This window comes from Streptomyces sp. NPDC026301, from assembly GCF_055567935.1.
Genome location: NZ_JBVHPN010000008.1, coordinates 1 through 57671 on the forward strand (window position 1 = coordinate 1; position 57671 = coordinate 57671).

At 72.4% G+C, this 57671-nt stretch carries 41 protein-coding genes, 1 tRNA gene, 1 pseudogene and 1 riboswitch (1 of these 44 running past the window's edge); of the genes and pseudogenes, 13 read left to right on the top strand and 30 right to left on the bottom strand.

From position 1 onward, the window contains the following. Nucleotides 1–456, bottom strand: a pseudogene (locus tag ACZ4MH_RS15310) (urocanate hydratase); the annotation flags it as partial. 134 nt (nt 457–590) lie between these two features. Between ACZ4MH_RS15310 and ACZ4MH_RS15315 the strand changes: the two are divergent. Then, nucleotides 591–1946, top strand: a complete 1356-nt coding sequence (locus ACZ4MH_RS15315; protein ID WP_351600164.1) for a type III PLP-dependent enzyme domain-containing protein — start codon at nt 591–593, stop codon at nt 1944–1946. Between the two features lie 108 nt (nt 1947–2054). Further along, complete coding sequence (locus ACZ4MH_RS15320) at nt 2055–3419, top strand: APC family permease (RefSeq protein ID WP_351600162.1); 1365 nt, start codon at nt 2055–2057, stop codon at nt 3417–3419. Nucleotides 3420–3483: 64 nt separating this feature from the next. Here ACZ4MH_RS15320 and ACZ4MH_RS15325 read toward each other — a convergent pair whose 3' ends face one another. Continuing rightward, nucleotides 3484–4356, bottom strand: coding sequence for a MurR/RpiR family transcriptional regulator (locus tag ACZ4MH_RS15325; RefSeq protein ID WP_351600160.1), 873 nt, complete (start codon nt 4354–4356; stop codon nt 3484–3486). Nucleotides 4357–4482: 126 nt separating this feature from the next. Between ACZ4MH_RS15325 and ACZ4MH_RS15330 the strand changes: the two genes are divergently transcribed. Together ACZ4MH_RS15330 and ACZ4MH_RS15335 are read left to right on the top strand one after the other, a co-directional pair. Then, nucleotides 4483–5895, top strand: coding sequence for a purine-cytosine permease family protein (locus ACZ4MH_RS15330; protein ID WP_351600158.1), 1413 nt, complete (start codon nt 4483–4485; stop codon nt 5893–5895). A gap of 9 nt (nt 5896–5904) precedes the next feature. Further along, nucleotides 5905–6312, top strand: a complete 408-nt coding sequence (locus tag ACZ4MH_RS15335; protein ID WP_351600156.1) for a hypothetical protein — start codon at nt 5905–5907, stop codon at nt 6310–6312. 255 nt (nt 6313–6567) lie between these two features. Here the strand turns inward: ACZ4MH_RS15335 and ACZ4MH_RS15340 are convergent, their stop codons facing one another. Beyond that, nucleotides 6568–7962 carry a cystathionine beta-synthase gene (locus tag ACZ4MH_RS15340; protein WP_351600154.1) on the bottom strand — a complete coding sequence of 465 codons (1395 nt, stop codon included), beginning with the start codon at nt 7960–7962 and terminating at the stop codon, nt 6568–6570. A 202-nt stretch (nt 7963–8164) separates the two neighbouring features. On the opposite strand from ACZ4MH_RS15340, the gene ACZ4MH_RS15345 reads away from it, so the two are divergent. The 3 genes from ACZ4MH_RS15345 to ACZ4MH_RS15355 all read left to right on the top strand — a co-directional run bounded on the left by ACZ4MH_RS15345 (nt 8165) and on the right by ACZ4MH_RS15355 (nt 11853). Beyond that, the gene (locus ACZ4MH_RS15345; RefSeq protein ID WP_351600153.1) at nt 8165–9199 is read left to right on the top strand and encodes an SGNH/GDSL hydrolase family protein; all 1035 of its coding nucleotides are present in this window, start codon (nt 8165–8167) and stop codon (nt 9197–9199) included. Between the two features lie 237 nt (nt 9200–9436). Then, complete coding sequence (locus tag ACZ4MH_RS15350; RefSeq protein ID WP_351600151.1) at nt 9437–10657, top strand: acetyl-CoA C-acetyltransferase; 1221 nt, start codon at nt 9437–9439, stop codon at nt 10655–10657. A gap of 305 nt (nt 10658–10962) precedes the next feature. Next, on the top strand, nt 10963–11853 hold the full coding sequence (locus tag ACZ4MH_RS15355; protein ID WP_351600150.1) for a hypothetical protein: 891 nt from the start codon (nt 10963–10965) through the stop codon (nt 11851–11853). An 80-nt stretch (nt 11854–11933) separates the two neighbouring features. Here the strand turns inward: ACZ4MH_RS15355 and ACZ4MH_RS15360 are convergent, their stop codons facing one another. Continuing rightward, nucleotides 11934–12254, bottom strand: a complete 321-nt coding sequence (locus ACZ4MH_RS15360) for a hypothetical protein (protein WP_351600149.1) — start codon at nt 12252–12254, stop codon at nt 11934–11936. 98 nt (nt 12255–12352) lie between these two features. On the opposite strand from ACZ4MH_RS15360, the gene ACZ4MH_RS15365 reads away from it, so the two are divergent. Further along, nucleotides 12353–12580, top strand: a complete 228-nt coding sequence (locus ACZ4MH_RS15365; protein WP_351600147.1) for a DUF4287 domain-containing protein — start codon at nt 12353–12355, stop codon at nt 12578–12580. Between the two features lie 135 nt (nt 12581–12715). On the opposite strand, the gene ACZ4MH_RS15370 is transcribed toward ACZ4MH_RS15365, so the two are convergent. From ACZ4MH_RS15370 to ACZ4MH_RS15395, 6 genes are all read right to left on the bottom strand, one after another. Further along, nucleotides 12716–13600: a Bax inhibitor-1/YccA family protein gene (locus ACZ4MH_RS15370; protein WP_351600146.1), complete on the bottom strand. Its 885-nt coding sequence runs from the start codon at nt 13598–13600 to the stop codon at nt 12716–12718. A 67-nt stretch (nt 13601–13667) separates the two neighbouring features. Beyond that, a complete protein-coding gene (locus ACZ4MH_RS15375) occupies nt 13668–15041 on the bottom strand; it encodes a nucleobase:cation symporter-2 family protein (RefSeq protein ID WP_351600166.1) in 1374 nt (457 codons plus the stop codon). Beyond that, a complete protein-coding gene (locus ACZ4MH_RS15380) occupies nt 15041–16126 on the bottom strand; it encodes an isopenicillin N synthase family dioxygenase (protein WP_467754527.1) in 1086 nt (361 codons plus the stop codon). The genes ACZ4MH_RS15375 and ACZ4MH_RS15380 overlap by 1 nt, the downstream gene beginning before the upstream one ends. 197 nt (nt 16127–16323) lie before the next feature. Continuing rightward, nucleotides 16324–18900: an MFS transporter gene (locus tag ACZ4MH_RS15385; protein ID WP_351597824.1), complete on the bottom strand. Its 2577-nt coding sequence runs from the start codon at nt 18898–18900 to the stop codon at nt 16324–16326. Then, nucleotides 18897–19412: a MarR family winged helix-turn-helix transcriptional regulator gene (locus ACZ4MH_RS15390; RefSeq protein ID WP_351597821.1), complete on the bottom strand. Its 516-nt coding sequence runs from the start codon at nt 19410–19412 to the stop codon at nt 18897–18899. Before ACZ4MH_RS15390 ends, ACZ4MH_RS15385 begins: the two co-directional genes overlap by 4 nt. Before the next feature lie 293 nt (nt 19413–19705). Beyond that, nucleotides 19706–19787 (bottom strand) — tRNA-Leu (locus tag ACZ4MH_RS15395). Between the two features lie 427 nt (nt 19788–20214). Between ACZ4MH_RS15395 and ACZ4MH_RS15400 the strand changes: the two genes are divergently transcribed. Next, on the top strand, nt 20215–21027 hold the full coding sequence (locus tag ACZ4MH_RS15400; protein ID WP_351597818.1) for an ABC transporter ATP-binding protein: 813 nt from the start codon (nt 20215–20217) through the stop codon (nt 21025–21027). Nucleotides 21028–21096: 69 nt separating this feature from the next. After that, nucleotides 21097–23628: an ABC transporter permease gene (locus ACZ4MH_RS15405; RefSeq protein ID WP_351597815.1), complete on the top strand. Its 2532-nt coding sequence runs from the start codon at nt 21097–21099 to the stop codon at nt 23626–23628. A 73-nt stretch (nt 23629–23701) separates the two neighbouring features. On the opposite strand, the gene ACZ4MH_RS15410 is transcribed toward ACZ4MH_RS15405, so the two are convergent. The 14 genes from ACZ4MH_RS15410 to ACZ4MH_RS15475 all read right to left on the bottom strand — a co-directional run bounded on the left by ACZ4MH_RS15410 (nt 23702) and on the right by ACZ4MH_RS15475 (nt 42029). Next, on the bottom strand, nt 23702–25024 hold the full coding sequence (locus ACZ4MH_RS15410) for a cyclopropane-fatty-acyl-phospholipid synthase family protein (RefSeq protein WP_351597812.1): 1323 nt from the start codon (nt 25022–25024) through the stop codon (nt 23702–23704). 269 nt (nt 25025–25293) lie between these two features. After that, on the bottom strand, nt 25294–26676 hold the full coding sequence (locus ACZ4MH_RS15415) for an NAD(P)/FAD-dependent oxidoreductase (RefSeq protein ID WP_351597809.1): 1383 nt from the start codon (nt 26674–26676) through the stop codon (nt 25294–25296). A 422-nt stretch (nt 26677–27098) separates the two neighbouring features. Then, nucleotides 27099–28040, bottom strand: coding sequence for a Ppx/GppA phosphatase family protein (locus ACZ4MH_RS15420; RefSeq protein ID WP_351597806.1), 942 nt, complete (start codon nt 28038–28040; stop codon nt 27099–27101). Further along, complete coding sequence (locus ACZ4MH_RS15425; protein ID WP_351597803.1) at nt 28037–28582, bottom strand: DUF501 domain-containing protein; 546 nt, start codon at nt 28580–28582, stop codon at nt 28037–28039. The genes ACZ4MH_RS15420 and ACZ4MH_RS15425 overlap by 4 nt, the downstream gene beginning before the upstream one ends. Nucleotides 28583–28625: 43 nt before the next feature. Continuing rightward, nucleotides 28626–29015: an FtsB family cell division protein gene (locus ACZ4MH_RS15430; protein WP_351597800.1), complete on the bottom strand. Its 390-nt coding sequence runs from the start codon at nt 29013–29015 to the stop codon at nt 28626–28628. 117 nt (nt 29016–29132) lie between these two features. After that, a complete protein-coding gene (gene eno, locus ACZ4MH_RS15435; protein ID WP_351597797.1) occupies nt 29133–30413 on the bottom strand; it encodes a phosphopyruvate hydratase in 1281 nt (426 codons plus the stop codon). A gap of 339 nt (nt 30414–30752) precedes the next feature. Beyond that, nucleotides 30753–31442: a transglycosylase family protein gene (locus tag ACZ4MH_RS15440; RefSeq protein WP_351597794.1), complete on the bottom strand. Its 690-nt coding sequence runs from the start codon at nt 31440–31442 to the stop codon at nt 30753–30755. Nucleotides 31443–31445: 3 nt separating this feature from the next. After that, nucleotides 31446–31613, bottom strand: a riboswitch (cyclic di-AMP (ydaO/yuaA leader). A 275-nt stretch (nt 31614–31888) separates the two neighbouring features. Next, entirely contained in the window at nt 31889–32842 is a 954-nt protein-coding gene (locus ACZ4MH_RS15445) for a transglycosylase family protein (RefSeq protein WP_467754528.1), read from the bottom strand. A 318-nt stretch (nt 32843–33160) separates the two neighbouring features. After that, entirely contained in the window at nt 33161–34549 is a 1389-nt protein-coding gene (locus ACZ4MH_RS15450; protein WP_351597789.1) for a cytochrome P450 family protein, read from the bottom strand. Between the two features lie 290 nt (nt 34550–34839). Beyond that, the gene (locus tag ACZ4MH_RS15455; protein WP_351597786.1) at nt 34840–35802 is read right to left on the bottom strand and encodes a nucleoside triphosphate pyrophosphohydrolase; all 963 of its coding nucleotides are present in this window, start codon (nt 35800–35802) and stop codon (nt 34840–34842) included. A 166-nt stretch (nt 35803–35968) separates the two neighbouring features. Then, nucleotides 35969–36598 carry a SurA N-terminal domain-containing protein gene (locus ACZ4MH_RS15460; protein ID WP_351597783.1) on the bottom strand — a complete coding sequence of 210 codons (630 nt, stop codon included), beginning with the start codon at nt 36596–36598 and terminating at the stop codon, nt 35969–35971. A 276-nt stretch (nt 36599–36874) separates the two neighbouring features. Then, nucleotides 36875–38701 carry a serine/threonine-protein kinase gene (locus tag ACZ4MH_RS15465; protein WP_351597780.1) on the bottom strand — a complete coding sequence of 609 codons (1827 nt, stop codon included), beginning with the start codon at nt 38699–38701 and terminating at the stop codon, nt 36875–36877. Then, the gene (locus ACZ4MH_RS15470; protein ID WP_351597778.1) at nt 38698–39477 is read right to left on the bottom strand and encodes a hypothetical protein; all 780 of its coding nucleotides are present in this window, start codon (nt 39475–39477) and stop codon (nt 38698–38700) included. Before ACZ4MH_RS15470 ends, ACZ4MH_RS15465 begins: the two co-directional genes overlap by 4 nt. Before the next feature lie 317 nt (nt 39478–39794). Beyond that, nucleotides 39795–42029 (bottom strand): N-6 DNA methylase, encoded by a 2235-nt coding sequence (locus tag ACZ4MH_RS15475; protein ID WP_467754529.1) that lies wholly within the window; start codon nt 42027–42029, stop codon nt 39795–39797. 263 nt (nt 42030–42292) lie between these two features. Here ACZ4MH_RS15475 and ACZ4MH_RS15480 point away from each other — a divergent pair, with 263 nt between their 5' ends. Continuing rightward, nucleotides 42293–43117: a DUF4190 domain-containing protein gene (locus tag ACZ4MH_RS15480; protein WP_351597775.1), complete on the top strand. Its 825-nt coding sequence runs from the start codon at nt 42293–42295 to the stop codon at nt 43115–43117. Nucleotides 43118–43313: 196 nt separating this feature from the next. Here ACZ4MH_RS15480 and ACZ4MH_RS15485 read toward each other — a convergent pair whose 3' ends face one another. After that, a complete protein-coding gene (locus ACZ4MH_RS15485) occupies nt 43314–44078 on the bottom strand; it encodes an HNH endonuclease family protein (protein WP_351600626.1) in 765 nt (254 codons plus the stop codon). Between the two features lie 267 nt (nt 44079–44345). Here ACZ4MH_RS15485 and ACZ4MH_RS15490 point away from each other — a divergent pair, with 267 nt between their 5' ends. Then, complete coding sequence (locus ACZ4MH_RS15490) at nt 44346–45854, top strand: DUF2079 domain-containing protein (RefSeq protein ID WP_351600628.1); 1509 nt, start codon at nt 44346–44348, stop codon at nt 45852–45854. Between the two features lie 91 nt (nt 45855–45945). Here the strand turns inward: ACZ4MH_RS15490 and mfd are convergent, their stop codons facing one another. Next, nucleotides 45946–49482, bottom strand: coding sequence for a transcription-repair coupling factor (mfd, locus tag ACZ4MH_RS15495; protein ID WP_351600631.1), 3537 nt, complete (start codon nt 49480–49482; stop codon nt 45946–45948). A gap of 331 nt (nt 49483–49813) precedes the next feature. On the opposite strand from mfd, the gene ACZ4MH_RS15500 reads away from it, so the two are divergent. After that, complete coding sequence (locus tag ACZ4MH_RS15500) at nt 49814–51559, top strand: MFS transporter (RefSeq protein ID WP_467754530.1); 1746 nt, start codon at nt 49814–49816, stop codon at nt 51557–51559. 27 nt (nt 51560–51586) lie between these two features. Here ACZ4MH_RS15500 and ACZ4MH_RS15505 read toward each other — a convergent pair whose 3' ends face one another. The 4 genes from ACZ4MH_RS15505 to ACZ4MH_RS15520 form a co-directional block, all read right to left on the bottom strand. Continuing rightward, nucleotides 51587–52822, bottom strand: coding sequence for a coiled-coil domain-containing protein (locus tag ACZ4MH_RS15505; protein ID WP_351600634.1), 1236 nt, complete (start codon nt 52820–52822; stop codon nt 51587–51589). Between the two features lie 174 nt (nt 52823–52996). Beyond that, complete coding sequence (locus tag ACZ4MH_RS15510; RefSeq protein WP_351600643.1) at nt 52997–53932, bottom strand: LCP family protein; 936 nt, start codon at nt 53930–53932, stop codon at nt 52997–52999. 220 nt (nt 53933–54152) lie between these two features. After that, the gene (locus tag ACZ4MH_RS15515; protein WP_467754531.1) at nt 54153–56870 is read right to left on the bottom strand and encodes an SUKH-4 family immunity protein; all 2718 of its coding nucleotides are present in this window, start codon (nt 56868–56870) and stop codon (nt 54153–54155) included. A 7-nt stretch (nt 56871–56877) separates the two neighbouring features. Beyond that, nucleotides 56878–57671: the 3' portion of an SMI1/KNR4 family protein gene (locus tag ACZ4MH_RS15520; RefSeq protein ID WP_351597072.1), read on the bottom strand. 184 nt of this gene lie beyond the right edge of the window; the window shows 794 of its 978 coding nt (coding positions 185–978); its start codon lies beyond the right edge, outside the window — the gene reads right to left on this strand; its stop codon occupies nt 56878–56880.

The following is a 57671-nucleotide window of genomic DNA, read 5'->3' on the forward strand; positions in this document are numbered from 1 at the left end:
CGCCACCGCCGCGAACGTCTCGTACGTGCCCTGCAGGATCCCCTGGGTGCCGATGTAGATCCACGAACCGGCCGTCATCTGCCCGTACATGGTCAAGCCCAGCTGCTCCAGGCGCCGGAACTCCTCCCAGTTCGCCCAGTCCCCCACCAGGTTGGAGTTGGCGATCAGGACACGCGGCGCCCACTCGTGCGTCTGCATCACGCCCACCGGGCGCCCGGACTGCACCAGCATCGTCTCGTCCTGCTTCAGCGTCCGCAGGGTCCGCACCATCGCGTCGAAGGAGCGCCAGTCACGCGCGGCCTTGCCGGTACCGCCGTAGACAACGAGCTTGTCCGGGTGCTCGGCGACCTCCGGGTCCAGGTTGTTCTGGAGCATCCGCAGGGCGGCCTCCTGCTGCCAGCCCAGAGTGCTCAGTTCCGTACCACGCGGTGCTCGCACGGGTCGCGGTCCTGACATGCGCTGCCTCCTGCCTCGGCGGTGACCAGCACCCGCATGGCACTGGATCGAACTATTCACATATTGACGCCAGTGAATACGACTAGTCAACGGCACCCGTGGCGCGCCCGGCCGCCGGATGATGGAGTGGCGTCATGACCTTCACGGGCTCCACAGGCAGCGGTACAGAACGGACCGAACGCCGGGAACGCGCCGTCGCGGCAGCGGTGGCGCAGGGGCTGGTCGGCCCCGACGTCCCGATCATCGGGCTGCTGGACGTCGCCGGCATCCGGGCGGGCGCCGAGGCGCTGCGGGCCGCGTTCGCCGCGGTCACCGACGCGCCGGTGCTGCACGCCTTCGCCGTCAAGGCGGCCCCGCTGGTCCCCGTACTGCGGCTGCTGCACGAGGCGGGCATCGGCGCCGAGGTCGCGAGCCCCGGCGAGCTGGCGCTGGTCAGAGCGGCCGGGGTGCACGCCGCGCACACGGTCCTGGACTCGCCCGCCAAGACGCCTGCCGAGCTGCGCGAGGCGCTCGCGCTGGGCATCGCGGTCAACGCCGACAACCCGCAGGAGCTGGCCCGCATCGACGCGCTGGTCTCCTCGGCCCCCACCCGCTCCCCCCTCGGGCTGCGGGTGAACGCGCAGGTCGGCGGGGGCAGCATCGAGGCGCTGTCCACGGCGACCGCGACCTCGAAGTTCGGCGTCGCGCTGCGGGACGAGGGGGCCCGGCAGTGGGTGATCGACGCCTACCGCGCCCGCCCCTGGCTGACCCGGCTGCACACCCACTCCGGCTCGCAGGGCGTGCCGCTGGAGCTGATGGCGCGGGGCGTACGGGCGGTGTACGAGCTGGCCGAGGAGATCAACGAGGCGGTGGGCCGGCAGCAGATCGACACCGTCGACATCGGCGGCGGCCTGCCGGTCAACTTCGCCTCCGACGCCGACGACCCCACCCACGAGGCGTACGCGCGGGTCCTGAAGGAGCAGGTGCCGGGGCTGCTGGACGGGCGGTACGGCCTGGTCACCGAGTTCGGGCGGTCGCTGCTGGCCAAGCACGGCACGGTGCTGGCGCGGGTGGAGTACGCCAAGACCTCCGGCGGCCGGCCGATCGCGGTCACCCACGCGGGCGTGCAGGTCGCCACGCGTACCGTCTACGCGCCCGCCGCCTGGCCGCTGCGGATCGCCGCGTTCGACGCCAAGGGGCTGCCGAAGAGCGGCGAGGAGCTCGCGCAGGACGTGGCGGGCCCGGCCTGCTTCGCGGGCGATCTGCTCGCCGAGAACCGCACGCTGCCGCCGCTGGCGCAGGGCGACTACGTGGCGGTACTGGACACCGGCGCGTACTACTTCGCCCACCACTACGCCTACAACAGCCTGGCCCGGCCTGCCGTGCACGGCTTCGCCGAGGGCGCGGACGGCTCGGTCGGCTTCGCCACGGTCCGCCGGGCCCAGACGCTGGAGGAGATCGTCGCGGAGGCCGGCGGCGGCGCGGAGCGGGACGCCCTCGGCCGCCTCTGAGCGCCCGCTTCCGGAAAACCCGGCGGCTCTGAAATTCCTCAACTCCCGCTTCGGAACGCCGGGTACGGGCAGTACCTCCCCCACATCGACTCTCGGGGGAGGTACCTGATGACGGACACCACCACGCCGGGCTCCACCGCACCACCCGAGGAGACCGGCCTCAAGCGCGCCATCGGCCCGAAACTGCTGATCCTCTTCGTGATCGGCGACATTCTCGGCACCGGCATCTACGCCACCACCGGCAAGGTCGCGGGCAAGGTCGGCGGCGCGCTCTGGCTGCCATTCGTGATCGGCTTCGTCGTGGCGATCCTGACCGCGGCCTCGTACGTGGAGCTGGTCGGCAAGTACCCCAAGGCGGCCGGCGCCGCGCTGTACACCCAGAAGGCGTTCAAGGTTCCCTTTCTGACCTTCATCGTCGCCTTCATGGTGATGTGCTCGGGGCTGTCCTCGGCGAGCGCGGCGGCCCGCGCGTTCGGCGGCGACTACCTCGCGGAGTTCACCGACGCGGTGCCGCCGACCGTCGTCGCGATCCTCTTCGTCCTCGCGCTCGCAGCGCTCAACCTGCGCGGCGTCTCGGAGTCGGTGAAGGCGAACGTCGTGCTGACGCTGGTCGAGGTGACCGGGCTGCTGGTGATCCTGGCGATCGGCGCGTACGCGGTCCTCACCGGGGGCGGGGAGCCGGGGCGGCTGGCCGACTTCGAGGCGTCGGGGAGCGGCGGATACGCCCTGCTCACCGGCGTACTGGGCGCCACCGCGCTGGGCTTCTTCGCCTTCGTCGGCTTCGAGGACTCGGTGAACATGGCCGAGGAGACGCAGGACCCGGTCCGCACCTTCCCGCGCGCGATCTTCATCGGCGTCGGCGTCACGGGCACCGTCTACGTCCTGGTCGCGCTCGTCTCGTCGCTGCTGGTGGACCACCGCACGCTGGAGAAGTCCAGCGGGCCGCTGCTGGAGGTGGTCAAGGCCGGCGGGCTGGACTTCCCGCCGAAGCTCTTCGCGCTGATCGCGCTGTTCGCCGTCACCAACTCGGCGCTGATCAACATCATGATGGCCTCGCGGCTCTGCTACGGCATGGCCAACGAGCGCATCCTGCCCAAGGCGATGGGCCGGGTGCTCGCGAAGCGGCGCACCCCCGTCACCGGCATCGTCTTCGTCTCCCTGCTGGCCGTGGGCCTGGTCTCCACGGGCGAGATCGAAGGGCTCGGCGACACCACGGCGTTCCTGCTGCTCTGCGTCTTCGCGGTGGTCAACGTCGCGGTACTGGTGCTGCGCAAGGACCGCGTGGCACACGCCCACTTCCGTACGCCGACGGTCCTGCCGGTGCTCGGCGCGCTCACCGCCCTGATCCTCGCCAGCCCGCTGGCCGACCGCCCCGCCGAGGTCTACATCCGGGCCGGCGTCCTGCTGGCGATCGGCGTGGCGCTATGGGGACTCAACAAACTGGTGATGAAGGTGCGCGGCGAGGAGCACTGAGGACGGTACGCGCTCCCCTCAGAGCCTGCCCCGCGCCCCCTGACGCGGCCCGCGCCCTCGCGCGCTACTCGGCGAACAGGCCGCGGGCCGCCGCCCTCGCGTCGAACGCCTCCAGGCTGGCCTGGGCGTCGGGCAGCGCGTCGCACATGGCCTCCAGCAGGACGCGGCCGAGGAGCATCGGCGCACAGACCGTGTCGAAGGCCAGCCCCGTGCCGACCGCGGCGGGCAGCATGAGGTCGGTGTGCCGGGCGACCGGGGCGAACGCGCTGTCGGCGACGGTGACGACGGTCAGCCCGGCCGAACGGGCGTAGGCCAGCGCGTCGATCACCTCGCGCGGGTGGCGGGGCAGCGCGAAGCAGAGCAGGACGGTCGCGCCCGCGCGCACCGCACCGTCGATCCGGTCGGCGAGCATCGAGCCGCCCTCGTCCAGCAGCCGCACGTCCGGGTGGACCTTGCGCGCGAAGTACGCGAAGCCGGCGGCCTGGGCGACGGCGGCGCGCAGGCCGAGGACCGGCAGCACCGGGGACGCGGCGAACAGCCGGGCGGCCTCCTCTATGGGCGCCGGGTCGGCGAGGGCCGCGGCCAGCTCCTGGAGGTTGCCGATCTCCTCCTGTACGGCCTGCTGGTATTCGTTGAGGGAGTCGGGGGCCGGCGCGCCGCGGTCCGGCGCGACGTCGCGGAGGTGCCGGCGGAGCGCCGGGTAGCCGTCGAAGCCGAGGGCGACCGCGAAGCGGGTCACCGAGGGCTGGCTGACGCCGGCCAGTTCGGCCAGCTCCACGCTGGAGAGGAAGGGCGCGTCGGCGGCCCGGCGCACCATGCAGTGCGCGATCCGGCGCTGGGTCGGCGTCAGCCGGTGCCCTTCGAAGAGCTTCTGCAGCCGCGCCGCCGCACCGGCGGTCGCCTCGGTGGCGCCCTCGCCCCCGTTGTCCCCGCTCATCGTGTCCTCTCGGTCCGATCCCGGCTCTCGCGTCGGGACGACTTTACGCGCTGCGCGCCCACCTATTGATTTTCCATTCACCATACGTCGATGCTGAATGGAATCATGCAATGAGAGAGGCAGCCCATGGCAGGCGTGGTGGAACAACGCTCGATCGACGTCGTACCGGATTCCGAACGGCACGGCACCGCCTTCAGCCAGTTCACGCTCTGGCTGGGCGCCAACCTCCAGATCACCGCGGTGGTCACCGGCGCGCTCGCCGTCGTGTTCGGCGCGACCGCCTTCTGGTCGCTGATCGGGCTGCTCCTCGGCAACCTGCTGGGCGGCGCGGTGATGGCCCTGCACTCGGCGCAGGGCCCGCGGCTCGGCCTGCCGCAGATGATCTCCTCGCGGGCGCAGTTCGGGGTGCGCGGCGCCGTCGTACCGCTGGCCCTGGTCATCCTCATGTACATCGGCTTCTTCGCCAGCGGCACCGTGCTCGCCGGGCAGGCGGTCGGCCATCTGACCCACCTCGGCGACACCACCGGCATCATCGCCTTCGCCGCGATCACCGCCTTCGCGGCGGCCGTCGGCTACCGCCTGATCCACGCCCTCGGCCGGATCGCCGGCCTCGTCTGCGCGGTGGCCTTCGTCTACCTCGGCGTGCGCCTGCTGGAGCGGACCGACCTGGCCGTCCTGCTGCACGACCGCAGCTTCGACTTCCCGGTCTTCCTGCTGGCCGTCTCGCTCGCCGCGTCCTGGCAGCTGGCCTTCGGCCCGTACGTCGCGGACTACTCCCGCTACCTCCCGCGGCACACCTCGGCGCGCGCGACCTTCTGGTGGACGCTCTCCGGCTCGGTGCTCGGCGCGCAGTGGTCGATGGTCTTCGGGGCGCTCGCGGCGGCCGCGGCCCCGGCGGCCTTCGTCGGCCACGAGGTGAGCTACATCGTCGGGCTGGGCGGCGCGGGCCTGATGGCGTCCGTGCTGTACTTCGTGATCGCGCTCGGCAAGCTGACCGTCAACGTGCTGAACACCTACGGCGGCTTCATGTCCATGGTGACCAGCGTCAGCGGCTTCCGCGGCCAGCGCACGCTCTCGCCGCGCGGCCGCAGCCTGTACTTCGCCGGGATCATGGTCGTCGGCTCCGCGGTGGCCCTCCTCGGCAAGGACTCCTTCCTGTCCTCCTTCAAGGACTTCCTGCTCTTCCTGCTGACGTTCTTCACGCCCTGGTCGGCGATCAACCTGGTCGACTACTACCTGATCTCCAAGGAGCGGTACGACATCCCGGCCCTGACCGACCCGGCCGGCCGCTACGGCGCCTGGAACGGCAAGGCGCTGGCCGTCTACGGCATCGGGGTACTGGCCCAGCTGCCCTTCCTGGTCACCCACTTCTACACCGGCCCACTGGTCGCCCCGCTCGGCGGCGCCGACGTCTCCTGGCTGGTCGGCCTGGCGGTACCGGCCGCCCTGTACTGGCTGGCCGCCCACGGCGACACCGCCCGGATCCCGGCCGCCGATACGGGTGCCAGCCCCACTGCCGAGGCGGTCCCCCGCCCCTAGCCTTCGTATATGGCGACAGGTGACCCAGAGCTCAGGAAAGAACTCGACGCGACGCTGCACACGCGCAGGGAACTCGGCCCGGACTACGAGACCGAGCTGCTGGACTCCTTCATGGAGAAGCTGGACCGGGCCGTGGACCAGCGGGTCCGGCGACAGCTCTCGGAGCGCCGGCTGCAGGTCGCCCGGGGCGCGGACGCACGGCGCCCGGAGGGCCTGCCCGGCGGGTTCGGCGAGCGCTTCGGATTCGCCGCGCTCTCGCTGGTACTGGCGGTGCCGCTGTCCGCGATCGGCGCGGTCAACGCCGGGCTGACCGGACTGCTGGTGTCCTGGGCCGGCATCGTGGGCGTGAACGTCGTCCAGGCCGGCCACTCCTTCGGCCGCGCCCGCCGCGAGCGGGCGGCGGGCGACGCCGCATAGCGGTGGAGGGAAGTTCTTGCGGGGACCGCCGCACCCCGGCTTGCGCCGGGGGCGGGACGACGGCGGTCCCCGCGGGGGACGCGGACCGGGTCAGGGCCGGTCGGACGCGTCCTGGCGACCTGGAGTCCGGGAGCCGCTCCGAAGTCCTTGTCGCCGCACGGATTAATCTGCCTGACGAGTGTTAAGTCCGTGCTGCCTCCGCGTGACACCTACGTACACCTTGCGTCGACGGGGAGTTGACCCGGCTCCTCGGCCCTACTGCGCGCCCCGCGCGCTACCGCGGGCCAGGAAGGCCAGCAGGTCCTGCCGGCTGACGACCCCGGTCGGCTTGCCCTCGACGAGCACGATCGCGGCGTCGGCGCTCTCCAGTACGGCCATCAGGTCGGCGACCGGCTCGCCCGCGCCGACCTGCGGCAGCGGCGCGGACATGTGCTTCTCCAGCGGGTCGGTGAGCGAGGCGGTCTGCGTGAACAGCGCGTCCAGCAGCTCGCGTTCGACCACCGAGCCGATGACCTCGGCGGCCATCACGTCGGGGTGCCCGGCGCCCGGCTTCACGATCGGCATCTGGGAGACGCCGTACTCGCGCAGTACCTCGATGGCCTCGCCGACGGTCTCCTCGGGGTGCATGTGCACCAGTTCGGGGATGCCGCCGTGCTTGTTGTGCATGACGTCGGCGACCCGGTCGGTGTCCCCGGTCTCCAGGAAGCCGTAGTCGTTCATCCAGTCGTCGTTGAAGATCTTCGAGAGGTAGCCGCGGCCGCTGTCCGGCAGCAGGACCACCACCACATCGTCCGGGCCGAGCCCCTCGGCCGCCTTCAGCGCGCCGACCACGGCCATCCCGCAGGAGCCGCCGACCAGCAGGCCCTCCTCCTTGGCGAGGCGCCGGGTCATCTGGAAGGCGTCCTTGTCCGACACCGCGATGATCTCGTCGGCGACGGAGCGGTCGTAGGCGGTGGGCCAGAAGTCCTCGCCGACGCCCTCGATCAGATACGGACGCCCGGAGCCGCCGCTGTAGACCGAGCCCTCCGGGTCGGCGCCGATGACCTTGACCTTGCCGTCACTGACGTCCTTCAAGTACCGCCCGGTCCCGCTGATGGTGCCGCCGGTGCCCACGCCCGCCACGAAATGCGTGATTCGGCCGTCGGTCTGCTCCCACAGTTCGGGGCCCGTGGACTCGTAGTGCGACCGCGGGTTGTCCGGATTGCTGTACTGGTCCGGCTTCCAGGCGCCGGGCGTCTCGCGTACCAGCCGGTCGGAGACGTTGTAGTACGAATTGGGGTGGTCGGGGTCGACGGCCGTGGGGCAGACCACGACCTCGGCGCCATAGGCCCGCAGCACGTTGATCTTGTCCGTCGACACCTTGTCGGGGCAGACGAAAATGCACTTGTAGCCCTTCTGCTGGGCCACGATCGCCAGGCCGACGCCGGTGTTTCCCGAGGTCGGCTCCACGATCGTGCCGCCCGGTTTCAGTGCGCCGGACCGCTCGGCGGCCTCGATCATGCGCACCGCGATCCGGTCCTTCACGGACCCGCCCGGGTTGAAGTACTCGACCTTGGCCAGGACGGTGGCCCGGATTCCTTCGGTCACGTTCTTGAGCCGCACGAGCGGGGTGTTGCCGACCAGCTCAATCATGGATTCATAAACCTGCACGGTGGTCTCCGCGGTAAGGGGCGCGCTGTCCTGCACCCGTCCGGCCAGCCTATTGCGCTCACCCCACAGGGCGGGCGCGTTGCGGCGATGGCCCTGCGGGGCAAGACGTTCTTGTCACGAGTTTCGCGAGTCCGCGGAGCGCGCGCCGGGATTCACTCCCTCCGCACGCCCCGTGTACGCACTGCGGGGAGGTGCCCGGCCGATGCCGATGACCATGTCCAGGGCGAGAGTGGCACGCCGGATCGCAACGGCCGCGGCGCTCGGCGGCGGCGGGGCCGGGCTGCTCGGCGTCGCCGCGGTGGGCCTGCTCCTGACCGAGGTGCGGCTCGCCCGCCGTACGGTCGGCGGCTCCACCGAGCTGCCGCCGGCCGCCGACGGCCGCTACGGCGCCACCTTCTGGTACCGCACCGACCGGCCCGCGCTGCGGCTCGGCTTCCTCGGTGACTCCACGGCCGCCGGGCAGGGCGTTACACGGGCCCGCCAGACGCCCGGGGCGCTGCTGGCCTCCGGCCTGGCGGCGATCGCCGAGCGCCCGGTCGACCTGCGCAACGTCGCGCTGCCCGGCGCCCAGTCCGACGACCTGGAGCGCCAGGTGACGCTGCTGCTGGCGGACGGTCCGGCGCCGGACGTCTGCGTCATCATGATCGGCGCGAACGACGTCACGCACCGGATGCCGCTCGCCCGCTCCGTCCGCATGCTCTCCGAGGCCGTGGCCCGGCTGCGCGAGGCCGGCTGCGAGGTGGTGGTGGGCACCTGCCCCGACCTCGGCACGATCGAGCCGGTGTACCAGCCGCTGCGCTGGGTGGCCCGGCGGCTGAGCCGGCAGCTGGCCGCCGCGCAGACCATCGGGGTGGTGGAGAACGGCGGGCGGACGGTGTCGCTGGGCGACCTGCTCGGCCCGGAGTTCGAGGCGAATCCGCGGGAGCTGTTCGGCCCGGACAACTACCACCCCTCGGCCGAGGGCTACGCGACCGCGTCGATGGCCGTACTGCCCACGCTGTGCGCGGCGCTCGGCCTGTGGCCGGAAGAGGAGGAGCGCCCGGAGCCGGCGCGGCGCGAGGGCTTCCTGCCGGTCGCCGAGGCGGCGGCGCAGGCGGCGTCCGAGGGCGGCACCGAGGTCACGGGCAGCCGGGCGCCGTGGGCGCTGCTCAAGCACCGCAGGCGGCAGCGGATCGCGGTGCACGACGCGGAGGGCCCGGCCACCGGGCCGGAAGCGGAGGAGGAGGCGACGTCATGACGGGCGCGAGCGCCGCGTGCGGGCGGCGCGGCCCGGTGCGGCGGCGGCGCGGCCCGGTGCGGCGTGCCGCCCCCTTGCACATCGCGCCCCGATGGGTGAGCATCCGCTCAGTACGGAGGTAAGCAGCCGCTTAGAAAAGAGGCCCGCATCACAGCGCAGGGACCGTGACCTTCGCTGTACGTGCGGGTAGCTTCCCTCACAGTCCTCAGTTGAGTCGTCTTCCCCTGGAGCCGCGTGATGCCCGAAGCCGTGATCGTCTCTGCCGCCCGCTCCCCGATCGGCCGCGCCTTCAAGGGCTCGCTGAAGGACCTGCGTCCGGACGACCTGACCTCCGAGATCATCAAGGCCGCGCTGGCCAAGGTCCCCGAGCTGGACCCGAGGGACATCGACGACCTGATGCTCGGCTGCGGCCTGCCCGGCGGCGAGCAGGGCAACAACCTGGGCCGCATCGTGGCCGTGCAGATGGGCATGGACCACCTCCCCGGCTGTACCGTCACCCGGTACTGCTCCTCGTCGCTGCAGACCTCACGGATGGCCCTGCACGCCATCAAGGCGGGCGAGGGCGACGTCTTCATCTCGGCCGGTGTCGAGACGGTCTCGCGCTTCGCCAAGGGGAATTCGGACAGCCTGCCCGACACCCACAACCCGTTCTTCGCCGAGGCCGAGGCCCGTACCGAGGCCGTGGCCCAGACCACCGGCTCGACCTGGCACGACCCGCGCGAGGACGGCCTGGTCCCGGACGCGTACATCTCCATGGGCCAGACCGCGGAGAACCTCGCCCGGCTCAAGGGCGTCACCCGCCAGGACATGGACGAGTTCGGCGTGCGGTCGCAGAACCTCGCCGAGCAGGCCATCAAGAACGGCTTCTGGGAGCGGGAGATCACCCCGGTCACCCTCCCCGACGGCACGGTCGTCTCGAAGGACGACGGCCCGCGCGCGGGCGTCACCCTGGAGGGCGTGCAGGGCCTCAAGCCCGTCTTCCGCCCCGACGGCCTGGTCACGGCCGGCAACTGCTGCCCGCTCAACGACGGCGCGGCCGCGCTCGTGATCATGTCCGACACCAAGGCGCGCGAGCTGGGCCTGACCCCGCTGGCCCGCATCGTCTCCACCGGCGTCTCCGGCCTCTCCCCCGAGATCATGGGCCTGGGCCCGGTCGAGGCGTCGAAGCAGGCGCTGCGGCGCGCGGGCCTGTCCATCGGCGACATCGACCTGGTCGAGATCAACGAGGCGTTCGCCGCGCAGGTCATCCCGTCCGCCCGGGACCTGGGCATCGACGAGGACAAGCTGAACGTCAACGGCGGCGCGATCGCGGTCGGCCACCCCTTCGGCATGACCGGCGCCCGCATCACCGGCACGCTGATCAACTCCCTGCAGTGGCACGACAAGCAGTTCGGCCTGGAGACCATGTGCGTCGGCGGCGGCCAGGGCATGGCGATGGTCATCGAGCGGCTGAGCTGACCGCGACCACACTCACGAGCCGCTGAGCTGAGGCTTTTCGGGACCGTGCGCAGCAAGCGCGATACGCACAGCGACCGTTGGTGAGCCACGTCACCGCGTGACAAGATCGTTGTACCGACTCCCCCAGGATTGTGACCAACACCCTGGGGGAGTCACGTTTTCCCAGGTCGGCGAGGGGCCGTCGGGCCGCCCTGGGCCCCCACCGCCGGTCGTCAAGAGACGCAGCACACTGCAAACGGTCGCCGACCTCCGGCAGGCTGATGTAGGAAGTCTCCGGGGGACATTCTGCTACCGGGAGTACGTCAGTGACCGCCATCGCTTATGCACTGCTGCCGGCCGCGGCCATCGCCGTGGCGCTGGGAGCAGCCTCCCTGCACACCGCTCGCACCCTGCGCCGCGAGGTCGCCGGGCTGCGCGCCGAACTCAGCGCCGCCCGTGAGGACGGCGCCGCGGCCCTCGCCGCCATTCCCGCCGCCCGCCCGGCACCCGCCGCCGAGACCCCGCTGGACGACATACGTGCCGCGGTGGCCGACGCGCTGGCCGAGGAGCGGGAGCGGGAGCTCGCCGAGGCGCGTGCCTTCTGGGCCGCGCAGGAGGCGAGAGACGCCGCCGACTCGCCCTCGCTGCTGCCGGGCCACCCGGCGCCGGGCGACGACACCGCGCCCGGCGACGGCTTCGACCGCTTCTACCTGCCGCGGCAGGCCGACTTCGCGGGCCTGGACCCCGACGTGCTGGGCTCCGAGCCGCTGTTCGGCATGGACGAGGTGGACCTGGAACCGGTCGACGCCTCGCCCGCCGAGACCCTTGAGGAGACCGAGTCAGCCGAGCTGGCCGCCGCCCGCCGGCGCCACCCCTCGCACCCGGACTTCTCGCCGTCCCCCGCCATCGGCGACCACGAGCGCACCGTGGCGCGCCTGGAGGAGCTGGCCGAGGACCGTACGCCGCTGGCCGACGTCCGGCCGGGCCCGCTGGGCACCCTCGACGTCTACGTCTTCGCCGACGGCACGACCGTCTGTATGACGCCGGGCCACCGCGAGACGGCCGAGCGGGTCGCCGAGGCGCTCCGCGAGGGCCACACCACCGTGCTGCTCGGCGGCTCGGGCGTCTCCGGCGCGTACGCGCTGACCTTCGCCTGGGGCGAGGGCCGCGACGACAGCGTCTACGTCCTCGCCGACCGGGTCATCGCCTCCCTCTGAGGCGACCTGGGGCGACCTGGGGCGACCGCCTTCGGTACTTCCTTCGGACCGGGCCCAGCACCCGCCCGGTCCCGGACCGTTCAGCAGCGCGCCGCGGTCCGCCGTACTTCTTCCACGGCCTGTGCCACGTCCTCGGCACGGGCCGTTTCCGCGTCCCGCAGGGCGTACGCCATGTCATGACCGGCCACCGCGACTTGGTCGCCGACCGCGAACATCCCGGCGTCCGGCAGCTCGCGCGGCTCCGTTCCCGGCTCCTCCAGGCGCTGCGCACGCAGCGCGAACTCCCTGGCGAGAGCCAGCCCTTCGGCGGCCGCACCCCGCGCGAGGGCGCTCTGCGGCAGCGCCCTGAGCCGGTCGGCGAGGGTGTCAACGGCGGTCTGCAAAGGCATCACGTCAAGCACGCCGTGAGCCTATGCGCCACTCCCGGGTGGTTGCCAACGCCGGAACGCTCAGGCACGGTGTGCTGAAGGACCAGCATCGAACGCGTCCGGAGGCGCCGATGTCCCAAGTCTTCTCCGAAGAGACCCACCGGAACCTGCTCTCCCGTATTCCCCACTGCACCGGCCGCGAAGTCTCCGACTGGCTTCGCATGGTCGAGGAAGGCCCCGCTCTCTTCCGCTTCGAGGAGAAGGTCAGCTGGCTCCGTGGCGAGCACGACCTCGCCTATGGTCACGCCAAGGCGATCGTCCACGAGTACGATCTGCGGCGCGCGGCCCGGAAGTTCTAGCGGACGGTTCCCGCGTCCGGTCCGGTCCCGTGACCGGACCGCGCCGGAAACCCGAAGGGCCCGCGGGAGGCGAACCTTCCGCGGGCCCTTCGCTGTGTCCGCCGGGCCTTGTCGGCGCCGGGGACCCGGGCGGTACTAATCGTCGCCGTTGAGGATGGCGACCAGGCGCAGCATCTCCAGGTAGATCCACACCAGGGTCATGGTGAGGCCGAAGGCCGCGAGCCAGGACTCCTCGCGCGGGGCGCCGTAGGCGATGCCGTCCTCGACCTGCTTGAAGTCCAGGGCGAGGAAGAGCGCGCCGAGCAGCACGCCGGCGATGCCGAAGACGATGCCCAGGCCGCCGCTGCGGAAGCCGAGGCCGTCACCGCCGCCGAAGGCCATGAAGAGCAGGTTGACCACCTGCAGCAGCAGGAAGCCCATGGCGGCGATGATCACGAAGCGGGTGAACCGCGCGTTGACCCGCACGATGCGGGTCTTGTAGGCGACGAGCATCACGACGAAGACCGCCATGGTGCCCAGCACCGCCTGCATGGGCGCGCCGGGGGCCACCCACTGGTTGATCGCGTTGCTGATCGCGCCCAGGAAGAGGCCCTCGAAGGCGGCGTACGCCAGGATCAGCGGCGGCGACGGCTTGCGCTTGAACGACTGGACCAGGCCGAGCACCATCGCGACGAGCGCGGCGCCGATGGCCAGGCCCATGGAGAGGTCCATGATCCATGCCACGGCGGCGCCGACGACGACGGTGCCGAGCGTGAGGCCCGTACGGACGACGACGTCGTCCATGGTCATCGGGCGGGTCTGCGGGACGTACGGCGGAGCCTGGGTCACGTCCTGCTGACCCTGGGCGTACGGGCTACCGCCCGCGTACGGGTTCGCGTCCGCGTAGGGGGCGTTTCCGGCGTACGGGTTCGTCCCCGCGTAAGGGTTGGCGGCGCCCCCGGCCTGCGGCGGCGCATTGAAGCCGGCGTAGCCGTTTCGGCTGAACCCCCGTCGCGAGAAGACCGGGTTGCTGCTCCTCATCTCACTCCTCCATGGCCGCCCTGCGCGGCCTTGGCCTCAAGGGTAATGGCTTGGCAAAGCCACGTCCCTACTCCCTAGGCAGGATCTTCGCGCAATTCCCTCGTCGCCGGGGAGCAGACCGGGTGCCCGGCGAGACGTGGTGGAAGAGCAGGTTCAGGACGAAGGCGGTGACCGCGGTACAGGTGATCGCCGAGCCGAAGACGATCCGTACCCCGGCGGGCAGCCCGTCATAGATGTGCGGCGCCGTGACCGGGACCATGCCGGCGGCCAGCGAGACCGCGACGATCAGCAGATCGGGTCCGTCCCGGAAGTCCACCCGCTGCAGTATGCGCAGGCCCACGGCCGCGACCATCGCGAACATCACCAGGGCCGCCGCGCCCACCACCGGGTCCGGCAGCGCGGCCACGACCGCGCCGAGCCGGGGCAGGCAGCCCAGCACGATCAGGATCGCCCCGGCGACGGCCGTGATCCAGCGGCTGCGGACCCGGCTCATCTCCACCAGACCCAGGTTCTCGGCGAAGAGCGTGTCGGGGAAGGAGTTCATGCCGCCGGCCAGCACCCCGGAGAGGCCGTCGGCGGCCAGCCCTCTGGCCAGGTCCCCGGGCGCGAGCGGCCGGTCCGTCATCTCCGCCACGGCGATCATGCTGGCGGTGGACTCCGTGAAGATCACCAGCATCACGACGCACATGGCCGCCACCCCGGCCACCGGGAATTCCGGCGCGCCGAAGTGGAACGGCTCGGGCACCCCGGCCCAGGGCGTCCCGCCGGCCGCCGAGAAGTCGGTGAGCCCCAGCGGCACCGCGGCGGCGGTGCCGGCCACCAGCCCCACCAGCACCGCGATCTGCCCGAGGAACCCTTTGAAGAGGCGGGTCAGGGCGATGATCACGACGACGACCCCGGCGGCGAGCAGCAGCCGCTCGGGCGCGGCGTAACCGGGTGCCGTGGCGTCCTCGCCCGCCACCAGCTGCGTCCCCACGCCCATCAGGGACAGCCCGATCACCGTGATCACGCACCCGCCGACCAGCGGCGGGAAGTACCGCACCAGCCGTGCGAACGGCGCCGCGACCAGCATGCCGAAGACCCCGCCCGCCAGCATCGAGCCGTAGACGGCCGGCATCCCGTACTGCTGCGAGATCAGGATCATCGGCGTGATCGCGGCGAAGCCGGCCCCGGCGACGACGGGCAGCCGCACCCCCAGCACGCGCCCGGCGCCCACGCTCTGCACCACCGTGATCACCCCGGCGACCAGCAGGTCCGCCGTGATGAGCAGGGCGATCGTGTCCTGCGGCAGGTGTGCGGCGGACCCGAAGAGCAGCGGGACGGCGAGCGAGCCGGTGTACATGACGAGGACGTGCTGGAGGCCCAGGACGAGCGTCCGGCCGAGCGGCGGCACCTCGTCCACGGGGTGCCGTTCCCGGGTGGCGGCGCTCGGGGCCGCCATCAGGCGCCCGCGCTCTCCGCGGCCGACCGCAGCCGCGCGGCCTCGCGCCCCGCGCCCTCGTGCGGCCGCAGCGCCCGCGACCCGGCCAGCTTGGCCGCGATGTGCTCGCCGATGGTGACCGGTTCGTACAGCGCCCGCTCGCCCGGGGCCACGCAGCCGGGGAGCGCGCTGATGACGGCGTCGTGGTTGCCGTCGTGGAAGTACGCGGCCGAGCGGCGCCGTACGAGGCGTCCCGCCGCGTCGGTGGGCGGCAGCACCCTGTGCAGGGTGGAGCGCCACCGGTCGTTGGTCCACCGGGCCAGCGCGTCGCCGAGGTTGACCAGGACGGCGCCCTCGGCCGGTACGACGTCGTGCCAGGCCCCGTCGGTGTCGAGGATCTGGAGGCCGGGCACGCGGTCCGCCCACAGGACGGTGACGATGCCGTAGTCGGTGTGCGCGCCCATCCCCATCTGCCGCTTGTCGACCACCGTCGCCTCCGGCGGCAGCGCGTAGTTGTTCATCCGCAGCACGTCGACCGAGCGGTGCGTGTACGGCGTGAAGAAGCCCGGCTCCAGGCCGAGTGCCACCGCGAACACCTCGGTGAGCCGGCGTGCGAGCGCTCCCGCCCGCGCGAACCACTCCTCGACCGCCGCCCGGAATCCGGGGACGGCCGCCGGGTCCGGCCAGCGGTTCGCGGGGAAGTACTCCTCTGGCAGCGCGGCCCCGGCGTACGGCCCGCCGGCAGCGCCGGCCTCGACCCCCACGTTGAACGCCTCGAACAGATCCTCCGGACTGGCCACCCCGAGACTGAGGCTGAGCTTCTCCGCCCGCGGCGGGGTGTAGCCGCGGTTGACCTCGGGCGGTGCGCACAGCGCCCGCTTCTCGTCCGCCGGCCGCCCGAAGAAGGCGTCCATCGCGCCGGCCAGCCCGTCGGCCGCGCTCGGCGGGATGCCGTGTCCGGTGATCTGCATGAACCCGACGGTGCGGGCCGCCTCGTCCACGGCCGCCGCGACCGCGGTCCGCTCCTCGGCCGTCCCGTCCCGCCAGCCGGACAGGTCGATCACCGGAACGTCGAGCCGGCCGTCCCCGCGCTGTGTCTCGCCCATCGCCGTGCACCCCTTCCGCCGCTTCAACAGTTTGTTGCGGCATGGTGCACCTATGCTGATGGCCCGTCAATTCCCGTCCGCATGACGGGATTTGACGGGCCGGAGCTGCCGAGCGGACACGGTTCCGCTGCCTCCCCTGGTCAGCCGCGCGGCCCGGCACGTTCCGTGGGAGCGTGCCGGGCCGTGATGTCACCGCGTCAGGACACGGTGTCGTGTGCCAGGTCGATGTCGAAGCCGGTACGGCCGCCGTCCTCCAGCCGCAGCGACGCGACCGCCGGTGCGTAACCGCTGGCGATGATCGTGTACTGACCGCCGTCGAGGTCGGTGAAGGCGTACGCGCCGTCGTCACCGGTGATGACGGAGAGCACCGTGTTGCCCGCCGGGTCCAGCAGGGTCACCCGGGCGTCGCCGAGCGGCTCGCCCTGCCCGGTCCGTACGGTGCCGCAGATCCGGGCACAGGGCGCGAGCCGCGCCTCGTACCAGTTGGCCTCGCCTGAGCCGCCGACCTCGGCCTGGAGCGCCGCGGGGCGGTGGCCCGCCGCGCTGACGGCCAGCGTGTAGCTGCCGGGAACCAGGTCGCCGAAGACGAAGTCGCCGTCCTGGCCGGCCACGGCCGAGGCCACCACGTCACCGCGCAGGTCCGTGGCCACCACCAGCGCGCCCGGCACCGGGGCCGCGCCCCGGCTGTCGCGCACCTGGCCGGTCAGCCCGGCCGCGCCCTTGAGCGCGAGGTCGTACGGGACCACCTCGTCGCCCACCACCACGGTGGCCGCCTGCGGCTGCCGGGTACCGGAGGACGCGATCAGCACGTACGTGCCGGCCCCCGGTGCGGCGAGCGCGTAGCCGCCGTCCCGCGCGGTACGGGCGTGGCCGAGCTGGCGGCCGCCGATGTCGATCAGGGTCACCGCGGCGCCCGCCAGCGGGAGGCCCTGGCCGTCGCGCACCTGCCCGCTGATGCCGGGGCCCGCGACGGGCTCGGCACGGGCCGCGAGGTCCGGACCGGGCTCCGCGGGTGCCGCGGCCGGCGCGTCCTTCACCATGTCCACGGGCTCCGCCGGGGCCGTGGCGTCGGTCTCCGCCGCACCGGCCGTCGCGGCCTCCTCGGAGGCACGCGCCTGGAGGCCGGAGATCTGCCGCAGCGGCACCTCCTTGACGAAGAGCACCAGCACGAAGGCCACCGCGATGATGATCGCGCCCACCAGGAACACGTTGTGCATCGAGTCGGTGAAGCCGCGCTGGAACGGCTCGGCCAGCCGCGGGTCGAGCTTCTGGATGAACGAGGAGTCGCTCAGTACCGAGGAGGAACCGCCGGCGCCCGGGTGCTGGAGCATGTCGAGCACCGGCTTGCTGGCCGGGTCGCGCAGGACCGACGGGTCGTGCAGGGCGGCCTGGAACCGGTCGGTGGAGGCCGCGGTCCGGAACGCCGAGGCGATCTTGTCGCCGACGGTGCTGAAGAGCAGCGACAGGAAGATCGCGGTACCGGCGGTGGCGCCCATCTGACGGAAGAAGGTGGACGACGCGGTCGCCACGCCCATGTCCCCCGGGGGCACCGCGTTCTGCACCGCCAGCACCAGCGTCTGCATGCAGGAGCCCAGGCCGAGGCCGAAGACGACCATGAAGACCATGGTTTCCCACAGCGGGGTGTCCCACTGGACCTGGAAGTGGAAGAGCAGCAGCGCCGCCACCATCAGGGCCGTGCCGATGACCGGGAAGATCTTGTAGCGGCCGGTCTTGGAGGTGATCTGGCCGGTGACGATGGAGGCGATCATCATGCCCGCCATCAGCGGCAGCATCTCCAGGCCCGACCTGGTGGGGCTGGATCCCTTCACGATCTGCAGGTACTGCGGGATCATCATCATCCCGCCGAACATGCCCATGCCGATGAAGACGGACAGCAGGCTCGTCTTGCTGAACGTGCCGTTGCGGAACAACCGCATCGGGATGAGCGCGTCGTCGCCGACCTTCCGCTCCACGAAGATCCAGGCGATGATGCCCAGCGCGCCGATGACGTAGCAGGCGACGGAGGTCGCCGAGCCCCAGCCCCACTCGCGGCCCTGTTCGGCGACGAGCAGCAGCGGGACCACGCCGATGGCGATGGTGAGCGCGCCCCACCAGTCGATGCGCCGGTCGCGGCGGGTGTGCGGGATGTTCAGGACCTTGGCGACCACGAACAGCGCGATGATGCCGACCGGCACGTTGACCAGGAAGACCCAGCGCCAGCCGGTGATGCCCAGCAGGGTGGCCTGGCCGGCCAGCGCGCCGCCGATGAGCGGCCCGGCCACGCTGGAGGTGGCGAACGTACCGAGCATGTAGCCCTGGTACCGGGCGCGCTCGCGCGGCGGGACGATGTCACCGATGATCGCCAGGGCCAGCGACATCAGGCCGCCGGCGCCCAGGCCCTGCAGCGCCCGGAAGACGGCCAGTTCGGTCATCGAGGTGGAGAAGGTGCACAGCACCGAACCCACGACGAAGATGCTGATCGCCGCCAGGTAGTACGGCTTGCGGCCGTGCAGGTCGGACAGCTTGCCGTAGAGCGGCGTGGCGATCGTCGAGGTGATCAGGTAGGCGGTGGTCGCCCACGCCTGCTGGCTGAGGCCGTGCAGGTCGTCGGCGATGGTCCGGATGGAGGTGGAGACGATGGTCTGGTCGAGCGCCGCCAGGAACATGCCCAGCATCAGTCCGCTGAGGATGGTCAGGATCTGCCGGTGACTGAGGGCCCCCGTCCCGGCTGTCGGCGCCGTCCCCGCTATCTCGGGGGTTTTCGTGGTACTCACGCTGGTGTGTCTTTCTGCTTCACGGCGGTGTCCCGGCTTTCCGGGGGGTGGGGCGGGATGGGGGTGTGCCTGGCCTCTTCCAGATCGTCGTTGAGCCGGCCCATCAGGCGGACCAGGTGCTCCCGGTCCTCCTCGGGCCAGCGCTCCAGGAGGGCCGCCAGCTTGCTGTCGCGCTGCGCCCGGTACACCTGGAAGGCCGCGTGCCCGGCGTCGGTGGCGCGCAGCAGCGTCCCCCTGCGGTCCTCGGGATCCGGATAGCGCTCGACCAGTCCCCGGTCCACCAGTGAGCGCACCTGGCGGCTCACGGTCGAGAGGTCCAGGAAGGCGTCGGCGGCCAGGTCGGTGGCGCGCCGGTCCCCGTGGTTCACGAGCTTGGCGAGCAGTACCCGGTCGGCGGCTCCCCCGTCCGTCTTGGCGCTCCGCCGCCACGTGGTGATCAGCCGTCCGAAACGTACGATCTGCGTGCCCAGCTCGGCGGCGGCCTCGTCCAGCTTCGACGAGGCACTGCTCACGGCGGCGTCCTCCCGGGCGTGGGTGCCCGCACCCGTCGCCCTTCCCCCAGTCATGTCTGCGTTGCCCTGTTCATAGGTTGCTTGTAGCTACCAAGAGAGTGTCCAGGATGTTGCTTGTATTCAGCAAGCCGATTCCGGGTCCCCCGGAGACAGGTGGGAAAACCTTTACCGTGACGGCCCGTCAGGCGGAGTCGCGCGTCACGAGGGGCACCGACGGGGCTACGGAGGGTGCGTCGCCGTCGGGCAGGAGGGGGCGGGCTTCCCCGCGGATCATCTCCCCGTCCACGGGAGTGTGCCCGGAGCCGGACTTGAACCGGCACGGCCCGAAGGCCAGCGAGGTTTAAGCTCGCCGTGTCTGCATTCCACCATCCGGGCCCGAAACCCCCCACGCCGTCACGAAGACGGCACCACGAGCCTAGCCCGCAGCGCCACTCGAACAGCGGCGGGTGAGCCCGAGGTTGTCTTATTTTATTGGCAACTGAGGGTGCATCAGCACGTGGTACTGGCCTTCGGCACATGCCCAGGGCCGAACCGCCCCGCTCACGCCCCACCGGCGCCGCCGCGGCCGGAATGACGGAAACTCGATGCCTCCCCCGCGCCGTACCGCGGCCTGCCCGCGTTCCCGCCGCCGCGTCAGCGCCTCAGGGTCGCCCTCATCCCCAAGGAGGACCCGGGGCCCGTGGCGTCCGACCGCAGGCCCCCCGAGAGACCGGCGCAGGGACTGACGTCCCGCGCCCTCCGCTCCCGGACGATGGAATCCGACCGTTCACACGGCCCCTACATCCGACAGGAGCACCCACCCGTGACCACCCTCCACTCCGGCGTTCCCACCGCCACCCGCGCCACCGCGGCGGCCGCACGCGCCACGGATCTCACCAAGGTCTACGGACAGGGCGAGACCCAGGTGGTCGCCCTGGACGGCGTCAGCGTCGAATTCCGGCAGGCCGAGTTCACCGCGATCATGGGCCCCTCCGGCTCCGGCAAGTCCACGCTGATGCACTGCATGGCGGGGCTGGACACCGTCTCCCGCGGCTCGGCCCGGATCGGCGGGACCGAGCTGACCGGCCTGAAGGACAAGAAGCTCACCCAGCTGCGCCGCGACAAGATCGGCTTCATCTTCCAGGCGTTCAACCTGCTGCCGACGCTCAGCGCGCTGGAGAACATCACCCTGCCGATGGACATCGCGGGCCGTAAGCCCGACCAGCAGTGGCTGGACCGGGTCGTGACGACGGTCGGCCTCTCCGAGCGGCTGGCGCACCGCCCCAGCGAGCTCTCCGGCGGCCAGCAGCAGCGCGTCGCGGTGGCCCGCGCGCTGGCCTCCAAGCCCGAGATCATCTTCGCCGACGAGCCCACCGGCAACCTCGACTCGCGCTCCGGCGCCGAGGTACTGGGCTTCCTGCGCAACTCCGTGCGCGAGCTCGGCCAGACCGTGGTGATGGTCACCCACGACCCGGTGGCCGCGGGCTACGCGGACCGCGTCGTCTTCCTGGCCGACGGCCGGATCGTCGACGACATGACGACCCCGACCGCCGACAAGGTCCTGGAACGGATGCTGCGTCTGTCCGGGGGTGCCCCCCAGACCCCCGGCCCCGACGCCGAGGGCCGTACGAGCTGACCCGTCCCGGCCCGTACCGCCGGTCCCCGCCGCCCGTCCTCCGGACCTCACCTTCAGGACTGTCCACTCATGTTCCGAACCGCCGTGCGCAACGTCCTCGCGCACAAGGCCCGGTTGCTGATGACCGTGCTCGCCGTCATGCTCGGCGTCGCCTTCGTGTCCGGCACCCTGGTCTTCACCAACACCATCTCCCAGGCCCAGCAGAGCAGCTCCGCCAAGGGCTTCGACCATGTCGACGTCGCCGTCGAGCCCGAGTCGCAGCCCGATCACGGCGACCGTCTCGCGCCGCCGCCCCAGCTGTCCGAGGCCCTGCTGAAGAAGGCCCGGCAGGTGCCCGGCGCCGACTCCGCGATCGGCTCCCTGCACGGCTTCACCGCGCTCGCCGGCAAGGACGGCAAGCTCGTCGGCACCGGCTTCTCCACCCAGGGCGGCAACTACTCGGGCGCCCACGACCCGCGCTACCCGCTCAAGACCGGCCGCGCCCCGCACGGCGCGCACGAGGTCGCGATCGACGCGAAGACCGCCGAGCGGACCGGTTACAAGGTCGGCGACACCGTCCGTGTCTCCGTCGACGGCCCGGTGCTGACCCCGAAGATCTCCGGCATCTTCACCACCGACGACGGCACCGTCGCGGCCGGCGGCTCGCTCACCCTCTTCGACACCCCCACCACCCAGCGGCTCTTCCACAAGGAAGGCGCGTACGACCGGATCGACGTCAAGGCCGCGTCCGGCGTCTCGCAGAGCGCACTCCAGGCACAGCTCAAGAAGGCGCTGCCGAAGGACCAGGCGTCCACGACCACGGCGCGGCAGCTGGCCGACGACCAGGCCGAGACGATCGCCTCGTCGATGGACAGCTTCCGGACCACGCTGCTGATGTTCGCCGGCATCGCGCTCTTCGTCGGCATCTTCATCATCGCCAACACCTTCACCATGCTGGTCGCCCAGCGCACCAAGGAGCTGGCCCTGCTGCGCGCCGTCGGCGCGTCCCGCAAGCAGGTCACCCGCTCGGTGCTCTTCGAGGCGTTCGTCGTCGGCACCATCGCCGCCGTGGCCGGGCTGGCCGTCGGCATCGGCATCGGCGCCGGGCTGCGGGCCGTCATGGGCGCGACGGGCGTGACCCTGCCCGACGGTCCGCTGGTGGTCTCGCCGGGCACCGTCGCCACCTCCCTGGCCGTCGGCATCCTGGTCACCATGCTCGCCGCCTGGCTGCCGGGCCGCCGCGCCGCCAAGATCCCGCCGGTCGCCGCGATGAACAGCGTGCACGCCACCGCCACGACCAAGTCCCTGGTACTGCGCAACACCCTCGGCGCCGTTCTCACCGGCGCGGGCATCGCCGTCGTCCTGTACGCGACGAGCGTGCAGGACATGGACTCCGGGCAGCTCCCCATGGGGCTGGGCGCCGCGCTGCTGGTGATCGGCGTCTTCGTGCTCACGCCGCTGCTCTCCCGCCCGCTGATCGCGGCCGCCGGCCCGCTGCTGCGCGCCTTCGGGATCTCCGGCAAGCTCGCCCGGCTGAACGCGGTACGCAATCCGCGCCGCACCGCCGCCACCTCCGCGGCGCTGATGATCGGCCTCACCCTGATCACCGGCATGACCGTCATCGCGGGCAGCTCACAGCAGGCGGTCGACAAGATGGCCACCTCCGCCCTGAAGGCGGACTACGTGGTCTCCATGGCGAACGGCAGCTCCCTCTCGCCCGAGGTGGAGAAGAAGCTGGACGGGGTCGACGGCGTCACCGCGGTCAGCGGCATGCGCAACGCCCCCGCCCGGATCGCCGGCTCGACCGAGTATCTGACCGGCGTCAACGGGAGCAGGATCGGCGACCTCACCGATCTCCCCGTCAAGAGCGGCGCTTTCACCGTCGGCGGCAAGAACGTCGTGGTCGACGACGCCACCGCCAAGGACAAGGGCTGGCACGCCGGCTCCGCCTTCACGGTGGCGTACGAGGACGGCAGCAAGCAGCGGCTCACCGTCGCGGGCGTCTACGAGGGCAACGAGCTGATCAGCGGCATCCTGCTGGACAGCCCGACCCTCACCCCGCACATCGCCGACCCGTCCGACATGCAGGTCATGGTGAAGACCGCGGGCGGCACCTCGGACGCCGCCCAGAGCAGGCTGACCAAGGCGCTCGGCGACAACCCGGCGATCCAGGTCCAGGACAAGCAGGACATCTCCGAGGGCATCGCCAAGTCGGTCACCCTGATGCTCAACATGCTCTACGGACTGCTGGCCATGGCCGTGATCGTCGCGGTGCTCGGCGTGATCAACACCCTCGCGATGTCGGTGTTCGAACGCTCCCAGGAGATCGGCATGCTGCGGGCGATCGGCCTGGACCGGCGTGGCATCAAGCGGATGGTCCGCCTGGAGTCCCTGGTGATCTCGCTCTTCGGCGGGGTGCTGGGCATCGGCCTCGGCGTCTTCTTCGGCTGGGCCGGCGGCAAGCTCATCGGGGACAGCCTCGGCACGTACGAGATGGTGCTGCCCTGGGGCCGGATGGCGCTCTTCCTGGCGCTCGCCGCGCTGGTCGGCGTGGCCGCCGCGCTGTGGCCCGCGCGCCGCGCCGCCCGGCTGAACATGCTGGCCGCGATCAAGGCGGAGTGACCCCGCGCGGCTGAAAGCACGGGAGCCCCGGTCCACCGGACCGGGGCTCCCGTCGGCTGCGCGGCCGGGCGGCTCAGCCCCGCCACTCCCGTGCCCGCAGCGGCATGCCGGAGGCCCCGCCCTCCGGCGTACGGACGGCGAGTACCTGGTTCACGCCGATGCGGTTGCGCTCGAAGGAGAGTGCCGAGGCCGCCATGTACAGCCGCCAGACGCGGGCCCGGCCCGGCGTCGTCAGGCGCACGGCGCGGTCCCAGTGGCGCTCCAGGTTGGCCACCCACTGGCGCAGCGTCAGCGCGTAGTGCTCGCGGATCGCCTCCACGTCGCGCACCTCGAAGCCGGCGTCCTCCAGCTGGCCGACGGTCTGCCCGACCGGGGCCAGCTCGCCGTCGGGGAAGACGTAGCGGTCGATGAACTCGTCCACGTGGTAGCTGTCCTCGTCGGCCAGCGGACGCCGCGCGATCTGGTGGTTGAGCAGCCGGCCGCCCGGCCTGAGCAGGCCGTACAGGTCGGCGGCGTACTCGGCGTACCGGTCCCGGCCGACGTGCTCGGCCATGCCGATGGAGGAGATCGCGTCGTACGGGCCGTCCTTGACCAGGCGGTAGTCCTGGACGCGGATCTCGATGCGGTCGGTGAGCCCGGCCTCGGCGACGCGCTTGCGGGCGTACGCGGCCTGCTCCTCGGAGAGGGTGACGCCGACCGCGCTCACGCCGTACTTCTGCGCGGCGTGCAGCACCATCGAGCCCCAGCCGCAGCCCACGTCCAGCAGCCGCTCGCCCTCCTTGAGGTTCAGCTTGCGGCAGATGAGGTCGAGCTTGTCGCGCTGGGCGTCCTCCAGGGTCGCCGCCCCCTCCTCGCCGGTCTCCCAGTAGGCGCAGGAGTAGACCATGGACGGGCCGAGGACCAGCTCGTAGAAGTCGTTGCCGACGTCGTAGTGGTGGCTGATGGCCTGCTTGTCGCGGCGCAGCGTGTGCAGCGGGCCGTGCGTCTTGGGCGCCTCTTCGGCGGGCGGGCGGGGCGGCAGGGGCGCGCCGGCGAGCGAGACGAGTTCACGGGCGGCGCTGCGGACCTCCGGGCGGGCCAGGGCGCGCAGCACGGCGGCGCGCTGCGGCTTGCCCTGGTCCTCCGGGCCGCGCTCCCAGATCATTTCGGCGAGACCGTCCAGGGCGGCGTAGAGGTCTCCGTCGACGTCGAGGTCGCCGGCCACCCAGGCGCGCGCCAGGCCCAGTTCGCCGGGCTTGAAGAGCAGGTGGCGCAGCGCGCGACGGTTGCGGAAGACGAGGGCCGGGGCTCCTGGCGGACCCGACTCGCTGCGGTCCCAGGCCCGGATGCGCACCGGGAGCGGGGCGCCCAGTAGCTCCTCCGCGAGCTTGGTGAGCCGTCCAGCGGCGTCGGCCATGTCGCACACCTCCGTTATTGACGAGTCGGGGCGAGATAGATTCACCCACCACGTAAACGCCTGATGGGGTCCCGGTAGTCCCGTTCGTTCGTAAGGGAACAGCAAAGCCCGGCACCGGCGCCATTGTGAATACGCCGAAGGAGCGGCTCGTACGACCGGCATGCGGACCGGCACGCGGAAACGCCGAAGGGCGCCTGCCCCACGGATGGCAGGCGCCCTTCGGCGTGTGTACTGCGTGGCTTGCCGACGCGTGGTCAGGAAGCCGGTGTTCAGGAAGCCTTGGCGGTCTTCTTGTCCTCGGCGGCGGCCGGCTTCGGCGCGGGCTTGGCGGCCTCGTAGAACTCCTCGCGGGGGTTCTCCATGGCGCCGAGCGAGACGACCTCGCGCTTGAGGAACATGCCGAGCGTCCAGTCGGCGAAGACCCGGATCTTGCGGTTGAAGGTCGGCATCGCCATGCCGTGGTACGCGCGGTGCATGTACCAGGCCAGCCGGCCCTTCAGCTTGATCTTGGTCTTGCCCAGGACGATCATCGCGACGCCCTTGTGCAGACCGAGGCCCGCGACCGCGCCCTTGTTGGCGTGGCTGTACTCCTTCTGCGGGAAGCCCCGCATGCCGGAGACCACGTTGTCGCCGAGGATCCGCGCCTGGCGCAGCGCGTGCTGGGCGTTCGGCGGGCACCAGGCGTTCTCGTTACCGGCCTTGCGGCCGACGAGGTCCGGCACCTGGGCGTTGTCGCCCGCGGCCCAGATGTAGTCGGTGCCCTGCACCTGGAGGGTGGCGGCGGTGTCGACGTGGCCGCGCGGGCCCAGCGGCAGACCGAAGCGGGACAGCGCCGGGTTCGGCTTGACGCCCGCGGTCCACACGATGGTGTTGGCGTCGACCTCGAGGCCGTTGTTCAGGACCACGTGGCCGTCCACGCAGGAGTCCATGCCGGTCTTGAGGTAGACCTCGACGCCGCGGCCTTCCAGGTGCTCCTTGCCGTAGGCGCCGAGCTTCGGGCCGACCTCGGGGAGGATCTTGTCGGCGACGTCGACCAGGAGGAAGCGCATGTCCTCGCGCTTCACGTTCGTGTAGTACTTCGCGGCGTCGCGGGCCATGTCCTCGACCTCGCCGACGGTCTCCGCGCCGGCGAAGCCGCCGCCGACGAAGACGAAGGTCAGCGCCTTGCGGCGGACCTCCTCGTCCGTCGTGGAGTCGGCCTTGTCGAGCTGCTCGAGGACGTGGTTGCGCAGGCCGATGGCCTCCTCGACGCCCTTCATCCCGATGCCGTTCTCGGCCAGGCCGGGGATCGGGAAGGTACGCGAGACCGCGCCCATCGCGATGACCAGGTAGTCGAAGGGCAGCTCGTACGCCTCGCCGACCAGCGGCGCGACGGTGGCGACCTTGCGGTCCTGGTCGATGGTCGTGACGCGGCCGGTGAGGACCTCCGCCTTGGGCAGCACACGTCGCAGCGGAACCACGACGTGGCGCGGAGAGATGCTGCCGGCCGCAGCTTCGGGGAGGAAGGGCTGGTACGTCATGTACGAGCGCGGGTCGACGACCGTGACGGTCGCCTCGCCGTACCGCATCTTCTTGAGGATGCGGCGTGCCGCGTACAGGCCTACGTACCCACCGCCTACTACGAGGATCCTGGGACGCTCCGTGGTGCTCATGTCATCGAGTATCCACCCCCACTTGGGGGGTCGCTCGTGAGGGCCTTCACAAGCATGCGGGAGGGGTCTGCTACACTCCGCGCCTTCGTGATCGACGCCATAGCGCCACCGGGGAACCACGGGGTACGGCCGAGCGTTGGACACCCCTTCTCATCAGGCGTTGCACGCCTTTGTGAGGCTGGACCACGGGCCACATAAGCGCTTCTTTAACACTGTCGAAAGCGCACATTCCAAGGGCGGCCCGCCCAAGTGAGCCCCGTACGGCGTCCCGGCGGACGGTTTGTTGGCCCAACGGGCCCTTTTTTCATGTGAAGAGTTTCACGAACTTTCTCGGCGACACGTCGCGAAGGGGCCCCGGAACGCGGGATTCGCACGCTCCGAGGCCCCTCCCGGGCACCTCTCAGAGGCCGTCAACGGCCCTCTCAGGCGAGGCTCCAGCCGATCCCGTCCAGGATGTCGTGCTCCGAGACGACGACCTCCTGAGCGCCCGTACGCTCCATGATCGAAAGCAGTACGAGGGCGCCCGCGGCGATCACGTCCACCCGGCCCGGGTGCATCACCGGGATCGCCGCGCGCTCGTCGTGCGTGGAGCCCAGCAGCGACTCGGTGATCTCCCGGACCTCGGCCAGCGGGATCCGCGAGTGGTGGATGGCGGCCGAGTCGTACTCCTCCAGGCCCAGCGCGATCGCGGCCACCGTGGTCACCGAGCCGGCCAGCCCCACCAGCGTGCGCGCCTCGCCCAGCGGGACGCTCTCGGCGGCCTGGTCCAGCGCCGCGGCGACGTCCGCCTTTATGGCGGTGATCTGGTCCGGCGTCGGCGGGTCGGTGACCTCGCCGTCGTGCACGAGGTGCCGCTCGGTCATCCGCACACAGCCGATGTCGACGGAGCGGGCGGCCCGCACGTCTTCGTCGCCCAGTACGAACTCGGTCGAGCCACCGCCGATGTCCACGACCAGGTACGGCTTGGTCAGGTCCTCGCGGCCCTTCAGCTCCTTCGTCGCGCCCGTGAAGGAGAACTCCGCCTCCTGGTCGCCGGTGATCACCTCGGGCTCGACGCCCAGGATGTCCACCACGCCGCGCACGAAGTCGTCGCGGTTCTCCGCGTCGCGCGAGGCCGAGGTCGCCACGAAGCGCACCCGCTCGGCGCCCAGCTCCTCGATGACGGCGGCGTACTCACGGCAGGCCGCGAAGGTCCGCTCCAGCGCCTCCGGGGCCAGCCGACCGGTACGGTCCACGCCCTGGCCGAGCCGGACGATCTTCATCCGCCGGTCCAGGTCCTTCAGCTCGCCCGTCTCCGGGTCGGCGTCCGCCACGAGCAGGCGGATGGAGTTCGTACCGCAGTCGATGGCCGCGACCCGGGTCACTTGGCGTCTCCTTCGTCGTCGCCGGCGCCGCACGGGCTCACGCACGGCCCCTTCTTCCACCACTCCGGCAGCATGGCGATGGCCTCGTCGCCCAGCGGGTTGACGCCGGGACCGGCCGCCAGCGAGTGGCCGACCAGGACGTGCAGGCACTTCACCCGGTCCGGCATGCCGCCGGCGCTCGGGAAGCCCTGCAGCACCTCGATGGCGTCCCGGCGGCGGATGTAGTCCTCGTGCGCCGCGCGGTAGGCGGCGGCGAGCTCCGGGTCGGTGGCCAGCCGCTCGCTCATCTCCTTCATCACGCCGTTCGCCTCCAGCGTGCCGATCGCGGAGGCCGCGCGCGGGCAGGTGAGGTAGTACAGCGTGGGGAAGGGCGTGCCGTCCTCCAGGCGCGGGGCCGTCTCGACGACGTCGGGGTTGCCGCAGGGGCAGCGGTGCGCGATGGCGCGCAGGCCGCGCGGCGGGCGGCCCAGCTGCTCCCGGAACGCCGCGACGTCCGCGTCGGTGGGCTCGGTGGGCTCGGTCTGGGGAGGCGGCGTGTCCATGCAGGCTTCTCTTGTCGTCAGGGTTGAACGGTCGGCCGCCCCATCATCCCCCGGCGGCCCTGTGGCGCGCGTCGGCGGAGTCCAGGCCGGACCAGATGGCTTCGTACCAGGGGCGCTGCACGGCACTCCGGCCGGCCTGCGGCCGGCTCGCGCCGGTGCCGTCCACGACGGTGTAACCGGTCTCGCCCGGCAGCACGTAGTGCAGGTGGCGGCGGGCCTGCTGGCGTACGTAGGCGGGGTCCTGCCAGCGGGCCTTCTCCTGGCGCAGCCGCTGCACCGCCTCCCGGGCCGTCTCGGCCTCACGGCGCTGATCGGCGATGTCCGAGCGCTGGGAGACGTACGCCCTTATCGGATACGCGAGGGCCACGACCAGCGAGCACAGCACGAGCACGAGGAGCGCGGCGCGCCCGGTGAGCCGGCTGCGGCGGAACACGGTGGCCTCCCCTGGGTGGCTGCGTACGCGACGGCGTACGTACGTCCCCGGCAACGGTACGGGACCGCTGCCGGGGACGTACGGAGGTGGGGACCATCAGCCCCCGTAGGCCAGAACTCAGCCCTTGAAACGCGGGAAGGCGCTGCGGCCCGCGTACACCGCCGCGTCGTCGAGGATCTCCTCGATGCGCAGCAGCTGGTTGTACTTGGCCACGCGCTCGGAGCGGGCCGGGGCGCCGGTCTTGATCTGGCCGCAGTTGGTGGCGACGGCCAGGTCGGCGATGGTGACGTCCTCGGTCTCGCCGGAGCGGTGCGACATCATGCACTTGAAGCCGTTGCGCTGGGCCAGCTCGACGGCGTCCAGGGTCTCGGTCAGCGAACCGATCTGGTTGACCTTGACCAGGAGGGCGTTGGCCGAGTTCTCCTCGATGCCGCGGGCCAGGCGCTCGGGGTTGGTGACGAACAGGTCGTCGCCCACCAGCTGCACCTTGGTGCCGAGCTTCTCGGTGATGACGTTCCAGCCGGCCCAGTCGTCCTCGAAGAGCGGGTCCTCGATGGAGACGAGCGGGTACGAGGCGACGAGCTCCTCGTAGTACTCGGTCATCTCGGCGGCCGAGCGGCTCTTGCCCTCGAACTCGTACACGCCGTCCTTGTAGAACTCGGAGGCGGCGACGTCCAGCGCCAGCGCGATGTCCTGGCCGGGGGCGTAGCCGGCCTCCGTGATGGCCTCCAGGATGAGGTCGAGGGCCTCACGGTTGGAGCCGAGGTTCGGGGCGAAGCCGCCCTCGTCGCCCAGGCCGGTGGCCAGGCCCTTGTTCTTCAGGACCTTCTTGAGGGTGTGGTAGACCTCGGCGCCCCAGCGCAGCGCCTCGGAGAAGGACTCCGCGCCGATCGGGGCGATCATGAACTCCTGGATGTCCACGTTGGAGTCGGCGTGCGAGCCGCCGTTCAGGATGTTCATCATCGGGACGGGCAGGACGTGCGCGTTCGGGCCACCGAGGTAGCGGAACAGCGGCAGGTCGCTGGCCTCGGACGCGGCGTGCGCGACGGCCAGCGAGACGCCCAGGATCGCGTTGGCGCCCAGGGAGCCCTTGTTGTCGGTGGCGTCCAGGTCGAACATCGCCTGGTCGATGAGGCGCTGCTCGGTGGCGTCGTAGCCGACCAGCTCGGGGCCGATCTGCTCGATGACGGCCAGCACGGCCTTCTCGACGCCCTTGCCGAGGTAACGGTTCGGGTCGCCGTCACGCAGCTCGATGGCCTCGAAGGCGCCGGTGGAGGCGCCCGACGGCACGGCCGCGCGGCCGGTGCTGCCGTCGTCGAGGCCGACCTCGACCTCGACCGTGGGGTTGCCTCGCGAGTCGAGGATCTCGCGAGCTACGACGACGTCGATCGACGGCACGTTGTCTCCTTCGTGGGTTTCTGGAGTTCTGCAGCACGAGCCTAACGGCCCACGGCTCCTACGCCTGCCCCTAGCCCCGTCTGTGAGACGAAAAAGGACCCAAAGGCCCGCAATACGGGAGGTAGCGTCCGCATTTTGTAGCGGACGTACCGGGCAAAACGGTCCGTACGCATCTGAGCGGCGGCCCGCCCGGATGCCGGTGCACTGCCCCGCCGCGCCAACGCGAAAGCCCCGCCGTGGCGCGCTCGGGGGGACGCGTCGCGGCGGGGCGGTCTCACGGGGCGGCTCTCACGCCTGCCGGGTACCGGCTCGGACGTTGAGGTGCCGGCCTGTACCGGCTCAGACGTTGAGCTTCTGGCCGGGGAAGATCAGGTTCGGGTTGCCGCCGACGACCGACTTGTTCTTCGCGTAGACGGTCTTCCAGTCGGCGCCGTGCGCCTTGGCGATCTTGCCCAGGGTGTCGCCGGACTTCACGGTGTAGTTGCCGTGGCCGGTCACCGGCTTCGGGTCGGCCTTGGGCTGCACGGGCTGCGGCTGCGGCGCGGCCTGCTGCTTCGGGGCCTGCTGCTGCGGCGCGGCCTGCTGCTTCGGCGCCTCCTGCTTCGGGGCGGCCTGCTGCTGGACCTGGCCGGAGCCACCGGTGTTCACCTGCGCGGACGGGCCACCGGCGGTCAGGCCGCCGGCACCGGCGCAGCCCCAGGCACCCGGGCCCTGCATGGCGAGCAGCTTCTCGGCGGTGGCGATCTGCTGGTCCTTGGTGGCCAGGTCGGCGCGCGGGGCGTACTTGGTGCCACCCGCGGCGGCCCAGGAGCTGTTGTTGAACTGCAGGCCGCCGTAGTAGCCGTTGCCGGTGTTGATCGACCAGTTGCCACCGGACTCGCACTGGGCGACCTTGTCCCAGGTGGCGACCGAGGCGGCGTTGGCGGAACCGGCGGCCATCAGCGGGACGGCCACGGCGGCGCCTGCGACACCGGCGAGCGTGGCGACACGGACGGCCTTCGAGGGGCGGCGGTGCTTGCCCTTGAGCATGTTGTTCTCCCTCACCGACGCCTGCGAGGTGAGCTGTCGGGTTCGGGCTGTGAGTGGCCCGGCCGGATGCGCTGTCGCACATCCGGCTTCACCCCAAGCCGGCCGCTGCGTTTCCGCTGCGTACGGCACTTACCTTGGGTCCCCCGCTCCTGCCTACGGCGCTTGCGCGACGGTTGTCCGACCGATCACCGGCAGGATTCGGCGAATGATCGGCGGGCTCGCTTGGTGCGAGCGGTGAAGAACGTAAACACACACCCCTCGGCGGTTCAAACCACCTTTTCGCAGGACACTTTGCGGTTTTCGATCACCGGTGGCATCCGTTTGCGCAGGTCGAACACGGTATGGAAAGAACGGACAGGGCGGACGGAATACCTCGGGACGAGACCCATGTCTCACTTTCCCCAAATGGGGGCAACCATCCCGCACTTACGCCGTGCGGCCCGCGGTCACTGGCCGAGGTCGAGGCGCTGACCTGGCTGAATAAGGTCCGGATCAGCTCCGACGACACCCTCGTTGGCGTCGTAGAGGCCGGCCCACCCCTCGGCCAGCCCGTGCTCCTCCGCGATCGCGGAGAGGCTGTCGCCCGGCCGCACTGTGTACACGCCGTCGCCCTCCCCGGTACCGCGGTGGGCGTCACCGCCGCGCGAGGCGTGCCGCCCCTCGGGACGCCCGTCCTTGCCGTCGTCGGTACCGCCGCGGTGCCGGCCGGTACCGGGCGCGGAGGCGCCGCCGTCGGACGACGCGGGCGGCTCGGTGGCCCCCTCGGAGGGCTGCGCGGAGTCCGAGGGCTCGGTCGACGGAGCGGTCGACGGGTCGGTGGTGGGGTCGGCCGACGGGTCGGCGGTGGGCTGCTCGGAGGCGCCTTCGGAGGGCCGCGCGTCACCGGAGTCCGTGCCGTCGCCGGACGGCGTGGCGGAGGGCGTGGCCGACGGCTCGTCGGTGGCACCATCCGTGGCGCCGTCCGTGGCGCCGCCCGACGGCTGGGTGTCGCCGGAGTCGCTGCCGCTCGCGGAGCCGTCGTCGGAGGGCTGCGGCGCGGGCGTCTGCGTGCTGCCCGGGTCCACGTCGGGTATCAGCCCGTCCAGGTCGAGGCCGGCGTTCACCGAGCAGCTGGGCCAGGCATCCGGGCCGCGGTCGTTCAGTACCGACTCGGCGACCGCGATCTGCTGGGCGCGGCTGGCCAGGTCCGGACGCTCGGCGTAGGACTCGCCGCCGTAGTCCTTCCACATCTGCAGGGTCAGCTGCAGCCCGCCGTAGTAGCCGTTGCCGGAGTTGGCGCTCCAGGTGCCGCCGCTCTCGCACAGCGCGACGCGGTCCCAGGTGGCGGTGTCGGCGGCCTGGGCCCCGCCCGCCGTCAGCAGCGGCAGGGCCAGCCCGGCCCCCGTGACGGAGGCCGCCACCAGGAGGGCGGGAGCCTGACGGGGGCGGCGGTGTCTACCGTTGCCGGAGCGCATGCGAGTGCCTTTCGAGCGGCGGCTTGAGTTGTCGCACGCAAGGTAGCGGGGGCCCGGTCCGGTCTCAACCCGGTGTAGCGGAGATCACGCGTAGATCACGCTGCTGACGCCAGGTCAGTTCGTCTCGACCCGGGCACCCTTGGCGCATTCCGGTACGTCCGCGATTTCCCGTTCTGACGGGCCGTCGGAAGCGGGCGCCCGCCCCGCCCGGGACGATGCGCTATGCGCCTTTTGCGCGCCGGACGGCACGCCCTCCGGAACGACTTACTCCGCGCTTTCCGGAATAGCCGGATCCGCGTCTTGCGGAGCGATCGATTCCGGGCCTTGCGGGGTGGCTGGCTCCGCGCCTCTCGGGGTGGTCGGCTCCGCGCTTCCCCGTACGTCCGCCGCGCCCTCCGGCGTGAACTCCACCGGCAGCGCCCGCAGCCCGCGCATGATGAGGCCGCCGCGCCACCGCAGGTCATCGGGGGCGGCGGCCAGCCGGAGGTCGGGCAGCCGGGTCAGCAGGGTCGCCAGCGCGGCACGGCCTTCGAGGCGGGCGAGTGGCGCGCCCAGGCAGTAGTGGATGCCGTGCCCGTACCCGAGATGCTGGTTGTCGCGGCGCCCGAGATCCAGGGTGTCCGGCTCCTCGAACCGCTCCGGATCCCGGTCGGCGGCCGCCAGTACCACCAGTACCGGGTCCCCCGCGGCAATCGACTGCCCGCCGATCGTCAGCTGCTGCGTCGCGAACCGCCAGGTCGCCAGCTCCACCGGACCGTCATAGCGCAGCAGTTCCTCGATGCCGGTCGCGAGCAGCTCCTCGTCGCCCGCGGCCAGCGCGGCCTGCAGCCGCGCCCGCTGCTCCGGGTTGCGCAGCAGCGCGTACGTACCGTTCCCGATCAGATTGACCGTCGTCTCGAACCCGGCGAACAGGAGGATGAAGGCCATCGCCGCGGCTTCGTTCTCGGTGAGGTGCTCGCCGTGGTCGGAGGCGCGGATAAGGGCCGAGATCAGGTCCTCGTCCTCGGACTCCACCGCCGCCAGCGACTCCCGCTTGCGGTGGATCAGATCGGCCAGATATGCCCGCATCTTCTTCACCGACCGGGCGACCCCGCCCCGCGGCCCGCCGCCGTGCCGGATCATCATCCCGGCCCAGTCCCGGAAGTCGTCCTGGTCCTCGCGCGGCACGCCCAGCAGGTCGCAGATCGCGTAGATGGGGAGCGGGAAGGCGAACTCGTGGATGAGGTCGGCCTCGCCGCGCCCGGCGAAGCCGTCGATCAGCTGGTCGGTCAGCTCCTGTACGCGCGGCGCGAAGCGCGCCACCGTACGCGGCGTGAACGCCTTGGAGACGAGGCGGCGCAACCGGGTGTGGTCCGGCGGGTCGATGTTGAGCAGGTGCGTCATCAGGTTCGCGCTGCGCTCGCCGGGGATGCCGACCTTGCCCTTGCCGTGCGCGGCCTCGCTGTGGTGCTGGGGGTTCTTGGAGAGCCGCGGGTCGGCCAGCGCCTCGCGCGCGTCCGCGTACCGGGTGACCAGCCACGCCTCGACCCCGCTGGGCAGTTCCGTCCTGCGCACCGGCGCGTGCTCCCGCATCCAGGCGTACGCGGGGTACGGATCGGCGGCGAACTCCCAGGTGAAGAGTTCAGGGCAGGCGGAAGCGGTGGTGTCGTGCACCCCTCGACCGTAACCGGTTTTCCACAGGGCCCGGTCACTGTCAGTGGCGGGCAGTAGCGTCTGTGAGAGTGCGGTGGAGGTGGGGGAGGGGGCTTTCGCCGTTGTCCTCGATGGTTTGTGGGCGGGGAGTCTCCGAGTCTCTGTGGACGGGGGGCCTCCGAGTCTCTGTGGTCGGGGAGTCCCCGACTCTCTGCGGACGGGGAGAGGGAGGGGCCCTGCCAGGAAACGGCTGGACGGGAGCGGCCCCGCCAGGAAACGGCTAGACAGCAGGGCCCCCGCCACCGAAACGGCTAGACCGCTCGCTCCGCCGCCACGATCGCGTCCCGGTATGTACGGGCCGCGGCCCGCAGCGCCGTCTCCGGGTCGGTGCCCTCCGCCTGGGCCCGTACGGCCAGCGCCAGCAGCTCGTACCCGATGCCCTCGCCCGCGACCGGCACGTCGAGGCCGGCCGTACGGGCCCGGGAGGCCAGCTTCGCGGCCAGTGCCAGGGCCGGCTGCCCCAGCGGCACGCCCTCCGTCACCGACTCGCGCTGCTTCTCGATGGCCTTCGTCCGCAGCCAGTGCGCCTTGACGTCCTCCGGCGTCGCCGCCTCCTCGTCACCGAAGACGTGCGGGTGCCGGTGGATCAGCTTGTCGACAATGCCGCCCGCGACGTCGTCGATCGAGAACGGCTCGTCGGGGTCGTCCTGGGCGATCCGGGAGTGGAAGACGACCTGGAGCAGGACGTCGCCCAGCTCCTCGGCGAGCGCCTCCCGGTCGCCCTCCTCGATCGCCTCGACCAGTTCGTACGCCTCTTCCAGGCCGTACTTCGCCAGGTCCTCGTGGGTACGGATGCCGCTCCACGGGCACGCGACGCGGATCTGGTCCATGACCTGTACGAGGTCCAGCAGCCGGGCGCCCGGCAGATCGTACGAACCGGGCAGCAGCTCCAGGTCGGGCATGGCCTCGCGGCCCGACCCGGCGAGCCGGGCCAGCCCGTCGGTCAGCGCGCTCTCGCCGTCGGCGGAGGTCAGCACGACCGCCGTACGGCCGCCGGCCACGCAGTGGTCGACCAACTCGCGGGCGGTGGGCTCCGCGATCTCGACCGCGATGCCCGCCTCGGCGAGGTACGGCAGCTGCGGGTGGTCCGGGTCGGTGCACAGCACGCGGTCGGCGCCGCGCAGCGTCTGCCACGCGGGCCAGGACAGCAGGCCGGGTGCGACCCGGTGGCTGGTGGTGAGCAGGACCAGGCGGCCGGTGGCGGAAGCGTTCACCCGTCGAACGTAACGCACGGCGGTCGCGGAACGGGCGGCAGGCCGCCCCATACGGCGGGCGCCTCACGGGCGGCGGACGCCTCACGGGCGGCGGACGCCTCACGGGCGGCGGACGCCTGACGGGCGGCAGGCCGGGCGCATGCCGTACCTGCCGCCCGTCCCGGCATCACACCCGCTGCTTCTGCTCCGTCCGCACCCACGGGGTCTTCGCCTCGCCGAGCATGACCTGGCGGTCGTTCCACTTGCCGAAGCGCGGGTTCACATCGATACCGAGGTCGCGCGAGGTCTTGGCCAGCGCCTGGGCCAGCTTCTGCTGGCCCTGCGGCGACTGCCGGTTCACGCCCAGCTTCTTCGCGATCCCGTCCATCAGGATCTGATTGCGCACCACGCCGTCGATCTCGCGCGGCGCGATGGCCTGCTGCAGCCACATCGTCTTCAGCCGGTCGGCGCCACCGGCCTGCCGCTCGGCAGCGGTCCGCCACTTCTGCACGTCGGACCGGCTGGCCTCGACGCCGGCGTCCTTCGCGCTGCGCGCCAGTACGCGGTCGAAGATCATGCTGTTGAGCGTGGCCAGGCTGAGCCGGCCGGTGTTCTCGATGAGCTGCGCGCCCTGCGGGGCGCCTTCCTGGGCGGTACGAACGTTCTTCACCCGCGCCTGGAGCTGCGCCACGGTGATCCGCTCGCCTCCCACGACGGCCGCGGCACCTGGGTGCGCGTCGCTGCCGCAGGCGGACAGGAGCGGGGCCGCCACGATCGCGGCGGCGGAAACGGAGAGCGCAGTCCTACGGCGGAGCATTCGGCCTCCCGGCGAAGATCATGAACGACTGCGGAGGCCTTCCTCAGCACCTCGCGTGCGTATCAGTCCTGGCGTTGATCGATGGTATGGAGTCCGCGCGGCGCGGACCAGCAATTCGACCAACGATTGCGGCACTTTTGTGTTTCGTACCCGGGAGGCGGCGGGGCGGCACGCCGGCTCCGGGCGCGGCACGGCCCGGGACTCGGCGGAGCGGCGGTGTGGCGGGGCGGCTCGGCGGAGCGGCGGTGTGGCGGGGCGGCTCGGCCGGGCGTCCGCTCAGCGGACGCGGGCCAGCCACTCCAGCGTCCGGCGCACCTCCGCGGGAAAGGCGTGATGCGCACCGTGCACCCGCTCCGCGTCGTACAGCAGCCGGGCCAGCGTCTCCTGCGCCGCACCGCGCTCGCCGAGCGCGAGCAACAAGTGGCCGATGGAACGCCGAATCTCCAACGGCCGTACCGGGTCGTCGGGCGCCGCCTCGAAGTGCGGCAGCAGCGTGCGGTACTCCTCCAGGGCCGCCGCGGCCTCGCCCAGCTGCTCCAGGCACTGCGCCGCCTCGAAACGGAACTGGAGCGCCTGCCGGGCCGCCCGCGGACCGGACCCGCGCGCGAACTCCTCGGCCAGCAGTCGCAGTTCCGGCAGCGCACGCCGGTACTGCCCGTCGTCCATCAGCGTGGCCGCGTACTGCTTGCGCAGAGTACGGACGACCGGTGAGTGCTCACCGTGCCGCGCGGCGGCGGTTGGCAGGATGCCGCCCAGGATGTCGACGGCCTGCGTGATCCGCCCGTGGTCCAGCAGCCGCTTGACCTCATCAACGGCAGCCGCGACGTCCAGCCCTAGGGGGGCGGGGGCGGAAGACGGCGCGGGGGTCGGCGTACGAGGGTCCGTACCCGACGGTGCGAGCCCCGGCGGTACGGGCATCGATGAGCCCGGAACGTGCGCTACGGCAACGGCCGGTACGGGCATGGGCGGTACGGGCATGGGCGGTACGGGCACGGCTGGTGCAGCCGGTGCTCGTACATCTGCCAACGATCCAGCCATCACCGGTACGGCCGTCACCGCGGGCCCGGGGGCAGGGGCGGGGGCGGGGGCGGGACCGGGGCCGGGGGCGCCCGGCGCTCCCGCGCGGCGCGGCCACGGCGCATGCGGCAGCAGAAACGGCCGGGTCGGATCCATAGGCACCCCCGGCAGCGGCATCCCGTGCCCTCCGGCAACACCGGCCGTCATCCCTGCCCCCGCGCCTTCTCCCCCTTCCCCTCTTCCGGAGCCGGCGTGCGGGAGCAGCGGGGCCAGCGCCTGGTACACCTCCTGCGCGTCGGCCGGGCGGTGTTCCGGGTCCTTGGCCAGCAGCCGCAGCACCAGCGCTTCCAGCGCCTCGGGCACGTCGGGGCGCAACTGCCGCACCGGCACCGGCATTTCGTACAGATGCCGGTGCAGCACACCCAGCGCCGTCGACCCGGCGAACGGCACGGACCCGCTGAGCAGTTCGTGCAGCAGCACGCCGAGCGCGTACAGGTCGGTGTACGGGCCGACCGTCCCGCCCATGGCCTGTTCGGGCGCCATGTAGGCGGGGCTGCCGATGGGCGAGCCGGTGTGGGTGAGACGGGTGGTGTCGGTGTCCAGCGCGGAGGCGATGCCGAGGTCCAGGACGGTGACCGTGCCGTCCGCCTTGACCATGACGTTCCGCGGCTTCAGGTCGCGATGCACGATCGGCACCGCGTGCACGGACGCCAGCACCGCGCACAGTTGCGCCGCCACGCACACGGCCCAGGTCCACGGATAGGGGTCGTGCTCGGCGAGGTGGTCGGCGAGGTCGGCCCCCTCTACGTACTGCATGACCAGGAAAAGGTCGTCCCCGTCGCTGCCCGCGTCGTGCACGGTGACCAGGCCGGGGTGATCGACCTGCGCGGTCACCCGGCACTCGCGCGCGAAACGGTGGCGCAGCTCCTCGGCGTCGGGCGCGCCGGCCAGCCGGTCGGGGCGGAGCAGCTTGACGCCGACCCGGCGGTCCAGGCGCCGGTCGTACGCGATCCACACCTGGCCCATGCCGCCCTGGCCGAGCAGCGCGGAGAGTTCGTACCGCTCGGCGATGACTCTGCCGTTCACCGCCCTTCCTCCTGGTGGTGGCCGTTGCCCCCGGCGCTCTCCCCGTCGTTGGCACCCCGGCGGAGGTACTCGCTGAGCTCGTCCAGCTCGGCACGCACCCGCTCAATACGCTGCGGCCGCGGCTGGGGCTGGACCGCAGGCGGCTGCGGCTGCGGCTGCGCCATGGGCGGTTGGGGCTGCAACTGGGTGGCGTACGGGTTCGCCATGGCGCCGGCTCCGGATATGAAGGGATAGGGCCCGGGCCGGCCACCGGACATCGTGCCCTGCTCATACATCGAACCGCTGCCGTACGCGCCAGGGCCACCAGCGCCGCCAGGACTCCGAGGGCTCCCAGGACTCCCAGGGCCGCCGTACCCGACCGGGCCTCCGTATCCGCCGTACCCCTCGGGGCCCGCGTACGCCCCCGGAGTACGGCCGGGAGCGCCGTACCCCGCGAAAGAACGGGCATGAGCCCGGGCACGGATGTCGACCACGAGGTAGTACGCGACGGCACCGGCCATCTGGAGCAGGATCAGGGCCAGCGCAACGTCCCCTCGCCAGTCGCTCTCGGGCACCGAACCGACCACGGCCAGCAGCGGGATGGCCAGCGCCGCGTCCACGCCGAAGATCCACCAGCCCACCGGCCGCCGGTGCACCAGCGCGGCGCGCAGCAACGTCACCCAGGCGAGCAACCCGAGGCTGAGCACGGCGATCGCCACGAAGACCACCCGCAGCAGCACGACCGTGCCCGGCTTGAGGAGGCGGGGCGGTGGCGGAGCCGGGGCGGGGCCGTGCATTGCTGCTCCTGGTCGGTATGGCCGTCGTGGCGGTTTTTTTCGAGCGTATATACCGACACTGACAACACCGCCTGGGTTGTACGGAACCACATCCCGGTCCGGTCACAGCCGCCCCTGCGCGCACCGACCACCGGCGGCGGCACACCGACCACGGGCGGCGGCGCGAGGAACGACGGGCGGCGGGCGACGGGCGACGGGCGACGGCTCAGCGAGCGACGGGCGGCGGGCGGCAGCGCGGCGAGCGTCCTCCGCTCCCCCTCCGCTCCCCCGCGGGTCACCGGCCCCGGCGGCTCACCGCCCTCTCTCCCCCTGCCGGATCACCCCGGCGATATGGACCCGTCCGTCAGCCCGTCGTACAGGCCCTGCGCCAACCTCTCGCCCAGCCGGGCCGACTCGCGCAGCGCTTCCTCGAAGGCGGCGAGCGCCCGGAAGTGTTCGCCGTAACCGCGCTGCTCGGCCGGGGGCAGCCGGGGCAGTTGGAGGCGGCGGACGTCGAGCCGGGTGGCGGTGGAGGCGTAGCTGCTGGCCTGGCGGTTGTTGGCGGTGCCGCGCAGGAACCCGGCGAGGAACCAGGGGTCCAGCGCGGACGGGTCCGGCCGCAGCAGGAAGAGGTTGCGGCCGAGGGCAGCGCCCTCACTGGCGGCATCGACGACCCGGGCGATGGCGCCGCCGCCCAGCACCGGCACGACGACATCGCCCGCTTGGAGAAGGACGGGATCCTCGGGGGCGTCCCCGGTGGCCGGTTCGGGAAGCGTGCCGGACGGCGGGGTGCCGCCGATGACGTCGTGCTCGGTGAGCTGGACGGGGCCCTCGCCGAGGGCGGCCGTGCCGGGCCCGCCGGCCCGCAGCAGCAGCGCGCCGGCCCGGGCCAGCTCGCCGACGGTGGTCAGCGGCCAGCGGGCGGGCGCCGCCCGGCCGGCGGGCGCGGGGGCCGGGGCGAGGTCGGTGGTACGGGCGAGGGCGGCGGTCAGCTCCTCGTGAGCGCGGGCCAGTTCGGCGGGACCACCTCCCGCCGCGGGCGGCGGGAGGTGCCGGGCCGGGGCGAGGTCGACGTCGTCATCCAGCAGATCGATGGCGGCCAGCGAGCGCCGCACGCCCGGCCGTTCCTCGATGCCGCCCTCGTGGTCGAAGGCCCGCCAGGCGTCCAGGACGGTGGCGCGCACGGTCTGCCAGTCGAGCTTGTCCCGCCCGCCCGGGGCGAGTTCGGCGGTGTCGACGACCAGGAGGTGAGGTGCGGGCGGCGGGGCGCTGCCCGGCCGGTGCAGCACCCACAGGTGCAGCGGGATGCCGTACGGCGGGGCGGCGCCGGCGGGCAGCGCGATGACGGCCCGCAGCGCGCCGCGGCGCAGCAGGTCGGCGCGGATCCGGCGGCCGGAACGGCGGGAGGCGGCGGCGGGCGGCATGAGCAGGACAGCCGTACCGCCGGTCTTGAGGCGGGCCAGCGCATGCTGCACCCAGGCCAGCTCCGATTCCGTACGGGCCGGGAAGCCGTACTCCCAGCGGGGGTCGTAGGCCAGGGTGTCGTGGCCCCAGTTGCGCTCATTGAAGGGCGGGTGGGTGAGGACGGCGTCGACCGCGAGGTCGGGGAAGGCGTCGTCGCGCAGGGTGTCGGCGGCCTGGATCCGGACCTGGGTCTCCGGCGAACGCAGGGCCAGGCGCAGGGCGGTGAGCGCGGCGAGATCGGCGTCGGCCTCCTGCCCGTAGAGCGCGACGGGCCCCGGCCGCGCCTGAGGATCCGGCCCGTCCCCGTCTCCGACCCCGACCCCTTCTCCCTGCGCCCTTTCCTCGGCGTGCTCCTCTCCCTTGGGCCCGCCCTTGGCGATCGGCGCTTCCGCGAGAGGCGGCTCCTGCGCGGGGTACAGCAGGGTGCCGGTGCCGGCGGCGGGGTCCAGGACGGCGGCGGCGGGGCCGGCCAGCTCGGCCATGAGGGCGGCGAGGCCGGGCGGGGTGAGGGTGTACTGCCGGGGGTTGGCGTCCAGATGGCGGCCGAGCAGGAACTCGTACGCATACGGAGCGCCTTCCGCGTCCTCCGCGAGCTCGGCGGCTGCCCGGACGAGGGCGCTGGACGGGGCGAGGGTCTCGCGGGTGAGGCCGGTGACGGGATGGGCAGGGCCGAGCCGGGCGGTGAGGACGGCGTCGAGCGCGGGCGGCAGCAGACCGGTCAGCTCGGTGTCGTCGTCGGCCCGGGCGAGTCCGCGCCAGACGGCGGGGCGGTCGCGGACGAGGAGGAGGACGGAGCCGACGTGCCGCAGGGCCGTGGCGGCGCCGGCCGGGTGGCCCGCGACCTGCTGCCACACCCGCTCGCGCAGCGGGACTTCGGCGAGCTTGCCCTGGTCGCGCAGCCACTGCTCGACGGCGGTCAGCGCGAAGGCGGGGCTGGCCTCCGTGCCTCCCACGGGCTTGGGGAAGTCGGCGTGCCGGCGGCGCCAGTTGCTGACCGCGGCCCGGCCCACGCCGGCCAGACGCGCGATGCCCGCAGCGGTCACCTCCGCCGCGACCGCGGCTTCCACCGCGGTCTGCGCTGGGGTCTCCGGTGTTGCGTTCTCCGGCACCTGACTGGCTCCCGTCCGATCGCTCCGTCGCGTCTGTGTCGCCTGTGTCAGCGAGCATACCCACGACACAGCCTCAAACCCCTTCACGCCGTGAATTAACTCTTTCACGTGAACGGTGTTGACTCGGTTCACAGCCTCTGCTGTTATTGAACCATCGCAACACCAGCTCCACCTTTCTCGACTTTCTCCTTGTTCTTCTCCTCTCTCTTTCTTCAGGTCGTTTCGTCAGAACCGATCGAGACTCCCGGAAGGGACCCACAGCCATGTCCCAGCAGATGCAGTTCCCGCCCGGCGCCCCGGTTCCGACGGGTGGCCCGGCTCCGCAGGCCGCGCGCAACGGCCTGGGCATCGCGGCCCTCGTGCTCGGCGTGATCGGGGTCCTGTCCGGTCTGATACCGCTCATGTTCTGGTTCGCCGGCACGCTCGGCGTGCTGGCCCTGATCTTCGGCCTGGTCGGCCGCGGCCGCGCCAAGCGCGGTCAGGCCACCAATAAGGGGGTCGCGCTGGCGGGCGTGCTGCTGGCCGTCGCCTCGCTGATCCTGTCGGTGGTCGGCGCGGTCATCACCTTCACCGCGGTCAAGGACACGGTCGACGAGATCAACAAGTCGCTGGAGACCTCCACCGCGCAGCCCAAGGGCGGCGGTTCGGAGGGCGAGGACGCGGCCGACACGGGCGGCGGCTCGAAGGGCAAGACGGGCGAGGCGCTGCACGCCGGCGACACCGCCGAGTACGACACGGGGCTGAGCGTCACGGTGTCCAAGGCGACGGCGTACACCGTCGGCGAGTTCGCCGTCGGCCACAAGGAGGGCAAGAAGGCTTACAAGGTCACGGTGCAGGTGCAGAACAAGGGCAAGGAGAAGTTCGACAGCACCCTGACCCTGGTCGAGGCGCGCGCCGGCAAGGACGGCAAGGCCACGGAGCAGATATTCGACGGCACGGTCGGCGAGGGCTTCAACGGCAAGATTCTGCCGGGCAAGAGCGCGAGTGTGGAGTTCGCCTTCGACACGCCGGCGGCGGCGAAGAACCTCGACGTCGAGGTGACGCCGGGCCTGGACCACGAGGCGTCCCAGTGGGACCTGGGTCTGTGACCCGCCCCTGACCACCGGCACCGTGCCCGGCCGGCCGTCACCGGCCGACGGGCACGGCTGCCGTCTCCCGCGCGCCGGGCGGCCGGCCCTGTCGCCTCGGGCAGCCGGCCCGGTCGCCTCGGGCAGCCAGCCCGGTCGCCTCGGGCAGCCAGCCCGGTCGCCTCGGGCAGCCGGCCCGATCGCCTCAGGCAGTCGGCTAGTGCGCGTGGAAGCGGGACGGGGCCTCGGTCGGGTTGCCGCCGGCGGGGAGCTTCTCGGTCGGGCAGGTGTTCAGTACCTTGCCCATCGCCGCCTTCTCCGCGCGCGTCACCCACAGGCCGTACTTCTTCTTCACCGCGACCTGCCGGGCAACGTAGTCGCAGCGGTAGCCCTTGTTGGCCGGCAGCCAGGTGGCCGCGTCGCCGTCGCTCTTCTGGCGATTGGCGGAGGCGCCGACCGTGATGAGGTTCAGCGGGTCGTTGGCCAGCGCGATCCGCTTGCCGGCCGGCCACTGCTGGGCGCCCTTCTGCCAGGCGTCCGACAGGGCCACGACGTGGTCGACGTCCACGAGGCTGCTGCCACGCCGGAAGATCACCCGCTGCCCGGTGTAGGGGTCCTTCGCCAGTTCGCCCGAGGACACCTTGCAGTGTCCGTCCTGGTAGTGCACCTGCGTCAGGTCGCGCTTGAGGATGTCCTCGCGGGTCGGGCAGCCGTTGCTGTCGGTGTCGGCCCAGGCGGTGCCGAAGCGGTCCCGCTCGTACCCGGTCTTCGGGGCCCGGCCCTTGACCGTGAGCGAGCCGACCGCCGCCAGCGCACTGCCCGGTTCGCCCGTCGCCGCGGGAACGTCCGGGCTCCGCTTGCCGTCTCCTTGAGTGCTGCCACCGGACGGGTTGCAGCCGGCCAGGGCGAGGGTCGCGGCCAGGGCCGTCGCGGAGAGCGCGGCACGGCGTACGGGAAGCGCGGACCGTATCAAGGGAGACATCCAATCTTCGGTTGCATCAAGGCGATCTTCGGCTGCGGCACGGTGGCCGGGACGGGTGCCCGCCCCTTGGTGACCGTACGTCTCGTCGGCCACCTTGTATGACGGGCCGTCCGATTCGATGGTTTCGAGTACCTTTTCGGAAGTTGTGACGGCAGAGAGCAGGCGCAGGAGCAGGAAGAGAACAGGAGCAGGAGTAGGAGCAAGAGCGAGAGCAGGGCAGAGCAGAGCAGCACGGGACCGGACTAGCGAGGAAGAGTAAGGATCCGCATGGACACGGCCGCAGCAACCGCGACGGGCGAGGCCGGCGCACGGACCCCGGCCGCGGCCGACGGCCGTACCGGACGCGTGCCGGGCCGACTCGGTGTGCCGGGCCGACTCGGTGTCCGGGTCGCCGCGTTGCGCGCCCCGCGCCTGGATCCGTACTGGACGGCCGCCGTCCTCTTCGCCCTGTTCGCCACGCTGTCCGTGCAGCGGTACCGCACCATGGGCACGATCTCCTGGGACCTCGGGATATTCGAGCAGGTCGTACGGTCCTACGCGCATCTCCGGGCGCCCGTCGCCGACCTCAAGGGCCCCGGCGCGAACATCCTCGGCGACCACTTCAGCCCGGTACTCGCCCTGCTCGCCCCGCTCTACCGGCTGCTGCCCTCCCCCGTGACCCTGCTCGTCGTGCAGGCCGCGCTCTTCGCGCTGTCCGCCGTGCCCGTCACCCGGTGCTCGGCCCGGCTGCTCGGCCGCCGCGCCGGGCTCGCCGTCGGCGTGGCGTACGGGCTGTCCTGGGGACTGCAGCGCGCGGTCGACTTCGACTTCCACGAGATCGCGTTCGCGCTGCCGATGATCGCCTTCTCGCTGGAGGCGGTGATCGGCAGGCGCTGGACCGCCGCGGTGTGCTGGGCGGCCCCGCTGGTCCTGGTCAAGGAGGACCTGGGGGTGACCGCTGCGGCCGTCGGCGTGATCGTACTGATCCGGGCCCGGCGGGCGGTGCCCGCTGCCGTGGCGCTGGTCCTCCTCGGCCTCGCCGCCACCGCGCTCACCCTCGGCGTGATCATCCCCGCCTTCAACGGCACCGGCTCGTACGACTACTGGACCAAGCTCAGCGGCGACGGCGGCCCGGCACCGCTCATCCCCGTGGGCACGGCCGTCCGTACGCTGCTGTGGATCCTGTTGCCCACCACCGGCCTGCTGGCCCTGCGCTCACCGCTGCTGCTCGCCGCGGTGCCGACCATCGGCTGGCGCTTCGTCTCGCACGACGACCACTACTGGGGCACCGACTGGCACTACAGCGCCGTCCTGATGCCGGTGGTCTTCCTCGCCCTGGCCGACGTGCTGCCCCGCTTCCGTGTGAGCGCCCGCCCCTGGCTGCGCAGTTACGCCGCGCACCTCCCGGCCGCCGCGCTGGCCGCGGCCCTCGCGCTGACCACGACGCTGCCGCTCGCCCGGCTCACCGAAGCGGACACCTACCGCGCGGATCCCTCCGTCGCGCAGGCCGAGGCTTTGCTCGGCCGCATCCCCGACGGCGCCACCGTCGAGGCCGACGTCCGGCCGCTCAGCCGCCTCACCGGCCGTACGACGGTGTACTGGATAGGCGACACCCGCGGCATCGCCCCCGACTACGTCGCCGTCCAGCTCCGCGACGGCCGGACCACCCCGCAGGCCCTCGCGGACGCCGGCCACCGCCATCCCGGCGCGGTGTACGTACCGGACGGCGAGGCCGGCGGCCTCACGCTCCTCAAACGCGCCACGAAAGCCACCACGGACAGCACCACGAAGAACTGAGACGAAGGGCTGAGCGGCGGCGAAGCCCGAAGCGCCGCCGCCGCGGCCCGGCTACGGTCCCGGAACCGACGTCAGGGTCCCGGAACCGACGTCACGAGCCCAGCACCGACGTCAGGAACTCCCCTACCCAGGCCAGCAGTTCGCGGCCGACCAGGGGCTTGCCGCCGATCTTGCCCGTGGCCGGGCGGGGGACCAGGACCTGGTGGGTGGCCGGCTTGATGACCGTACGCGGGTACAGCCGCTTCAGCCGCAGCTCCTGGGACTCGCGCAGCTCCACGGGGCCGAAGCGGATGTTGGAGCCCTGCAGCGTGATGTCGGTGACGCCGCAGGCGCGGGCGAGCATCCGCAGGCCCGCGACCAGCAGGAGGTTCTCCACCGGCTCGGGGAGCTTGCCGTAGCGGTCGGTCAGTTCCTCGCGTACCGAGGCGATGTCCTCCTCGGTGTTGGCGGAGGCGATCGCGCGGTACGCCTGCAGGCGCAGCCGCTCGCCGGGGGCGTAGTCGTGCGGGACGTGCGCGTCCACCGGCAGCTCGATCTTGACCTCCAGCGGCGGCTCCTCCTCCACGCCGCCGTCCAGCGCGGCGCGGTAGTCCGCCACGGCCTCGCCGACCATACGGATGTACAGGTCGAAGCCGACGCCCGCGATGTGGCCCGACTGCTCGCCGCCGAGGAGGTTGCCCGCGCCGCGGATCTCCAGGTCCTTCATCGCGACGTACATGCCGGCGCCCATCTCCGTGTGCTGGGCGATGGTGGCCAGGCGCTCGTGCGCGGTCTCGGTCAGGGGCTTCTCGGGCGGGTAGAGGAAGTAGGCGTAGCCGCGCTCGCGGCTGCGGCCGACCCGGCCGCGCAGCTGGTGGAGCTGGGAGAGGCCGAAATTGTCCCCTCGTTCAACGATCAGGGTGTTGGCGTTGGAGATGTCGATGCCGGACTCGACGATGGTCGTGGCGACCAGTACGTCGGACTTCTTCTCCCAGAAGTCGACCACGACCTGTTCGAGCGCGGACTCGGACATCTGGCCGTGGGCGGTGGTGATGCGCGCCTCGGGGACGATCTCGCGCAGGCGGGCCGCGGCCCGGTCGATGGACTCCACACGGTTGTGGATGTAGAAGACCTGGCCCTCGCGGAGCAGTTCGCGACGGATGGCGGCGCCGATCTGCTTCTCCTCGTACGGCCCGACGAAGGTGAGGACCGGGTGCCGCTCCTCGGGCGGGGTGGTGATCGTCGACATCTCGCGGATACCCGTGACCGCCATCTCCAGCGTCCTGGGGATGGGCGTGGCCGACATCGTCAGCACGTCCACATTCGCGCGGAGCTTCTTCAGCTGCTCCTTGTGCTCGACACCGAAGCGCTGCTCCTCGTCGACGATGACCAGGCCCAGGTCCTTGAACTTCGTCTCGGAGGAGAACAGCCGGTGGGTGCCGATGACGATGTCGACCGAGCCGTCCTTGAGGCCTTCCAGGGTGGCTTTGGACTCGGTCTCCGTCTGGAAGCGGGAGAGGGCGCGGACGTTCACGGGGAACTGGCCGTAGCGCTCGGTGAAGGTGCCGAAGTGCTGCTGGACGAGCAGCGTGGTCGGCACCAGTACGGCGACCTGCTTGCCGTCCTGGACGGCCTTGAAGGCGGCGCGCACCGCGATCTCGGTCTTGCCGTAGCCGACGTCGCCGCAGATCAGCCGGTCCATCGGGACCGACTTCTCCATGTCCTCCTTGACCTCGGCGATGGTGGTGAGCTGGTCGGGCGTCTCCGCGTACGGGAACGCGTCCTCCAGCTCGCGCTGCCAGGGGGTGTCCGGGCCGAACGTGTGGCCGGGCGCCGCCATCCGGGCGGAGTACAGCTTGATCAGGTCGGCGGCGATCTCCTTGACGGCCTTCTTCGCGCGCGCCTTGGTCTTGGTCCAGTCGGCCCCGCCGAGGCGGTGCAGCGTCGGGGCCTCGCCGCCGACGTACTTGGTGACCTGCTCCAGCTGGTCGGTGGGGATGTAGAGGCGGTCGCCGGGCTGGCCGCGCTTGGCGGGCGCGTACTCGACGAGGAGGTACTCGCGGGTGGCGCCCTGGACCGTACGCTGCACCATTTCGATGTACCGGCCCACGCCGTGCTGTTCGTGCACGATGTAGTCGCCCGCTTCGAGGGTCAGCGGGTCGATGGTCTTGCGGCGGCGGGCCGGCATCCGCGTGGCGTCCTTGCCGGCCGCCTTCTGGCCCGAGAGGTCGGTCTCGGTGAGCACCGCGAGCTTGAGCCCCGGGTCGACGAAGCCGTTGTCGATCGAGCCGCAGGAGACGTGCACGAGGGACGGCGAGATCTCCGCTAGCTCCGAGTCCAGCCGCGCGGCGATGCCCTCGGCGCCGAGCACCTCGACCGTGCGGGCCGCGGGGCCGTGGCCCTCGGTGAGGTAGACCGTGCGCCAGCCGTCGGCCAGCCACTGCTTGGTGTCGGCGAGCGCCCGCTGGGTGTCACCTCTGTACGACTCGGGGGCGTGCATGCCGAGCTTGAGGGTGTCCCCGTCCGCCTCGCCCGCCTCGTCGGCGGCGAACTGCGAGACCGACCACCACATCATGCCCAGCTCACGGGCGCGGTCCCGGACGTCCGCGATGCCCCACAGGGAGGCCGCGCCGACATCGATGGGGGCCGCGCCGCCGCCGGCCGTGGCCGCCCAGCTCGCCTGCAGGAACTCCTGGCTGGTGGCGACCAGGTCGGCGGCGCGCGTCCGCACCCGCTCCGGGTCGCAGACCACCGTCATGGAGCCCGCCGGCAGCACGTCCAGCAGCAGCTCCATCTCGTCCACGAGGACCGGCGCGAGGGACTCCATGCCCTCTACCGCGATGCCCTCGGCGATCTTGCCGAGCAGCTCGCCGAGCTCCGGGTGCTCTTCGGCGAGCGCTGCGGCCCGCTCCCGTACGGAGGCGGTGAGCAGCAGCTCGCGGCAGGGCGGCGCCCACAGGCCGTGCGCGGCGACCTCCAGGGACCGCTGGTCGGCGACCTTGAAGTACCGGATCTCCTCGACGTCGTCGCCCCAGAACTCGATCCGCAGCGGGTGTTCCTCGGTGGGCGGGAAGACGTCCAGGATGCCGCCGCGGACCGCGAACTCGCCGCGCTTCTCGACCAGTTCCACGCGGCTGTACGCGGCGGCCGCCAGGCCGTCCACGATCTCGCCGAGGTCGGCGCTCTCGCCCGTGCGCAGCGCGACGGGCTCCAGGTCGCCCAGCCCCTTGACCTGCGGCTGCAGCACGGAGCGCACGGGCGCGACCACGACCGAGACCGGGCCGGTCGCCGGGTCGTCCTTGCGGGGGTGGGCGAGCCTGCGCAGCACGGCGAGGCGGCGGCCGACGGTGTCCGAACGGGGCGAGAGGCGCTCGTGCGGCAGGGTCTCCCAGGAGGGGTACTCCACGACGCTGTCCTCGGGGAGCAGCGAGCGCAGCGCGGCGGCCAGGTCCTCGGCCTCCCGGCCGGTCGCGGTGACCGCGAGCACCGGGCGCTGGGCGTCCCGGGCCAGCCCGGCGACGGCGAAGGGGCGGGCGGCCGGCGGGCCGACCAGGTCCACGTGGCGGCGGTGCCCGTCGGTGGCGGCCTCGACCGCTTCGGCCAGCGCCGGGTCCCGTACGACGGCGTCGAGCAGTCCTGTCAGGCTCATGAAAAGGCTTCCGTCCCAGGGAGTCGGACAACGCGGTGCCGCCCTGCGGCGGCTCGACGGCCGGCACCGCGGGCGGGCCAGGATCTCCCAGCGTACGCCCGGCCGCGGTGCGGATGAGGCCATCGGGGCGGTTCGCGAGCGCGGTACCGGCGCACCGCCGCTGTGGCTGGTCGCGCGGTTCCCCGCGCCCCTGAGGGCGCCCTCAGGGGCGCGGGGAACTGCGCGCTCGGCCACGACGGCGCGGCACCGTCTCGACGGGCGAGAAGCCCCGTACCGCATCCCGACCGCGCGTGGAATGGTGTCCCGTACACGGATCGGCGGAGGGGGCACGGTGAGCGGTACCGGCGGACGGACGGAACCGGAGCGGACGACAGGCGCCGCGCCAGAGGCGCCGGAGGCACCGCAGACACCGGAGGCACCGCAGACACAGGAGGCGGCGCGCACTGCGGAGGCGCCGGACGTACGCCTCGGGCCCGCGCCCAACAGAGCCGCACCCCCGTCCTCGGCGCCCACGTCCTCCACCTCCCCGGCCACCCGCCGCGGTCCCGTCGTCGCGGCCCTCATGCTCGGCATGGCGCTGGCCGCCCTGGACTCCACGATCATCGCCACCGCCGTCCCGCAGATCGTCGGCGACCTCGGCGGCTTCTCGGTCTTCTCCTGGCTCTTCTCCGGCTATCTCCTGGCCGTCACCGTCACCCTGCCCGTCTACGGCAAGCTCTCCGACACCTTCGGCCGCAAGCCCGTACTCGTCGCCGGCATCGTGATCTTCCTCGTCGGCTCGCTGCTGTGCGCGGGCGCCTGGAACATGGCCTCGCTGATCGCCTTCCGCGTCCTGCAGGGCCTCGGCGGCGGCGCCCTCCAGGGCACCGTGCAGACCATCGCCGCCGACCTGTACCCCATGAAGGAACGGCCGCGCATACAGGCGAAGCTCTCCACCGTCTGGGCCACCTCCTCCGTGGCCGGGCCCGCGCTCGGCGGCCTGCTCGCGGCGTACGCGGACTGGCGCTGGATCTTCCTCGTCAACCTGCCGGTCGGCGCGATCGCCCTCTGGCTCGTCCTGCGCCACTTCTTCGAAGACAAGAGGGGCTTCGAGGGCCCCGCGCACCGCGCCCGCACCACGCGCCCGGTCATCGACTGGCCCGGGGCGCTGGCCGTCTTCGCCTGCGGCGGGCTGCTGCTGACCGCGCTCGTCCAGGGCGGCGTCGCCTGGCCTTGGCTGTCCGCGCCCTCGCTGCTCCTACTGGGCGGCAGTGCCGTGTGCGCGGCCGTCACCGTACTGATCGAACGCCGCGCCGCCGAACCGATCATTCCCGGCTGGGTCTGGCGCCGCCGCACCATCTCCACCGTCAACCTCGCGCTCGGCGCCCTCGGCCTGCTGATGGTCGCCCCGACCGTCTTCCTGCCCACCTACGCCCAGGCCGTCCTGGGCCTCGGCCCCATCGCGGCCGGCTTCGTCCTCTCCGTCATGACGCTGAGCTGGCCGATAGCCGCCGCGCTCAGCAGCCACGTCTACAACCGCGTCGGCATCCGCAACTGCGCGCTGCTCGGCATCGCCGCCGCCACGCTGGTGCTGCTCGCCTTCCCGCGGCTGCCCTACCCCGGCGCGGCCTGGCAGCCGGCGCTGCTCATGCTCGCGCTGGGCGCCACCCTCGGCCTCTTCCAGCTGCCGCTGATCATCGGGGTGCAGTCCTCCGTCGGGTACGCCGAACGCGGCACCGCCACCGCCTCGATCCTCTTCTGCCGCCAGGTCGGCCAGTCCGTCGGAGCCGCGCTCTTCGGCGCCGTCGCCAACGCCACCCTGGCCGGGCGGCTGGCCGACGCGCCCGCGGGCATCCGCGCCGGGCTGCCGGGCGACCTGGATGCCGTCTCCCGCGCGCTGGAACGCGCCGGCACGCTCACCGAGCAGGCCGCCGACTACCTGCGGCGCGCCGTGGACGCCACGGTCGAGCACGTCTACTACGGGGCCGCCGTCGCCGGGCTGCTCGCACTGGCCGCGCTGCTCTTCGCCCCGCGCCGCTTCCCCGTCCACGCGGACGCGCGGGGCGAGGCGGAGGCCGGGCCCGCCGAGAAGGGCTGAGGCGGGCGGTCGGGCGGGGCGGGCGGCTCAGCCCTCCGTGCGCGGCAGCTCGGTCTCGAGCGTGTCCTCCTCGTCGGGGTCCACACCCCGCTTGGCGGGGGCCTCCTCGGGAGCGGGCGCGGACGCGGCTTCGGGGGCGGGCGCGGCTTCGGTGGCGCGGATCCCTTCGTACGCAGCGTCCGCACCGCCTCCGTACGCAGCGTCCGCGGCTCCTTCGTGCGCGGCGCCCGGAGCCTCTTCGTACACAGCGTCCGCAGCGCCTTCATACGCGGCGTCCGAAGCCTCTTCGTACGACGCGTTCCCGTCCTCTTCGTACGGCGTCTCGGTGTGCCCCCGTACGCCTTCCCCGCCGTCCGTCGCCACGTCGTACACGTGCCCGGAGTCGGGGTCCTGCGCGGCCACCGGGCCACCTGAGCCGGCCGGGTCCGGCTCGTGCTCCTGCTCCGCCGCCTCCGGGTCCTTGCCCATGAGGGTGGCCAGGCTGCTGCGTACGTGTGCCATGTGGGAGCGCAGCTCCTCGCGGCGCTCCTCGTGCTCGCGCAGGACGCGTTCCGTGGCGCGTTCGACGCGGGCCGCCTCCGCCTCCGCCTCCGCGATCATTTCGGAGGCGCGGGCCGCGGCCTCCTCATCGATGTGCCGCGCGGACTCCTCCATCTTGGCGTAATGACGCTGCACCTCCACGATGCGCGCCTCGCCGCGCTCCTCCAGCTCCGCGATCCGCTGCTGCATGGCCAGCTCCCGGTCGGCCAGCTCCTGCTCCGCCGCCGTCCACTGCTCGGCCAGGCTCTTCTCCTGGTCCTCCAGGACCTCCGCGGTGCGCCGGCGCATCTCGCGGAGCCCCTCCTCCGCCTCCTGGCGCACCTCCTCGGCGGCTCTGGCGGCCTCCTCGACCGTCGTCCGCGCCTCGGCCTGTGCCGCCTCCTCGGCGCGCACAGCGGCGTCCTCGGCGTCCTGGCAGACCTTGAGCGCGTACGCGTCGGCGGCGTCGCCCTGCTCCCGCCCGTAGTCCGCCGCCTCCTCCCGCAGCCGCTCGGAGTCCGCCGCCGCTTCGGTGCGCAGCCGCTCCGCCTCGGACTCCACCGTGGTGAGGATCAGCCGGGCCTGCTCGCCCAGGGATTCGTACGTCTGGGGCGGCATATGGGCCAGGTACTCGCGCAGCCGCTCCAGCTCGGCGGTCATCTCGTTGGCCAGCACAGTGAGGCGGGCCGCCCGTTCCCAGCAGGAGTCGCGGTCGACGGAGAGCCCTTCGACTCTGCGGTCCACGTCCACCGGACGGTAACCACGCCCTCGTACGACCTCGAATCCGTGAGGCGACACCGATGCACTCATCCCTCAAAGCCCCTCTCCGACAGTGACGTGGTCCGGCGCACATCTTTGTTGATTGTTCCGAAGCGCCCATAACGCGACACTCCGCACCTATCACTGCCCAAGGATGCGTTACTTTTCGGCAGAAGTCGGAATCGGCTCGTCGGCACGCAGGGCACGGAACAGTCGCCGCGCCCGCTGCGCGTCCCACAGGATCACGTCCCCCGCCCCGGCGACCTCCGTCCCCGGACCGGTCACCGGGACCGTCGTGGCCGTCCCCGAACCGTTCGCCACCTGCTTCATCGACAGTCCCATCTGCGTCAGGTCCACCACGCCGGTCCGGTCGTCCACCCGCAGCGCCGCCAGCGCCGCGCCCAGCGCCGGCACCGTCCGGAACGGGTTCAGCAGCGTCCCGGGGCCGAGCATCTTCTCCGACACCGCGCTGATCAGCGCCCGCTGCCGCTCCACCCGCCCCAGGTCGCCCTTCGGGTCGCTGTAACGGGCCCGTACGTACGCCAGCGCGCGCGTGCCGTTCATCTCCGAGCAGCCCGCCGGGAAGTCGGCGCCGGACTTCTCGTCCTTCAGCGGCGCGTCCAGGCACAGCCGCACCCCGCCCAGCGCGTCCACCACCCGGACCAGGCCGAGGAAGTCGACCTCGGCGTAGTGGTCCAGTCGCAGGCCCGTCGCCTGTTCGACGGTGCGCGAGAGCAGCTTCGCGCCGCCCAGCCCGTACGCCGCGTTGATCTTGTTCTTGCCGTGTCCCGGCACCGCGACGTAACTGTCCCGCGGCAGGCTCACCAGATACGGGCCGCTGTCCCCGTAGTGCAGCAGCATCACCGTATCGGTGTTGCGCACCGCGTCATGGCCCACGTGCAGCTCCTGCTGCTGGCGGGGGGTCAGATCGCGCCGACTGTCGGAGCCCACCAGGAGCCAGTTCGTACCCTTGCCCGCGGCCGGCCGGTCCGGATAGCCGCTCAATGCGTCCATCTGGCGCAGCTGCCCGCCCGCCCAGAAGAACAGCGCGACCGCCAGCGCCAGGGCCAGCAGCACCAGCACGGTCACCAGCAGCGCGATCCGGCGCGGCCAGGACCACCCGCGACGGCGCCGCCCGCGCCCCGAGCGGTACAGCGTCGACGAATTCGGCTGCGGCGGCGAGGGCGGGGGCGGGGGCGGTGGGGCCATACCGGCATGATCGTGGCGCCCGACCCGCCTCGCAGGTCGAGCGCCACGTATGACACACCGTCACAGCCGTACGGGCGACACCGCGCTCAGCGCCGCCGCCCCACGGCTACAGGAGGCCGTCCCACATCTGCTCCAGCAGGACCGACCACCAGGTCTCCGGGGAGCCGAGCGCCGCCGGGTCCAGCGAGGCCAGCTGCACCTGGAAGTCGGTGGTCCAGCGGCCCGCCTGCTCCGGGGTCAGCCCGTACCGCAGCCGCCACATCCGGCCCAGCATCGCCATGCAGCGCACGAACTCCGGCAGCCCGGTGTTCACGAACTGCGGCGTCGCCGCCTGCCCACCGGGGCCGGCCTCCAGCGGCACCGCCACGATGTGCGCCGTGCCGTACTGCACGCACAGCTGACGGCCGAAGTCCGAGCCCATGACCAGGTACGAGCCCGCGTCCGGAGCCGGCTGCACGCCCCGCTCCTGCGCCAGCTCCGCCAGCGTCGGCACCGGACGGCCCGGCTGCGCCTGGCCCCAGAAGAACGGGCCGAAATCGACCGGCACGCCGGCCCAGACCAGGGTCTGCCCCACCACGTCGGGCACGCCCTGCCGGGAGACCGCCCGCTGGTCGAAGCGGAAGACCCCCTGCGGCCCGAACGCCTGCTCCAGCTCCTGCCCGATCATCTGCGGCGGGACCGGCGGCGCGAGCTGGATCTGCGACGGGTGCGGCAGCGGCACGCGCACCGGCGCGGGGCGCGCCGGGCCGTCCGCCACCTGATGCAGCTCGCCCTGATGCTCCACCAGATGCCGTACGCCCTGCTGCCGCGAGGCGTGGTCGTGGCCGTACGCGGCGGTGTGGCTGATCCGCACCTGCGGCCAGGTCTCCCGGATCATCCGGGCGCAGTAACCGCCCGGCAGGTCGCAGGACTCCAGCTCGGTGTGGAGCTCCAGCACCTGCTGCGGCGGCACGTTCAGCGCGCGCAGCTCGTGCAGGATCTGCCACTCCGGATGCGGCGTACCGGGCGCCGAGCGCCGGATGACCTGCTGCTCGGAGCCGTCGGGCGCGCGGTAGCGCAGCACGGCCATGTAGCCGGGGCCGACGGTCGGCTGACCGGTCGGCGGCGCCTGCGGATAGCCGTACGCCGGCGGCGGACCGGCCGGGGCACCGGGCTGCCCCACAGGAGCGGCGGGCGGCGGCATACCGGGGCCGGGGGGAGGCGCGATACCGGGACCGGCGGGAGGCTGCGCACCGGGAGCGGCCGGAGGCGGCATACCGGGGCCGGCGGCAGGCTGCGCACCAGGGCCGGCGGGAGGCGGCATACCGGGGCCCGCGGGCGGCGGCGTACCGGGGCCCGCGAGCATCGTCGCCGCGGCGTGCACGCCGCCACCGGGAGCGCCGGGGGCTCCGGGCGGCGGGGTCGCCGGGACACCGGGCGGCGGCGGAGGCGTACCGGGCCCTGTGGCGCCGGGCATACCGGGCGGGGACGGGGGCGGCGGCCCGTCGCCCCCGCTCTTCGCCGCACCGGCGTTGCCGGGCAGCGACGAGCCGTCGGCCAGCATCGTGGCAGCCGCGTGCACGCCACCACCGGGGGCGCCGGGCGCACCGGGGGCAGCCGGCGGGCCGGGCGGCGGGGGCTGCGAGCCCTCGGCCGCGGCCGGAGCGCCGGACGGCCCTGCGGCGTTCGGGTCCAGCTGGGAGACCAGCTGCGTCGGTACGTAACCACCGCCTCCCGTGGCACCGGGCGCCGGGGGCGTGCTGGGTGCCGCCGGGGGCGGCGTGGGCGTACCGGGTGCCGGGGGCGGCGTACCGGGAGCGCCCGGCGGCGGCGTGGCCGTACCGGGTGCGGCGGCCGCCCCGGGGGGCGGCGGCAGGTGCGTCACAGGCGGGCCGGACGGCGGCGGCAGGTCCGACAGACCGGGCGCGGCAGCGGCCGGAGCCGCGGGGCCCGGGGGCGGACCGGCGGCCGGGTCCTCGATGGCCGGCGCGATCGCCGTGGGCGGCAGTTGGCTGCCCCCGTGGAGCAGCTCGGTCTTGGCGTCCGGGCGCACCGAATGCTGCGCCGAGCCCTGCTCCGCGTCCTCGTCGAAGCTCAGCGGCGGCGCGAACACGGTCGCGGGCAGCCCCACCGACCGGTCGTCGCCGTCGTCGTCCGCGGTGATGTCCGTGCCCTCCCAGGAGGGGGCGGCGGACGTACCGGAAGAGGGAGCGGAAGTACCGGAGGTCGTACTGGAGGAAGCGGGCGCCTCGTCCTCCGCGACCGCACCGGCGTCCGACGCGGCAGGAGGCTGCTCAACGGGGGCCGGCGCGGCAGGAGGCTGCTCAACAGGCGACGGCGCGGCAGGCGGCTCCACGGCAGCGGCCTGCGCCCCCGACGTCCCCGCTCCCGACGTCTCCGCCTTCGGTGTCTCCGTCCCCGGCGTCCCCTGCGACCCCGTCGTCCCAGACGACCCCGCCCCACGCTCCGGAATGCCGATCGCGTCCGCCGCCTCCTGCAGCCACTCCGGAGGCGTCAGCAGGAACGACGTCTGCTCCAGATCGATCCGCTGCCGCGGCACCTCCGGCGCGGGCGCCGCTTCCGGCACCGCGCCGTACTCCTCCTCGTACCGCCGGATCACCTCACCCACCGGCAGCCCCGGCCACAGCGTCGTCTCCCCGCTGTCCCGGGCGATCACCAGCCGCTGCCGGCCACCGCCGACCGCCGGCCCGCCCTCGCGGTCCTCCGCCCAGGCCACAAAGCCCAGCCCGAACTCCCGTACCCGCACCTCACGCTGCTGGTACGCCGGCACCTCGCCGTTGACCCAGCGCTCCGCGCGCTCCTGCGCCTGCGCGAACGTCACCATCGCGCCGTCACCCCTCCACCGGAACGGCGCGCGCGAAGCCGCCGTCCACCATCAGGTTCGCCACGGTCTCCAGCTCCGGCGGATTGCCCGCGAGCCGCTCCAGGAACTCGTCGAAGTCCCCGCCGCACGGCAGCAACAGCCGCTCCACCCGCTCCTGGACCGACCAGCCGTCCCGGTCCCGCGCGTCGTCGTACGCGCAGAACCACACCGAACCGGCCGCGTCCCCCCGCACCTTCACCGCGATCACACCGCCCTGGACGAACCCCACGCCCAGGTAGTCCTTCGTGAAGTGGTCCCGCAGACACTTGTTCACGTACACCAGGTCGTTCACGGCCGCGTCGTCCCGCACCGTGAAGAACGGCTGGTCCACCAGCAGCCCCAGCTCCGGATCGAGCGCCGCGCCCACCGGCGCGCACCCGCCCGCCGCCTTCAGGAACGCCCGGTACGCGCCCGGCAGCCGGTACCCCAGCGCCTCCTCGGCCTGCAGCACCGCGTCCTCCGGCACCGACACGTCACGGTGCGGCAGCCCGAAGTGCGTCGGCCGCGTCTCCTGCAACGGCCGCGTCCCGCGCTTCTCGTGGTCCACCGCCGCCGTCGCCAGCCCGCCGTGGTGCCGCAGCAGCGCCTTCACCTCGACCGGTACCAGCTCCACGCGCCGCGTCCCCGCCACGTGGTGCCACGTCCAGCCGTGCGGCGTCGCCACCGACGGCACGTCCTCCCACAGCTCGTGGCCCTCCCCGTGCAGGGCGGCGTTGGCCGACACGAAGTCCGTCAGCCGCAACTCGTCGACCCCGAAACCCT

What these genes read in the sequence shown, in the direction of transcription:
- ACZ4MH_RS15415 (WP_351597809.1), bottom strand. Translation starts at nt 26,676, where the DNA reads ATGAGCACCACGGAGCGTCCCAGGATCCTCGTAGTAGGCGGTGGGTAC.
- ACZ4MH_RS15350 (WP_351600151.1), top strand. Translation starts at nt 9,437, where the DNA reads ATGCCCGAAGCCGTGATCGTCTCTGCCGCCCGCTCCCCGATCGGCCGC.
- ACZ4MH_RS15425 (WP_351597803.1), bottom strand. Translation starts at nt 28,582, where the DNA reads ATGGACACGCCGCCTCCCCAGACCGAGCCCACCGAGCCCACCGACGCG.
- ACZ4MH_RS15405 (WP_351597815.1), top strand. Translation starts at nt 21,097, where the DNA reads ATGTTCCGAACCGCCGTGCGCAACGTCCTCGCGCACAAGGCCCGGTTG.
- ACZ4MH_RS15345 (WP_351600153.1), top strand. Translation starts at nt 8,165, where the DNA reads ATGCCGATGACCATGTCCAGGGCGAGAGTGGCACGCCGGATCGCAACG.
- ACZ4MH_RS15325 (WP_351600160.1), bottom strand. Translation starts at nt 4,356, where the DNA reads ATGAGCGGGGACAACGGGGGCGAGGGCGCCACCGAGGCGACCGCCGGT.
- ACZ4MH_RS15460 (WP_351597783.1), bottom strand. Translation starts at nt 36,598, where the DNA reads ATGCTCCGCCGTAGGACTGCGCTCTCCGTTTCCGCCGCCGCGATCGTG.
- ACZ4MH_RS15380 (WP_467754527.1), bottom strand. Translation starts at nt 16,126, where the DNA reads ATGGGCGAGACACAGCGCGGGGACGGCCGGCTCGACGTTCCGGTGATC.
- ACZ4MH_RS15490 (WP_351600628.1), top strand. Translation starts at nt 44,346, where the DNA reads ATGGACACGGCCGCAGCAACCGCGACGGGCGAGGCCGGCGCACGGACC.
- ACZ4MH_RS15440 (WP_351597794.1), bottom strand. Translation starts at nt 31,442, where the DNA reads ATGCTCAAGGGCAAGCACCGCCGCCCCTCGAAGGCCGTCCGTGTCGCC.
- ACZ4MH_RS15335 (WP_351600156.1), top strand. Translation starts at nt 5,905, where the DNA reads ATGGCGACAGGTGACCCAGAGCTCAGGAAAGAACTCGACGCGACGCTG.
- ACZ4MH_RS15320 (WP_351600162.1), top strand. Translation starts at nt 2,055, where the DNA reads ATGACGGACACCACCACGCCGGGCTCCACCGCACCACCCGAGGAGACC.
- ACZ4MH_RS15315 (WP_351600164.1), top strand. Translation starts at nt 591, where the DNA reads ATGACCTTCACGGGCTCCACAGGCAGCGGTACAGAACGGACCGAACGC.
- ACZ4MH_RS15330 (WP_351600158.1), top strand. Translation starts at nt 4,483, where the DNA reads ATGGCAGGCGTGGTGGAACAACGCTCGATCGACGTCGTACCGGATTCC.
- ACZ4MH_RS15375 (WP_351600166.1), bottom strand. Translation starts at nt 15,041, where the DNA reads ATGGCGGCCCCGAGCGCCGCCACCCGGGAACGGCACCCCGTGGACGAG.
- mfd (WP_351600631.1), bottom strand. Translation starts at nt 49,482, where the DNA reads ATGAGCCTGACAGGACTGCTCGACGCCGTCGTACGGGACCCGGCGCTG.
- ACZ4MH_RS15515 (WP_467754531.1), bottom strand. Translation starts at nt 56,870, where the DNA reads ATGGTGACGTTCGCGCAGGCGCAGGAGCGCGCGGAGCGCTGGGTCAAC.
- ACZ4MH_RS15370 (WP_351600146.1), bottom strand. Translation starts at nt 13,600, where the DNA reads ATGAGGAGCAGCAACCCGGTCTTCTCGCGACGGGGGTTCAGCCGAAAC.
- ACZ4MH_RS15480 (WP_351597775.1), top strand. Translation starts at nt 42,293, where the DNA reads ATGTCCCAGCAGATGCAGTTCCCGCCCGGCGCCCCGGTTCCGACGGGT.
- ACZ4MH_RS15365 (WP_351600147.1), top strand. Translation starts at nt 12,353, where the DNA reads ATGTCCCAAGTCTTCTCCGAAGAGACCCACCGGAACCTGCTCTCCCGT.
- ACZ4MH_RS15410 (WP_351597812.1), bottom strand. Translation starts at nt 25,024, where the DNA reads ATGGCCGACGCCGCTGGACGGCTCACCAAGCTCGCGGAGGAGCTACTG.
- ACZ4MH_RS15485 (WP_351600626.1), bottom strand. Translation starts at nt 44,078, where the DNA reads ATGTCTCCCTTGATACGGTCCGCGCTTCCCGTACGCCGTGCCGCGCTC.
- ACZ4MH_RS15470 (WP_351597778.1), bottom strand. Translation starts at nt 39,477, where the DNA reads ATGCACGGCCCCGCCCCGGCTCCGCCACCGCCCCGCCTCCTCAAGCCG.